The 57671-nt window shown below is 32.0% G+C and carries 57 protein-coding genes, 6 pseudogenes and 1 riboswitch (1 of these 64 cut by a window edge); of the genes and pseudogenes, 55 read left to right on the forward strand and 8 right to left on the reverse strand.

From position 1 onward, the window contains the following. Together ytaF and QO263_RS06375 are read right to left on the reverse strand one after the other, a co-directional pair. A protein-coding gene (gene ytaF / locus QO263_RS06370; protein WP_285627803.1) for a sporulation membrane protein YtaF crosses the window boundary here: on the reverse strand, positions 1–131 show its beginning. It extends 493 nt beyond the left edge of the window; only the first 131 of its 624 coding nucleotides appear in the window; it begins with the start codon at positions 129–131; its stop codon lies off the left edge, out of view. Positions 132–211: 80 nt separating this feature from the next. Then, a complete protein-coding gene (locus QO263_RS06375) occupies positions 212–1000 on the reverse strand; it encodes a TetR/AcrR family transcriptional regulator (RefSeq protein ID WP_285627804.1) in 789 nt (262 codons plus the stop codon). Between the two features lie 257 nt (positions 1001–1257). Further along, positions 1258–1343, forward strand: a riboswitch (cyclic di-GMP riboswitch). A 144-nt stretch (positions 1344–1487) separates the two neighbouring features. Between QO263_RS06375 and QO263_RS06380 the strand changes: the two genes are divergently transcribed. After that, positions 1488–3188 carry a methyl-accepting chemotaxis protein gene (locus tag QO263_RS06380; RefSeq protein ID WP_285627807.1) on the forward strand — a complete coding sequence of 567 codons (1701 nt, stop codon included), beginning with the start codon at positions 1488–1490 and terminating at the stop codon, positions 3186–3188. A 123-nt stretch (positions 3189–3311) separates the two neighbouring features. After that, positions 3312–3644: a CBS domain-containing protein gene (locus tag QO263_RS06385; protein WP_285627810.1), complete on the forward strand. Its 333-nt coding sequence runs from the start codon at positions 3312–3314 to the stop codon at positions 3642–3644. A 67-nt stretch (positions 3645–3711) separates the two neighbouring features. On the opposite strand, the gene QO263_RS06390 is transcribed toward QO263_RS06385, so the two are convergent. Next, positions 3712–4095 (reverse strand): helix-turn-helix domain-containing protein, encoded by a 384-nt coding sequence (locus QO263_RS06390; protein ID WP_285627813.1) that lies wholly within the window; start codon positions 4093–4095, stop codon positions 3712–3714. 122 nt (positions 4096–4217) lie between these two features. On the opposite strand from QO263_RS06390, the gene QO263_RS06395 reads away from it, so the two are divergent. The 13 genes and pseudogenes from QO263_RS06395 (at position 4218) to QO263_RS06455 (ending at position 16568) form a co-directional block, all read left to right on the forward strand. Beyond that, complete coding sequence (locus QO263_RS06395) at positions 4218–4430, forward strand: hypothetical protein (protein WP_285627816.1); 213 nt, start codon at positions 4218–4220, stop codon at positions 4428–4430. 257 nt (positions 4431–4687) lie between these two features. Then, positions 4688–5158, forward strand: coding sequence for a GGDEF domain-containing protein (locus QO263_RS06400; protein WP_285627817.1), 471 nt, complete (start codon positions 4688–4690; stop codon positions 5156–5158). A gap of 161 nt (positions 5159–5319) precedes the next feature. Further along, positions 5320–6324: a copper amine oxidase N-terminal domain-containing protein gene (locus QO263_RS06405; RefSeq protein ID WP_285627819.1), complete on the forward strand. Its 1005-nt coding sequence runs from the start codon at positions 5320–5322 to the stop codon at positions 6322–6324. Positions 6325–6794: 470 nt separating this feature from the next. After that, entirely contained in the window at positions 6795–7601 is an 807-nt protein-coding gene (locus QO263_RS06410; RefSeq protein ID WP_285627821.1) for a DUF368 domain-containing protein, read from the forward strand. Between the two features lie 154 nt (positions 7602–7755). After that, positions 7756–8457, forward strand: a complete 702-nt coding sequence (locus QO263_RS06415; protein ID WP_285627823.1) for a TraX family protein — start codon at positions 7756–7758, stop codon at positions 8455–8457. A gap of 51 nt (positions 8458–8508) precedes the next feature. Next, on the forward strand, positions 8509–9396 hold the full coding sequence (locus QO263_RS06420; protein WP_285627826.1) for a GGDEF domain-containing protein: 888 nt from the start codon (positions 8509–8511) through the stop codon (positions 9394–9396). A gap of 45 nt (positions 9397–9441) precedes the next feature. Beyond that, positions 9442–10692 carry a beta-N-acetylhexosaminidase gene (nagZ, locus tag QO263_RS06425; RefSeq protein ID WP_285627828.1) on the forward strand — a complete coding sequence of 417 codons (1251 nt, stop codon included), beginning with the start codon at positions 9442–9444 and terminating at the stop codon, positions 10690–10692. A 349-nt stretch (positions 10693–11041) separates the two neighbouring features. Beyond that, complete coding sequence (locus tag QO263_RS06430; RefSeq protein WP_285627831.1) at positions 11042–11383, forward strand: PadR family transcriptional regulator; 342 nt, start codon at positions 11042–11044, stop codon at positions 11381–11383. Further along, complete coding sequence (locus tag QO263_RS06435; RefSeq protein WP_285627834.1) at positions 11374–12669, forward strand: FtsW/RodA/SpoVE family cell cycle protein; 1296 nt, start codon at positions 11374–11376, stop codon at positions 12667–12669. The genes QO263_RS06430 and QO263_RS06435 overlap by 10 nt, the downstream gene beginning before the upstream one ends. 159 nt (positions 12670–12828) lie before the next feature. Continuing rightward, a pseudogene (locus tag QO263_RS06440) lies at positions 12829–13005 on the forward strand (ATP-binding cassette domain-containing protein); the annotation flags it as partial. A 258-nt stretch (positions 13006–13263) separates the two neighbouring features. Beyond that, a complete protein-coding gene (locus QO263_RS06445) occupies positions 13264–14406 on the forward strand; it encodes an aminotransferase class V-fold PLP-dependent enzyme (RefSeq protein WP_352169495.1) in 1143 nt (380 codons plus the stop codon). Further along, positions 14403–14834: a Fe-S cluster assembly sulfur transfer protein SufU gene (gene sufU, locus QO263_RS06450; protein ID WP_285627835.1), complete on the forward strand. Its 432-nt coding sequence runs from the start codon at positions 14403–14405 to the stop codon at positions 14832–14834. Before QO263_RS06445 ends, sufU begins: the two co-directional genes overlap by 4 nt. 108 nt (positions 14835–14942) lie before the next feature. Then, positions 14943–16568, forward strand: coding sequence for an amidohydrolase (locus tag QO263_RS06455; RefSeq protein ID WP_285627838.1), 1626 nt, complete (start codon positions 14943–14945; stop codon positions 16566–16568). Positions 16569–16652: 84 nt separating this feature from the next. On the opposite strand, the gene QO263_RS06460 is transcribed toward QO263_RS06455, so the two are convergent. Further along, a complete protein-coding gene (locus QO263_RS06460; RefSeq protein ID WP_285627840.1) occupies positions 16653–17732 on the reverse strand; it encodes an AI-2E family transporter in 1080 nt (359 codons plus the stop codon). Positions 17733–17917: 185 nt separating this feature from the next. Here QO263_RS06460 and QO263_RS06465 point away from each other — a divergent pair, with 185 nt between their 5' ends. The 6 genes from QO263_RS06465 (at position 17918) to QO263_RS06490 (ending at position 26164) form a co-directional block, all read left to right on the forward strand. Continuing rightward, positions 17918–19162: a hemolysin family protein gene (locus QO263_RS06465; RefSeq protein ID WP_285627842.1), complete on the forward strand. Its 1245-nt coding sequence runs from the start codon at positions 17918–17920 to the stop codon at positions 19160–19162. A gap of 373 nt (positions 19163–19535) precedes the next feature. Further along, positions 19536–20723 carry an anaerobic nitric oxide reductase flavorubredoxin gene (locus tag QO263_RS06470; RefSeq protein WP_285627844.1) on the forward strand — a complete coding sequence of 396 codons (1188 nt, stop codon included), beginning with the start codon at positions 19536–19538 and terminating at the stop codon, positions 20721–20723. 247 nt (positions 20724–20970) lie between these two features. Next, positions 20971–21831: a metallophosphoesterase gene (locus QO263_RS06475; protein WP_285627846.1), complete on the forward strand. Its 861-nt coding sequence runs from the start codon at positions 20971–20973 to the stop codon at positions 21829–21831. Between the two features lie 138 nt (positions 21832–21969). Then, positions 21970–23301, forward strand: coding sequence for a magnesium transporter (gene mgtE / locus QO263_RS06480; protein ID WP_285627849.1), 1332 nt, complete (start codon positions 21970–21972; stop codon positions 23299–23301). A 525-nt stretch (positions 23302–23826) separates the two neighbouring features. Beyond that, positions 23827–25083, forward strand: a complete 1257-nt coding sequence (locus QO263_RS06485; RefSeq protein WP_502928701.1) for a uracil-xanthine permease family protein — start codon at positions 23827–23829, stop codon at positions 25081–25083. A 181-nt stretch (positions 25084–25264) separates the two neighbouring features. Beyond that, positions 25265–26164, forward strand: coding sequence for a glycosylasparaginase (locus QO263_RS06490; RefSeq protein WP_285627851.1), 900 nt, complete (start codon positions 25265–25267; stop codon positions 26162–26164). Between the two features lie 136 nt (positions 26165–26300). Here the strand turns inward: QO263_RS06490 and QO263_RS06495 are convergent, their stop codons facing one another. Beyond that, on the reverse strand, positions 26301–27548 hold the full coding sequence (locus QO263_RS06495; protein ID WP_285629162.1) for an IS110 family RNA-guided transposase: 1248 nt from the start codon (positions 27546–27548) through the stop codon (positions 26301–26303). 303 nt (positions 27549–27851) lie between these two features. On the opposite strand from QO263_RS06495, the gene QO263_RS06500 reads away from it, so the two are divergent. The 13 genes and pseudogenes from QO263_RS06500 (at position 27852) to QO263_RS06555 (ending at position 39058) form a co-directional block, all read left to right on the forward strand. Beyond that, entirely contained in the window at positions 27852–28553 is a 702-nt protein-coding gene (locus QO263_RS06500; protein ID WP_285627852.1) for a copper homeostasis protein CutC, read from the forward strand. 312 nt (positions 28554–28865) lie between these two features. After that, entirely contained in the window at positions 28866–29078 is a 213-nt protein-coding gene (locus QO263_RS06505; RefSeq protein WP_285627855.1) for a hypothetical protein, read from the forward strand. Between the two features lie 178 nt (positions 29079–29256). After that, positions 29257–29367 carry a biotin/lipoyl-containing protein gene (locus tag QO263_RS06510; protein WP_285627857.1) on the forward strand — a complete coding sequence of 37 codons (111 nt, stop codon included), beginning with the start codon at positions 29257–29259 and terminating at the stop codon, positions 29365–29367. A 1-nt stretch (position 29368) separates the two neighbouring features. Beyond that, a pseudogene (locus QO263_RS06515) lies at positions 29369–29626 on the forward strand (biotin carboxylase N-terminal domain-containing protein); the annotation flags it as partial. 68 nt (positions 29627–29694) lie between these two features. Continuing rightward, complete coding sequence (locus tag QO263_RS19135) at positions 29695–29802, forward strand: hypothetical protein (RefSeq protein WP_502928712.1); 108 nt, start codon at positions 29695–29697, stop codon at positions 29800–29802. A gap of 118 nt (positions 29803–29920) precedes the next feature. Then, positions 29921–30487 (forward strand): GTP cyclohydrolase I FolE, encoded by a 567-nt coding sequence (gene folE, locus QO263_RS06520; RefSeq protein WP_285627860.1) that lies wholly within the window; start codon positions 29921–29923, stop codon positions 30485–30487. 13 nt (positions 30488–30500) lie between these two features. Then, on the forward strand, positions 30501–31352 hold the full coding sequence (gene folP, locus QO263_RS06525) for a dihydropteroate synthase (protein WP_352169500.1): 852 nt from the start codon (positions 30501–30503) through the stop codon (positions 31350–31352). A 4-nt stretch (positions 31353–31356) separates the two neighbouring features. Next, the gene (folB, locus tag QO263_RS06530; protein WP_285627863.1) at positions 31357–31731 is read left to right on the forward strand and encodes a dihydroneopterin aldolase; all 375 of its coding nucleotides are present in this window, start codon (positions 31357–31359) and stop codon (positions 31729–31731) included. Beyond that, on the forward strand, positions 31724–32212 hold the full coding sequence (folK, locus tag QO263_RS06535; protein ID WP_285627866.1) for a 2-amino-4-hydroxy-6-hydroxymethyldihydropteridine diphosphokinase: 489 nt from the start codon (positions 31724–31726) through the stop codon (positions 32210–32212). Before folB ends, folK begins: the two co-directional genes overlap by 8 nt. Beyond that, positions 32199–32681 (forward strand): HD domain-containing protein, encoded by a 483-nt coding sequence (locus QO263_RS06540; protein ID WP_285627869.1) that lies wholly within the window; start codon positions 32199–32201, stop codon positions 32679–32681. The genes folK and QO263_RS06540 overlap by 14 nt, the downstream gene beginning before the upstream one ends. A 501-nt stretch (positions 32682–33182) precedes the next feature. Next, positions 33183–33707 carry an NADH-quinone oxidoreductase subunit NuoE gene (gene nuoE / locus QO263_RS06545; RefSeq protein WP_285627872.1) on the forward strand — a complete coding sequence of 175 codons (525 nt, stop codon included), beginning with the start codon at positions 33183–33185 and terminating at the stop codon, positions 33705–33707. A 2-nt stretch (positions 33708–33709) separates the two neighbouring features. Then, positions 33710–35464: an NADH-quinone oxidoreductase subunit NuoF gene (gene nuoF / locus QO263_RS06550; protein ID WP_285627875.1), complete on the forward strand. Its 1755-nt coding sequence runs from the start codon at positions 33710–33712 to the stop codon at positions 35462–35464. Between the two features lie 15 nt (positions 35465–35479). Then, a complete protein-coding gene (locus QO263_RS06555) occupies positions 35480–39058 on the forward strand; it encodes a molybdopterin-dependent oxidoreductase (RefSeq protein ID WP_285627878.1) in 3579 nt (1192 codons plus the stop codon). Positions 39059–39126: 68 nt separating this feature from the next. Here the strand turns inward: QO263_RS06555 and QO263_RS06560 are convergent, their stop codons facing one another. Then, positions 39127–40032 carry a helix-turn-helix domain-containing protein gene (locus tag QO263_RS06560; RefSeq protein WP_285627881.1) on the reverse strand — a complete coding sequence of 302 codons (906 nt, stop codon included), beginning with the start codon at positions 40030–40032 and terminating at the stop codon, positions 39127–39129. A gap of 340 nt (positions 40033–40372) precedes the next feature. Here QO263_RS06560 and QO263_RS06565 point away from each other — a divergent pair. Both QO263_RS06565 and QO263_RS06570 read left to right on the forward strand, forming a co-directional pair. Beyond that, positions 40373–40651: pseudogene (locus QO263_RS06565) on the forward strand (IS3 family transposase); the annotation flags it as partial. Between the two features lie 189 nt (positions 40652–40840). Then, positions 40841–42073 carry a radical SAM protein gene (locus QO263_RS06570; protein ID WP_285627883.1) on the forward strand — a complete coding sequence of 411 codons (1233 nt, stop codon included), beginning with the start codon at positions 40841–40843 and terminating at the stop codon, positions 42071–42073. 823 nt (positions 42074–42896) lie between these two features. Here the strand turns inward: QO263_RS06570 and QO263_RS06575 are convergent. Beyond that, positions 42897–43828, reverse strand: a pseudogene (locus tag QO263_RS06575) (IS982 family transposase). 614 nt (positions 43829–44442) lie between these two features. Between QO263_RS06575 and QO263_RS06580 the strand changes: the two are divergent. The 16 genes and pseudogenes from QO263_RS06580 to QO263_RS06655 form a co-directional block, all read left to right on the forward strand. Beyond that, positions 44443–45345 (forward strand): ABC transporter ATP-binding protein, encoded by a 903-nt coding sequence (locus QO263_RS06580; protein WP_285627885.1) that lies wholly within the window; start codon positions 44443–44445, stop codon positions 45343–45345. Beyond that, on the forward strand, positions 45329–46081 hold the full coding sequence (locus QO263_RS06585; protein WP_285627887.1) for an ABC-2 family transporter protein: 753 nt from the start codon (positions 45329–45331) through the stop codon (positions 46079–46081). The genes QO263_RS06580 and QO263_RS06585 overlap by 17 nt, the downstream gene beginning before the upstream one ends. After that, positions 46065–46847, forward strand: a complete 783-nt coding sequence (locus QO263_RS06590) for a hypothetical protein (RefSeq protein ID WP_285627889.1) — start codon at positions 46065–46067, stop codon at positions 46845–46847. Before QO263_RS06585 ends, QO263_RS06590 begins: the two co-directional genes overlap by 17 nt. A 245-nt stretch (positions 46848–47092) precedes the next feature. Then, entirely contained in the window at positions 47093–48844 is a 1752-nt protein-coding gene (locus tag QO263_RS06595) for an ABC transporter ATP-binding protein (protein WP_285627891.1), read from the forward strand. 3 nt (positions 48845–48847) lie between these two features. Then, positions 48848–49126: a PqqD family protein gene (locus QO263_RS06600; protein WP_285627892.1), complete on the forward strand. Its 279-nt coding sequence runs from the start codon at positions 48848–48850 to the stop codon at positions 49124–49126. Positions 49127–49438: 312 nt separating this feature from the next. After that, positions 49439–49669 carry a GNAT family N-acetyltransferase gene (locus QO263_RS06605; protein ID WP_285627894.1) on the forward strand — a complete coding sequence of 77 codons (231 nt, stop codon included), beginning with the start codon at positions 49439–49441 and terminating at the stop codon, positions 49667–49669. Positions 49670–49902: 233 nt separating this feature from the next. Further along, positions 49903–50556 carry a hypothetical protein gene (locus QO263_RS06610; RefSeq protein ID WP_285627896.1) on the forward strand — a complete coding sequence of 218 codons (654 nt, stop codon included), beginning with the start codon at positions 49903–49905 and terminating at the stop codon, positions 50554–50556. A gap of 51 nt (positions 50557–50607) precedes the next feature. After that, positions 50608–50808, forward strand: a complete 201-nt coding sequence (locus QO263_RS06615) for a helix-turn-helix domain-containing protein (protein ID WP_285627898.1) — start codon at positions 50608–50610, stop codon at positions 50806–50808. A 90-nt stretch (positions 50809–50898) separates the two neighbouring features. Beyond that, on the forward strand, positions 50899–51132 hold the full coding sequence (locus tag QO263_RS06620) for a hypothetical protein (protein ID WP_285627900.1): 234 nt from the start codon (positions 50899–50901) through the stop codon (positions 51130–51132). A 133-nt stretch (positions 51133–51265) separates the two neighbouring features. Next, positions 51266–51439, forward strand: coding sequence for a hypothetical protein (locus QO263_RS06625; RefSeq protein ID WP_285627902.1), 174 nt, complete (start codon positions 51266–51268; stop codon positions 51437–51439). Further along, positions 51421–51918, forward strand: coding sequence for a molybdopterin-dependent oxidoreductase (locus QO263_RS06630; RefSeq protein WP_285627904.1), 498 nt, complete (start codon positions 51421–51423; stop codon positions 51916–51918). Before QO263_RS06625 ends, QO263_RS06630 begins: the two co-directional genes overlap by 19 nt. A 229-nt stretch (positions 51919–52147) precedes the next feature. Continuing rightward, a complete protein-coding gene (locus QO263_RS06635) occupies positions 52148–52558 on the forward strand; it encodes a HEPN domain-containing protein (RefSeq protein ID WP_285627906.1) in 411 nt (136 codons plus the stop codon). Further along, positions 52516–52824: a nucleotidyltransferase family protein gene (locus QO263_RS06640; protein ID WP_285627908.1), complete on the forward strand. Its 309-nt coding sequence runs from the start codon at positions 52516–52518 to the stop codon at positions 52822–52824. Before QO263_RS06635 ends, QO263_RS06640 begins: the two co-directional genes overlap by 43 nt. Positions 52825–53243: 419 nt before the next feature. Further along, on the forward strand, positions 53244–53603 hold the full coding sequence (locus QO263_RS06645) for a nucleotidyltransferase domain-containing protein (protein ID WP_285627910.1): 360 nt from the start codon (positions 53244–53246) through the stop codon (positions 53601–53603). A 28-nt stretch (positions 53604–53631) separates the two neighbouring features. Next, positions 53632–53994: pseudogene (locus QO263_RS06650) on the forward strand (HEPN domain-containing protein); the annotation flags it as partial. Between the two features lie 159 nt (positions 53995–54153). Then, a pseudogene (locus QO263_RS06655) lies at positions 54154–54354 on the forward strand (IS4-like element ISAme1 family transposase); the annotation flags it as partial. A 53-nt stretch (positions 54355–54407) separates the two neighbouring features. Here the strand turns inward: QO263_RS06655 and QO263_RS06660 are convergent. Then, positions 54408–55298 carry an MBL fold metallo-hydrolase gene (locus tag QO263_RS06660; RefSeq protein ID WP_285627912.1) on the reverse strand — a complete coding sequence of 297 codons (891 nt, stop codon included), beginning with the start codon at positions 55296–55298 and terminating at the stop codon, positions 54408–54410. A 459-nt stretch (positions 55299–55757) separates the two neighbouring features. Between QO263_RS06660 and QO263_RS06665 the strand changes: the two genes are divergently transcribed. The 3 genes from QO263_RS06665 (at position 55758) to QO263_RS06675 (ending at position 57637) form a co-directional block, all read left to right on the forward strand. Next, positions 55758–56279, forward strand: a complete 522-nt coding sequence (locus QO263_RS06665) for a GNAT family N-acetyltransferase (RefSeq protein ID WP_285627914.1) — start codon at positions 55758–55760, stop codon at positions 56277–56279. Between the two features lie 172 nt (positions 56280–56451). Beyond that, on the forward strand, positions 56452–57204 hold the full coding sequence (locus QO263_RS06670) for a hypothetical protein (RefSeq protein WP_285627916.1): 753 nt from the start codon (positions 56452–56454) through the stop codon (positions 57202–57204). 274 nt (positions 57205–57478) lie between these two features. Beyond that, the gene (locus tag QO263_RS06675) at positions 57479–57637 is read left to right on the forward strand and encodes a hypothetical protein (RefSeq protein WP_285627918.1); all 159 of its coding nucleotides are present in this window, start codon (positions 57479–57481) and stop codon (positions 57635–57637) included. Positions 57638–57671: the final 34 nt, after the last annotated feature.

Consider the following 57671-nt stretch of genomic DNA (forward strand, 5'->3'; position numbering starts at 1 on the left):
ATAAAGGAGCAAATAGTACTAATAACGGCTACCGATGAAATAGGTATTTTAATCTTACTTGTTCCATAAGCAATGCTAGCTACAAAAGCATCTAAGGATAAAGCTATAACTAATAATAAGGCTTCTAACACAGAAACGCCCCCTCAACTAAAATCTAACATTATCATAATACTCTTTAGTAATTAAAAGGTTACAAGGGATGTTTCTTTTATCAAGGCTCATGTACTTCCTTAGATAAGTTATTTTCTTTTATAAAATTATGAAGTAAGTTAAAAAGTTTTTTTTTCGATTCACCAATATCTTCTGCATCGATAAAACTTAATCCAAATAAAAAAGTCGTAATAAGTTTTGCTGTATTAATAGAATTTATATCCTTTTTATAGCTTCCTTTCTGTTTCCCATTTTCAATTATTGAAGAAAATAATTTTATTTTTATATCGATTAATTCCTTAAGCAATTCTTGCATTTTTTTATTGCTTATGTAATGGTATTTGCTTACTATTATGATAGCATTATAATACTCATTTTCTAGCTTAAATAAAGAGTCTATATAATTATCCATTACTTCTACAGGATTCTCATCAGCGAGCACAATAGACTCTATAATACTTTTTTGCTTATCAACAATATATCTAATACAGTTTTCCCATAGTTCCTCTTTGCTAGAAAAATAATTATATATAGTAGTCCTTTTTATTTTTGCTAGCTTGGCGATTTTATCCATATCAATTTCGTTAAATCCGAATCTGGGAAAAGCTTCAATTGCCTTAAGTAAAATCAATTCTCTTGTCCCAGAAACAAAAAAACCATCTATATCAGAGAAACTGTTTAGATGGTTTATTAAGTCTTCTTTATTAGAAAAATAATTATAAAAAGTGGATTTACTGATTTTACACTTTCTTGCAATATTATCTATAGTAATAGCATCTTCGCCATTAATCTCTAGGATTTCTTTTGCACAAGAAAGTATTTTTTGACGATATATCTGGCTTTTGTCCATAACAATCACTCCCATTATTTTGTAATTTATTATTATATTCGCTTCATAAAATGTATTAATTTTATAAAGCAGATATTAATATATACCCCGCCTATTGTGTCATAAGAGTAGTAAATGGATATGTTTGAGATTACCATAGAACTTTTTCCTTATTATAGCATAAAATGTTGACAAAAGTGGAAAATAGTACTACAATAATACGTGGTGTCTAATATAGTAATATTATATGTAAAAACTATTTGTACAATACAATGAAAATATATAAAAAGCTAATTTATCGAAGGATAGAGACGCGAAACCACGGATATGACATGTACGACACTATAATGACTGGGTTGTAAATATGTTTTTCCATGATTTTTTAGCTGTGGTTTTAACAGAACTCACAGCTTTCTTGCATCTATTTAAAAAGGCTGATATTTGTAGAAAAGGTTGTTCTCTTAGCAAGGTGTTAGTTTATCATAATTTCTAAAGGAGAGAATTATAAATGAAATTGACAGTGAGAAAAAAGCTAATATTTGGATTCAGTGCCTTAATTATTTTAATGATTATATTAGGTGGTGTTGGAATATACAGTCTTTCAGTAATTAACAATGAATTAACTGTTTTATATGACATGCACTTAAAAGGCATTGAATATATTAAAGATGCACAAATAAATCTAGCATCCTTGGGAGAGGACAGGGGAATGCTGATATTAGCAGTAGATTCTAAAGGACGGGAAACAGCTGCTAAAAGTATGAAGTCTACATTTGAGGAATTTGAAAAAAACTTAGAGGATTTTAAAAGTACAATAGTAGATGAGGAAGGTAGAAGTATATATTCTGAAATAACAAAACTGTGGGAAATACTAAAGCCTAACGAGGAAAGTGCTATTGCATTAGCTACAAGTGGCAAAATTGAGGAAGCTAATCAACAAACTATGGTAAATCGTCTTAATTCTGAGCAAATAGAAATAAAAATCAATTATCTCGTAAAGCAAAAAAGTGAATTAGCAGAGGCGGCTAATAATGGAAGCGACATGCTATATTCAGAAACATTAGTCATATTGATTATTATAATTGTACTAAGCGTACTAACAGGAATAATAGTCTCTTTATACATATCTAATATAATTTCCAAGCCAATAACAGTAATGGCTGGAGCTACGAAAAAAATAGCTGAAGGTGATATAACAGTACAAGCTATAAAGGTTAAAAATAAAGATGAAATTGGTGAATTAGCAAATTCCTTTAACATAATGACTGATAGGCTAAGAGATATGATAATAAAGATTACAGAAGCTTCTCAAAGTGTTGCCGCCTATAGTCAGGAGTTATCAGCATCATCTGAAGAAACAACAGCTGCTGCCGAGCAAGTATCTAAAACTATACTGGAGCTGTCCAGCGGTGCCGCAGCACAATCCGAAGAATTAGAGGCTACCAGCTCCCATATAGGTCAAATTTCTTCTGCAATACAGCAGGCTGCAGCAAATACAGAATCTGTAACTAATGCAAGTAAGAATGCTTCTGATGCTGCCAACGAAGGAGTAAGAGAGGCAGAAAATGCAGTAAGAAAAATTGATAGAGTAAAGCAGGTTTCCATAGAAAGTGCGAATGTTGTTAATGCCTTAGGAAAAAAATCAGAAGAAATTGGACAGATTGTAGATGTCATTAAGAATATTGCGGATCAAACAAATCTACTAGCTCTTAATGCTGCTATAGAAGCTGCTAGAGCAGGCGAACAGGGAAGGGGATTCGCAGTTGTTGCTGAAGAGGTAAGAAACTTAGCTGAGCAATCTTCTGCTTCGACCCAGAAAATTGAAGGATTAATAAAAGATATTCAGAGCGAGACAAACCGTGCAGTCAATGTTATTGAATCTGGAGGACAAGAAATTCTTGAAGGAGTAGAAGCAGTAAACAAGGCAGGAAATACTTTTAAGTCTATAGTTAAGGAAGTTGAAAACGTGGCAGAACAAATAAATGAAGTGAGTGCAGCTACACAGCAGATAGCTTCTGAAAGCAATGAAATAGTTAAATCGATAGATAGCATTGCAGCTATATCACAACAGACAGCAGCCTCTGGCCAAGAAGTATCTGCGGCTTCTGAAGAACAGACTGCTTCTATGGAGGAAGTAGCAAGCTCTGCACAAGAGCTAGCTCATTTAGCAGAAGAGCTATTGGAAACAGTTTCAAGATTCAAGCATTAAAAATTATAATAACTGAAGGAAGGAGGAAGATATGCTAACGAATCTATGATTAGTAAGTACAGTTTTGTGTTATTTACATGTTAGCAAAATTATAATAATATGATTAGAAAAGCTCGTGATATTATGATAAAAAACTTTATGCTAGTAAATCTTGTTGATAGTATTACATTGATAAACAACATTATATTAGATAAAGGGATACATCATTTTCCAGTGGTGGAAAATGGCAATATTGTTGGAGTAATAACAGATGAGGAATTAATAAAAGCCAATCCTGAAGACATTGCAGCTAATGTGATGATGGGAACATTTTTATATGTAAATTCAGAAGCCTCAATCGAAAATATTAGAGGAATATTTAAAAAAGAAAATCCTGACTTTTTGTTGGTTAAAAATAAAAATAAAATAGAGGGTTTGATTACAGAGGATTTATTAATTGCTAACTCTGACATTTAGATAAAGACGTAGATGTAAAGAAGTATCTTGCATCTACTTTTTTATTTTAAAATTAAGCCATACTATTTTACAAATTATCTTTAAATATTTTAATGCATTTAGTTATTTTTTTTATATTATCTGTAGAAAGCCCATCTACTTCATAAAAGAGCTTTTCTAGTGCGCTAGTCTTATTTGCATAATAAATAGAGTCTTCTTCCTTGATTCTAGACTGTGTTTTTATAGTATTGTTTTTTAACGAATGTCTAATAGTAGTAACACCTAATAAATAATCTATTGAAACATTAAACAATCCTGCAATTTTTAGGATAAGCTCTGGATCATTTGGAAATCTAGTCCCTTTCTCATAATTGCCAACAGATTGTCTACTGATATTTAGCTTTTCGGCCAAGTCATTTTGAGTTAAATTATTTTCTTCTCTAAGAAGTTTCAATCGCTCTGAAAAGTTCATAAAATCACCTCTTAAATATCCTAACATAAAAATATATATACTAATTATTATGCTACAAAAAGGGGAATATTATGATATAATACATACATATGAGTACATATAAAAGAAAAACAGAAAACATTATGCTTAAAAACTTTATAAAGAAACTAGACGATATGATCCCAGAAGAAAGAGAATTATTGACAAGTATTACATATGAAGAGTTAGAAGAGGCATTAGATGAAATAGGTAGAGACATAGTCTATAATTACTTAATATTTGAAAAGGAGGTTAGCTTCGAGGTCTTTTTATCAAATCTAAAAATTTATTTAAGTATCATTAAAAATAGGCTTTAGTAAAAAATCTAAAGGACATAGTTATAATTATTTAATATAAATGCTGCTAAATAAAACTAGTAGCATAAAATAAATCTAGATGCTATTGCAATCATATTTTCATATTTTTTAAATTACGTATAAAAATGAATACTATTGCAAAACTAGGGGAAAAGTCCTATAATTGTCTTGACATAGCTAGTAAAAAAGTCCTAGTTATTAAGTTTTGACATAAGGTACCATAAACATATTTTCCATATGATGAGAGGAAGACAGATATGGCAAAACTCCCATATTTAAAAACAAATAGATATTATAAAAAACGCTTTATTCTATTAATTTTCCTATGGTTTATCTCTCTATTTTTATTATCCATTTACTCTTATCATAGAGTTATTGTAGATGTTAGGAATGAAATAGGAAATAAGGCAATGCTTGTTGCAGGTCGTTATGGAGGAGATGAATTTTCTATTTTACTTCCTGATACTAGCGAGAAAAGGGCAGAGAAAATTGCAAAGCTTATTGTAGATGATATAGCAAAATCAAATGATAGGAGAGAATCCTCTTTAGGTATTGATGGCAGTACAGTAAGCATAGGTGTAGTTAGTCTTGTTCCTGATGAGGAAACTACTATCGAAACCTTGATTAGTTATGCCGACACAGCTTTATACAAGTCGAAAAGACATGGAAGAAATAGAGTATACACATGGAAGAAAAAAGCCTTATCTAAAGATGAACAAACTAGTTAAATATTTCTCCTATATGCAATAAAAGCTAAAGAATTAAATAAGTGCTTTTAAGTGAGTAATACTCAGCTTTAAAAAATAAATAATTTTATGGAACTTTTGCTGAATAACCCCGTCAAATAATCATAAGCAATAAAAAACACAGAAAAGAAGGGAGAATTCAGATGAAAAGATCAACTAAAATTGTAGGAACTCTATCCTTAGCTCTAGTAATGACATCAGCTATTTCACCAATTTATGCTGAAAAGGGGCAGGAGCCTCTTATTATAGAAAGGAGTTCTTCGATTCCTGAACACATGACTATATCCACAAAGGATTCTTGGGAGGATAAAATAAACTATATAAACTTTGAGGGTGTTGTTAAGGAAATTAAAACACAGGAAGGTTACGTATCTGTTTCATTGACAGATGGGAAAGAGGATAAAATTGTAGCAGTATTTAATATATCCGATGAAGCTATGATTGTGGATCAAGCAACAAAAAAAATCATCAAAAGCTCTGAATTAAAAGAGGGTAAAAAGCTTGCTGGCTACTACAGGAAAGATATGCCAATGCTAATGATATACCCACCTATAATTAATCCAGAACTGGTTATTGTAAAGGATGAAGAAGAGAAAGACTTTATTAAGCATTCCAATTTTGATGAAGAACTAATAAGTGCAGATAATTCTCTAAAGCTTAATATTTCAGAAGAAACTGTTATAACAAACCAATATGGAGAAGAGTGTAAGGAAGAAGAGTTATATGATGAGGATTTAGTAGTCTTCTATACAATTACTACTAGAAGTATTCCTGCACAGACAAATCCAAGCAAAATAATTGTGCTTAAGGAACAATCAGAAGAGAATACAGGAAATACAGACGATACTGAAACTGGAGAAGGTAATGTAATAGATGAAATTGCTGAAATGATTAAAGCAGATAGCTATAAAAAAGAAGAAACTGTAATGATTCCTTTGAGAAAAATAGCAGAACATTTAGGATATCAGATTGAATGGAATAACGAAAATAGAAGTATAATTTTAAGTAAAGGCAATGTTTCATTCACAATAGCCATAGGTAAAGAAGATTATGGATACAACAAGAGCTTAAGAAAATTTGAACAAGCACCAGAAATAAATAATGAAAAAACTTACGTTCCACAATCTCTTCTAGACATAATGAAATAATTTAGAAACAATAAAAGTCCCTAGATTTACTGATGTCCCATTTACAAAGTAAATCAAAGGGCTTTTTTTTATGACCTAACCCGATTGTTTCGAATGCTTTTATCGAAAGAATCGTAGGTAGGTCAAATGCAACGAGCACCAACCCTGTTGTAGGTTCATGATAGGAGTGTCCGTTAGGACCAAATTTATGAAGGGTAGCGGGCAAATAAATTTGAGCTGCGAGACATTATTTGTGTCTTTGATTAGGAATTATGACATGACTAATTAAATATAAGTATGATAATATAAGAATTATAATAAAAAGATGAAGTACTATTATATGCCTGTGCTTACTAAATATATTATAACATCTGAAGTCGTAGTTGATGCTAAAATACGAGCAAAAAACTGATGAAATGATGTATTTAGTAATGAAATAATATAGTTATGTATAATATTATCCATAGTATTATACAGCGAGGGGGATTTTGATGGATTTTTTAACAGGCTTTTTAAAGGGAATGGCATTAAGTATAGGAGCTATTGCTCCAGGAGTAAGCGGAGGTACACTTGCAGTAATATTTGGTATATACGAAAGAATTACAGAAGCAATAGCGCATGTGTTTAGGAATTTCAAAAACAATGTAGTATTCTTTTTTCCTATTGCTCTTGGCGGTGGTTTTGGAATTTTAATTTTTAGCAGACTTATAAACTACTTATTTACGGACTATAATATCGAGGTAAAATATCTTTTTATTGGACTTATAATAGGTACATTTCCTTCCCTATTTAAACAGGCTAATAAGCGAGAATTTAAATATACATATTTAATACCATTTATAATAACCTTAGGAATCACCATTATATTTGCATTCTTAGATAATGAGGTGATAAATATAATCCCAAGCCACAATCAGGGAATGTTGCAGCTTCTTATATATGGCTCAATTATAGGCTTTGGTACAATAATACCTGGTATAAGCGCCTCTTTTATCCTAATGTATATGGGAGCATATGAATTAGTACTTGACAGCATAGCAAATATCAATATAGCAAATCTTGTTCCTATGGGTATAGGTTTTGTTTTCAGTATTATTATATTTGCTAAGCTAATCAGCATGTTATTTGAAAAGGCTTATGGGTATACAAATTATGCGGTATTAGGCTTTGCCATAGGTTCAGTAATACCTATATTTCCAGGATTTAATTTTAGCCTTAGATACTTAATAGGTTTAATACTGTTCATAATAGGTCTTTATGTATCTGCATATCTTAGTAGATATGAGAGGGCAAAATAAAAGCTGGATATGGTGTTTAAGATTTCATATAATAGCTTAAAATTCTAATATGTTCTTATAATATGGAATTTTTATAAAAGAATGAAGTGATATAATATGCTTGTATATATAAATAATTATGATAAAAAATACTATCATATTTAGAGGTGACATAATGAAATATAAAGTATTCAATGGCTTCCAGCTTAAAATGATAATGGTTATACTAATGCTATTAGACCATATTGCTCAGTTTATGCCTGACATACCAATCTGGTTTCATTATTTAGGTAGAATTGTGGCACCTATATTCTTTTTTATTCTTGTGGAAGGCTTTATACATACAAGCAATAGAGAGAAATATATGAAGAGGCTATTCATATGGGGGCTTATTATGTTTGGAGGCTCAAGACTTCTAGAATTTATTTTTCCTTATGATAGCTATATACCTAATAATATATTTTTATCATTAGCTTTCTGTTTTGCTCTTTTATATTTTATTGATCTTATTAATAATACCGAAGAAAGCAAAGTTAAATCTAAGCTTACTGTATATGCAATAATAGTCGGCTTTTTAGGATTATTTACAGAGGCTTCTTTTTTAGGTATAGGAATGGTTCTCATATTCTATTACTTCAGAGGAAATAAATTAGCGCTTTCAATGTCTTATATAATTTTATCCAGTATATTCATACTTGGGGATTTCTCCTATGAAAATATATTTTTGATAAATTATCAGTGGATGATGGTATTCTCGCTTCCATTTATTCTTATGTACAATGGGGAGAGAGGAAGGAGTCTAAAATATTTTTTCTATGCTTTTTACCCTGCACATATTTGGATATTATATACTATAGGGTATTTTTTATCTAAATGAAATTAGTTGATTTAAACAATTTACTTTATATTCTGAAGGGAAGTATTGATGATGGACAAGGCTATAAAATTAGAAGAAATAGAATTTCATCTAGATTTTTTCAAAAAAATGTATCCTACAGTAAGAATTGTTGATCCTTGTAAGAAAAAGATAATACAATATTATGATAATCTCACAATAGAATCAGAATCTACTTGTTATGCATATTGGAAAAATAATGCTATTTGTGAAAATTGTATTTCTATGAGAGCTTACTTAAATAAGGACACAGTATTTAAGCTAGAATATGTAAAAGATAAATTTTATATGGTTACAGCAATGCCTATAGAGACAACAGAACGCATAATTGTTTTAGAGCTTCTAAAGGAAGTGACTAGTACTATGTTAATAGATACTGGGGATTATGATAATGTACATGATATCAAGAATTATATAATAAACTTAAATGAGAAGGTAGTAAAGGATAATCTAACTAATCTTTATAATAGAAGATTTATAGATGAAAGACTTCCAGTAGATATCATCAGGAGTACTATTAACAGAACGCCTATATCCATTATTATGACAGATATTGATCAGCTAAAAAAGATTAATGATGTCTATGGACACTTAGAGGGAGATTTAAAGGTAAAGGAGTATGGAAGAATATTATCCAATTCTGTTAGGGGAGACAAGGACTGGGTAGCAAGATTTGGAGGAGATGAATTTTTAATATGCTTAAATAATACAGATAATGAGACTGCTTATAAAATTGCCGAAAGAATAAGAAAAGACATTGAAAATAATATTTTATTAATAGGCAATAATAATATCAAGATTACTGGCTCTTTTGGGATATGTACCATGTATAAAGATAAGCTTACTGCTGAGGAAATGATAAAGATAGCAGATAAAAACCTTTATGAAGCTAAGAACGGTGGAAAAAACAAAGTTTATTAAATAGAATTTAAAAATACACATAAAGATAAAATAGGGATGGTAAAGATGAATACAAAAAAAATTTACAGTTGCGTAGCATTTCTAATGATTTTACTATTATTAGCAGGATGCTCTATTGGAAATAATGACAAAAATTCAGGAGAAAAAGATATGTCTGAAGCAGAAGATAATCATAATCAAGAGGACATTCAGCCTCCTGTAGAAAAGATAGACCCAATAAAAGAGCAAATTAAAGAAATGTCTATTGAAGAGAAGATAGGGCAAATGGTCGTAGTTGGACTTGAAGGCTATACCCTTGATGATAATTCAAGAAAAATGATTGAGGAGTATAAGGTTGGAGGTATTATCATATTTGGCAAGAATGTAGAAAGCTCTAGTCAGCTTTTAAGTCTAGTCAATTCACTGAAGGAAACTAACTCTAAAAATAGAATACCACTATTTATTTCTGTAGATGAAGAAGGTGGAAGAGTTAGCAGAATGCCAAAAGAAATTAAAAAGCTTCCAACAAACAAAAAAATAGGACAGATTAATAATAAAGAGCTTTCCTACGAAATAGGTACAGTATTAGCAGAAGAATTAAAGCTATTTGGATTTAATATGGATTTTGCACCTGTTTTAGATATAAATAGCAATCCTAAAAATCCAGTAATAGGAGATAGATCCTTTGGAACAAATGCAGCCATAGTGAGTGACCTAGGAATACAGACTATGAAAGGCATACAGTCTGAGGAGGTAGTTTCAGTCATAAAGCATTTCCCAGGACATGGAGATACATCAGTTGATTCTCATGTCGGGTTGCCTGCTGTTGACCATGATTTAGAACGGCTAATGAGCTTCGAGCTCATACCATTTAAAGAAGCAATAGATAATGGAGCAGATACAGTTATGGTAGCTCACATACTATTGAAAAAAATAGATCCTGATTATCCATCTTCCTTATCAAAAACTATTATTACAGATATTTTAAGAGAGGATTTAGGATTTAACGGAGTAGTTATATCCGACGACATGACAATGGGAGCTATAGCTGAGAATTATGAAATAGGAGATGCATCCGTAAATGCAATAAACGCAGGAAGTGATATTGTCCTAATAGCCCATGGCTTTGACAATGGAGTATCTGCAATAAATTCTATAAAAGAGGCAGTGACAAATGGAACGATATCAGAGGATAGACTAAATGATAGCGTATATAGAATACTAAGCCTAAAAGAAAAATACAATATGACTGATGAAACTAAAGATACAATTGATACAGAAGATATAAATAATAAATTTAAAGAAATATTAGAATAGGATAGGGAAATGTTTTCTTCCCTGGTCTTGTTCGCAGGACAAGGGGACATCAGACTGTGTGAAAATTCACATTCTATATGTTTTTGTCATTCTGAACGCAGTGAAGAATCTGTATTTGAAGCTATTAGAGACCCATTTGCTTCGCTCAGGGTGACAGTTTACACACAGTCTGACGTTTCACTTGTCTTGTTGTGTAGAAGGATAGAATCCGACTTTTTCTTATACAGCTTATTGCTTAGCTAGAAGAAAAAGTCGGATTTTTAATTATGCTTGACATTTGCCGCATAGTTTTATAAGATAATACATAGATAATCTATGTATAGCATATCTATGTATAGGAGGTGTTATTGTGAAGATAAGTAAGGAGCTATTAAGGGGAAGTACAAGTATATTGATTTTAAGTCTTTTAAACAGACGTTCAATGTATGGATATGAGATGATAAGAGAAATCGAAGACAGATCAGAAAATATTTTTTCTTTTAAGGAGGGTACTCTATATCCATTACTGCACGCCCTTGAGAAAGAAGAGATGATTGAATCCTACTGGGAAGACACGGAAAGCAAAAGAAAGAGAAAATATTATAGGATTACTGATTCTGGCAGGAAGCTGTTAAGTCAAAAGGAAAAAGAATGGAGGACATTTACAAAGGCTGTAGAGCAAGTATTATGGGAGGGACTTATATGGGCTTAGAAGATAATAAAAGAGTAGCTGATTTTCTCACGAAGGTTTGCGGTAAAATCAGAAATAAAAAGCTGCATAATGAAATAAGGCTTGAATTTTTAAATCATATAGAAGAGTTATATGCTGAGAATATACGAAAGGGAATGTCTGAGGATATGGCTATAGAAGAAGCCTTGAGGTATATGGGTGATGGTGACATAGTTGGAAAGAGGCTTAATAAAATACATAGACAGTGGCCAGATTGGGCAATTATTGGAGGAGCAGCCTTATTAGCCGTATTTGGAGTTATACTTATGTATCTGATTGAAGCTAATGGGGCATTGTCTCGAAATAATGGAATATTTAAAGATAGCATATTTCATGTACTTTTAGGATTAGCAACTTTATTAGGACTCAATCTATTTGATTATAGAATATTAAAGAAATATTCTAAATATATCTATGGAGCAACTATTATAGCATGGCTATTTTTCATTAATACAGGAGCTTATGTTAATGGGCAGCTTTATTTTATTGCAGGTAGGTTAAGCTTTATGCCAATGGTAATAGTGCCTTTAATTGTCTCTTTAGCAGGTTTATTTGATGGATGGGATTGGAATGACAAGAAAAGGCTAATAATTGCAGCAGGCTTAGTATTACTTCCTGTATTGCTGTTTTTACGAACATATTCAATGGCATATGTGATAGTTTACTTTGTTTCTGTTCTGTTAATTCTTTTTGCATCTGGATTAAAATTAAAACAAGTTATACCTGTGTTTGTGTTAGCTGGCGTTGTTAGTATATTTTTTCTAGTACAAAGATCATATATTCTTGAGAGAGTACTAACATTTTTGAATCCATGGAATGATCCTAATGGAGCTGGTTGGATACATATCCAAATGGGCAATCTGATAAAATCAGCAGGAATATTTGGAAAGGGGTTTGAGTTTGACCCTATGCTACTTCCTTCTGTTGATACAGATTTTGTGTTTGCTTATGTTATTTATACTTTTGGATGGCTGATAACTGGAATATTAGTAGCTGCCATTGCCTTATTTATAGCTAGAATGATAAAAGGTGTAGGGAAAGTAACCGATAGCTATGGAAAGCTTGTAGCAGTTGGATTCATTGGAATACTTTCAACAAGATTTATCTGGAATATTTTAATGACATTAGGTCTACTGCCTATAACAGGCTTGCCATTCCCTTTTATAAGCTATGGAGGAACTCAGCTTGTTATGGACATGGTTATGGTAGGATATCTGTCTAATATTTATAGAAGAAAAGAAAAGGCATACTCAGAAACAGTAATATAACTAATAAAATAAAAAACTGGTGAATTATATCAAGAATTCTTGGTAATAATCCACCAGTTTTTTATTTTTGTGACTTAGTTCACAGAAATACTTATATTTATAGTATACAATAGGGATAATAAAAATGAAAATCATTATCAATAGGGAAGAAAGATATATATGAACAACAACCAACTGCTTAAAATAGAAAACCTAGTAGCATCTGCAGAGGAAAAGACTATATTAAAAGGATTAAACTTAGAAGTAAATAAAGGGGAAATCCATGTGGTTATGGGGCCAAATGGAGCAGGCAAGTCTACATTAGGAAATGTTCTAATGGGTCATCCTCATGGAAAGAGCAGAGCAAGATTATGCAAAATATCTTACTGTGAATGAAAGCCATGGCTTAGGTCTGGATAAAAATACTGCAAAGATTTTAGTGGTGGAATCCTCCTTTGAGTCGATACTAGAGCTTCTGCCTGACAAAAAAGCAAAAGAAAAAGTATTAGAATACGTCAGATATGCACTGGGAGGAATCCGAGTTGAAAGATTATAAGAAGGGCTTCAAAATTCTAAAAAAAGAAGTAAAGGAAAGCTCTATAGTTTATTTAGACAATGGAGCAACCACACAAAAAACCTATTAAGGTTACGGAAGGAATTCAAGAATATAACAATAATTATAATGGAAGTCCCCATAGAGGAGCACATTATTTAAGTATCAAGGCAACAGAAATTTATGAAGGTGCAAGGAAAAAGGCAGCAGATTTTATAGGAGCTAAGAGCTCAAAGGAAGTCATATTTACCAAAAACACTACAGAGGGTTTAAATTTTTTAGCTTACTCATATGGAGTGAGTAGATTAAAAGAAGGGGACGAGATTCTCTTGTCTATTGCAAATCATCACAGCAATATAGTGCCTTGGCAGATGGTAGCCAGAAGAACTGGGGCAAAGCTAGTTTATCTAATGTGTGATAAAAACGGTCAGATTACGAAAGAAGATATTGAAAATAAAATAAACAAAAATACTAAAATAATCAGCATATCTCACGTAAGCAATGTGTTTGGAGTAATACATCCAATAGAGTATATAGTTAAAAAAGGGCGAGAAAATCAAGCTACTATCATAATAGATGGAGCTCAAAGTGTACCGCATTTAGAGACAAATGTAAATGAATTGGATGCTGACTTTTTAGTGCTTTCTGGACATAAAATGCTGGCATCCATGGGTGTAGGAGTTTTATATGGTAAGCTTGATAAATTAAATGAACTAGAACCATTTTTATATGGGGGAGATATGATAGAATACGTTGATTTGTACGAAACAAGCTATGGCGAAATACCCTATAGATTTGAAGCAGGTACTCAAAATGTAGAGGGAGCCTTATCCCTTTCAATTGCTATAGATTATATACAAAGTATTGGCATAAAGAAAATTGAGAAAATAGTAAAGGAACTGCTGAAACACACATTGGATAAATTAAAGGATAAGGATTTCATTGAAATGCATGGAGGAAATGACATAGATCATAGAACAGGAATAGTATCCTTTAATGTGAAAGATGTGCATCCACATGATGTAGCGTCTATATTAGATAATTACAATATTGCAATAAGAGCAGGACATCATTGTGCCCAGCCGTTTATGAAATATATGGGTTTAAGCTCTTCCTGCAGAGCAAGTTTTTACTTCTATAATACATTTGAGGATATAGACAGGTTTATAGAAGCATTAGAAAAGGTAAGGGGATATGTATTATGAGTCTGAATGAAATATATACTGAGCTAATAAGATATCACAATAAAAATCCTAAAAATAGAAAGGATATTCCAAATGCTACGATTAAAGAAAGAGGTCATAATCCTAGCTGCGGAGATGACATAATTCTCCATATAAAAATAGAAGGAGACATTGTCGTAGATGCAGGCTTTACTGGGGTTGGTTGCGCCATATCTCAAGCATCTGCTTCAATTATGATTGATTTGATAAGGGGTAAGAAAATAGAAGAAATAGTCAATATTTTGGAGACTTTTCTAGGCATGATAAAAAAAGATGTAGATGATGAAGAACAGCTCAATGTATTGGGAGATGCCGCCTACTTTAAGAATATATCAAATATGCCAGCCAGAGTAAAATGTGGGGTGTTGCCTTGGCATTCTCTTAAAATTGCGCTGGAAAAAATAAAGTGATATTTTGTTCTATTAATGATTAGACTGCTGTTTACAAGAAAAATAAGGTTGTGGATAAGAAGGATTTATGGGAATATATAGTTGAGACTAAAAAACGGGGGTGTGAATGTGGATTTAATATTATTTAATGGCAGGATTCATACAATGGATTCATCTTATCCTAGAGCAGAGGCTATAGCTATTAAAGGAGACAAAATATTTAAAGTAGGTAATAATGATGAGATACTATATTTAAAAAGTGAAGGAACTAAGTTAATAGACCTTAAAGGAAAGGTATTAGTTCCCGGATTCAATGATAGCCATATGCATCTATTGGGCTTTGGATATTTTCTGAACATGGTGGATTTAAGTGGTTGTATTTCAATAGATGAGGTAGTCGAGAAAACTAAGGATTTTATAAAAGAAAAAAACATTCAAAAAGATATATGGGTAAGAGGAAGAGGCTGGAACCATGATTACTTTGAAGCAGAAAAGAGATTTCCAACTAGATATGACTTAGATAAAATATCTACAGAACACCCAATAGTATTGACTAGGGCCTGCGGCCATATTTGCATTGCAAATAGTAAGGCTATAGAAATGGCAGGACTGAATAAGGAAACACATCAGGTAGAAGGAGGGCATTTTGACGTAGACGAAATAGGAGAGCCACTAGGAATATTTAGAGAAAATGCACTGGATTTGATATACAGTATAATACCTAATCCTGAGCCTGAGGAAATAAAGAAAGCACTAAAGGCCGCTACAGCTTATGCAAACAGTAAGGGACTCACATCTGTTCAAACTGATGATTTTGGAAGTATATCCAGCTATGGATTTAAAAGGGTTATACAAGCGTACAATGAATTAAATGAAAGTGGAGAGCTTACACTTAGAATTTATGAGCAATGCTTGCTCCCTGAAATTAATATGCTTAATGAATTTTTAGAGGCAGGATATGCAACAGGTCAAGGAGACGAAATGTTTAAAATAGGGCCATTAAAGCTTTTAGGCGATGGTTCTTTAGGAGCTAGGACTGCTTCACTATGTCAGCCATATGAGGATGAGCCTTCTACTACTGGCATACTTGTATTTACTCAAGAAGAGCTAGACGAACTTGTAAGAACTGCTCATAATAATAAAATGCAGATTGCAATACATGCTATAGGAGATAAAATTATGTATATGGCCCTCGAAGCCATAGAAAAATCTTTAAAAGAAAATCCTAGACTAGATCATAGACATGGAATCATACATTGCCAAATAACTGATGAGAAATTGCTCAATAAATATAAGGAATTAAATGTAACTGCATATATACAGCCTATTTTCCTGCATTATGATATCCATATAGTAGAGGACAGACTTGGAAAGGATAGAGCAAAAAGTACTTATGCCTTTAAAACTATGCTAGATAAAAATATCCATATTGCACTAGGTACTGACTGTCCAGTAGAACCACTAGACGTTATGCCGTCTATATACTGTGCAGTAACTAGAAAGGACTTAAAAGGATATCCGGAGAAAGGCTGGCTGCCAGAGGAAAAGCTTACAGTAGAAGAAGCCATTTATAATTACACTATGGGCAGTGCCTATGCTTCCTTTGAGGAAAATATTAAAGGCTCAATAACAGAAGGAAAGCTGGCTGATATGACAGTGCTATCTCAAAATATATTTGAAGTTGAGCCAGAGAGTATAAAAGATATAGTAGTGGATATGACAATTGTAGGTGGAAGGGTTGTTTATGAAAAATAATATATAAATGAAAACTGATGAGTGTCGTAGAGCAATTTTACCTGCACTCATCAGTTTTTTAATTATTGCAATACTATAACAGCCTTAGTTGTTAGCCTTGCTTATATTACTGGCTATTTTTCTTTCTTTAGATATTCCGTAAATTGTTTTAACTAGAGTATTTATTATTAAATATAGTGGTACTCCTATAAAAGCTCCTAATATTCCGAGAAGATTTACACTGGCAATAACTATAATCATCACTAATAGGGGATGAATGTTAAGCTTGCTTTTCATAATATTAGGTGTGATGAGGTTTCCTTCTATTTGTTGAACTAAAACTGCAACAATTATAATTTTAAAAATCATAGCCAAATCTATAGTCAGCCCTATAAATAATGCTGGCAGTATTCCTAGAAAAGTTCCTATAAAAGGAATTATGGAAGTTACCATGGCAAATAACCCCATTAACAGAGCATTAGGCAATCCAATTATTAAATATCCAACAAACATCAGTGAGCCAATAATAAAAGTCACCATAATCTGACCAGAAATATAAGTAGAAAGTATATCATCTAAATTAGATAGAGTAGCTATAATATGCTTTTTATGAGTCTTTGGCATAATTGATAAGAATTTTTTTGAAAATACCCTATCATCCTTTAACAAATAGAATAATAAAAATGGCACTAATATAATTTGCGTACCTATATCTCCAATTTGGAGAAATATTCCTGATATATTTGCACTTAATTTCAATAATATCTCTTTAGCTTCGCTTATAATCTTATCTGTTATATCAAAGTTTTCAGGTAATAAAATACCGATATTATCATTCAAAAGTCCTTTTAAATCAATGTTTTTATCAAGGCTTGCTAAAAAGGAATTTTCAAATTGCTCTTTAAGCACAGCTCCTCCATTAATGATTAACACCGTTAATAAGAAAATAAATATCAAAATTATTGTAATTATTAGTAGACCCTTATTAACTTTTTTGTTCTCCAATTTTCTGATGATGGGTCTTAGAACATAATATAAAAATATTGATATTATAATTGGTGTTATAAATATTCTTAATGCATTGACTAATGGAGAAAAGAAACCACTTAACCTAGAAAACAATAGTATTATTAGAAGTACCAAGCTAATATTTATCAAATGAAAAACGTATTTTTTGCTGTCCATATTATTTTTTCTTCTCCTTATTATATTATAGTGAGCAGCTTATTATATTTATTATAAAGGAAATATGGGTTTTATGTAATATTATCTTCTGATTTTTTAAAAATTAATTTTATATAGAAATTATACTAATTATAAAGTATAATAGAGTGTAAATAAATATATGTATTTTAGGAGTGTGATGGGATTTGGACCCTGAGGCCATGTGGAAGACAATTCTTCTAATTGTTTTTTTAATGTTATCTGCATTTTTTTCTGCTGCAGAGACTGCCTTAATGACCTTAAGTAAAATTAGAATTAGAAAAATGGTTGAGGACAATGTAAAAGGTGCAAGTAGAATTGAAAAGCTAGTTAAGAATCCTAGCAAATTATTAAGTGCTATATTAATTGGTAACAATGTAGTTAATATAGGCGCATCAGCTTTAGCAACTTCTATAGCTATTGATCGCTATGGAAATAAGGGCGTAGGTATTGCAACAGGATTAATGACTTTATTGGTGCTTATATTTGGAGAAATAACTCCCAAGTCGTTAGCAGCTCAAAATTCTGAAAAGATTTCTTTGAAAGTAGCTGGATTTGTCCATGTTGTAACAATTATTTTTAACCCAATAATAATATTTTTGACACGTTTAACTAATTTACTGGTAAGATTGTTAGGTGGCAAGGTGGATAATAATCAACCTTTTATTACAGAAGAAGAATTAAAAACCATAGTTAGTGTGAGCCATGAGGAAGGAGTTCTAGAGGGCGAAGAAAAGGACATGATTTACAATGTATTCGAATTTGGTGACTCCCAAGCTAGGGATGTAATGACCACTAGAACTGATATGGTTGCAGTTGAAGTTAATTCATCCTACTGGGATGTTATAAATATATTTAGGCAAGAGCAATTTTCCAGAATTCCAGTATATGAAAATACGACAGATAATATCATTGGAATATTATATGTTAAGGATTTGTTATTTTTAGAGGATAATAAAGGTGAATTTGACCTTAAAAAATATATGCGAGAACCATATTTTACTTACGAATTTAAGCCAACTACAGAGCTTTTTGATGAAATGAGAACAAATAGAATTCATATGGCCATTGTCTTAGACGAATATGGTGGTACTGATGGAATTGTGACCATTGAAGATTTAATTGAAGAAATTGTCGGAGATATTGAAGATGAGTACGATAAGCATGTTGACGAAATAGAAGTGATAAAAGAAGACGAGTACCTAGTCTATGGCAATATTAAAATAGAAGAAGTTAATGAAATGATAGGGACAAGTATAGAATCGGAGGATTTTGATTCTATTGGCGGTTTTGTCATGGGAGTCCTAGGAAGGCTTCCTGAAACCGGAGAGGCCATAGAATACGATAATATTAAATTCATTGCTGAAATTGTTGAAAAAAATAGAATAGAAAAGCTGAGAATATTAACCTAATTAGAATATTTACTAAACTCTAGCACATGTTATCCTTGTTGTGATAAATATAGATTAACATAATTGCTAGAGCTTTTTTATGACCTAACCCGATTTGCCGAATGCTTTTATCGGGAAATCGATGGTAGGTCAAACGCAACGAGAACCAAATTTGCACGACCGTAGGGAGTGAGCAAATTTGTGTTTCGAAACTGAGATTAGTTTTATTTCTGCATTTCTGGGTAAATAAAGGAGGGAATAAAAATAGCAATAATTGCTTTAAAACCCTAGTGCCATTAATTGTTTAAATACATATTGTAAATACTTTAATGAGAAATATAGTTTTGCTATATAATAATAAGATAAAAAATATTTTAATTTTGGGAGGTATTTTATGGGACGTAAAATCACTGACAAAGTAACTTGGGTAGGGAAAATTGACTGGGAGCTTAGAACATTTCATGGAGAAGAATTATCTACTCACAGGGGTTCTTCTTATAATTCATATTTAATACGTGATGAGAAGACTGTTCTTATTGATACTGTTTGGCTTCCATATGCTAAAGAATTTGTTGCAAACTTAAAAAAAGAAATTGACTTAAGGGAAATCGATTACATAGTTATGAACCATGGTGAAATAGACCATAGTGGAGCATTACTAGAGCTTATGAAAGAAATACCTGATACACCTATTTACTGTACAGCCAATGGAGTAAAATCACTTAAAGGTCACTATCATCAAGATTGGAACTTTGTAGAAGTAAAAACAGGAGATGAATTAGATTTAGGCAACAGCAAGCTAATATTTGTTGAGGCAAGAATGCTTCATTGGCCTGACAGCATGTTCACCTATATGACAGGGGAAAATATATTGTTCAGCAATGATGCCTTTGGGCAACATTATGCATCAGAGCATCTATTTAATGATTTAGTAGACCAAAATGAATTATATGGAGAGGCAATAAAATATTATGGGAATATACTAAATCCGTTTAGTCCTTTAGTTAAGAAAAAGATAGAAGAGGTACTAAGCTTTAATCTGCCAGTAAATATGATATGTACTAGTCATGGTATTATATGGAGAGATAATCCAACCCAGATCATAGAAAAATACATAGAATGGGCTAATAATTATCAAGAAAATCAAATAACTATTCTTTATGATACTATGTGGGATGGAACTAGGAGAATGGCTGAAGCTATTGCAGAGGGAATAAAATCTGTTGATAATCAGGTTACACTAAAATTATACAATATTTCAAAGTCAGATAAGAATGACATACTAACAGAAGTATTTAAATCAAAGGCTATCTTAGTAGGCTGTTCAACAGTTAACAAAGGAATAATGTATGGAACAGCAGGTATTCTAGAAATGATGAAAGGCTTAGGATTTAAGAACAAAAAGGCAGCAGCCTTTGGATGTTATGGATGGAGTGGAGAATCTGTCAAGCTTATTACTGAGGAACTTAAGAAAGGTGGATTTGAAGTAGTGAATGGTGGAATAAGAGAACTATGGAATCCAACTGAAGATGCAAAAGAAAGGTGTAGGGAGTTTGGAAAGGAATTTGCAATAAAGTTATAATTTATTTAATATAGGACGCCCATTGGGTGTCCTTGATTATTTTTTGAGCAATCATCTGAAAAATAATAAAAGGTGAGGATAATATTTTTCTAGCTTTTCAATCTACTATTGTGTTATCATAGCAAGTGTACCAATGAAGTCAGAACCTTTACTAAGTAGTGGCTAGCTCATGGGACTTTTTTAGCCATTGCCTTTACGGACAGAAATAGGGGTTGACTTCTGCGCCAGATTGTAGGGAGTGTTGTTCATGCCTATAAATAAAAACATACTCAGTATTAAGTTCCTTGGAATGCTACTATTAATTCTTACAATCCTCATAATATTTTTATACTTACAAAATAATTGGATTACAAAGACTAGGCTGAGAATTAATCTTCAAAGGCTTCCCAAAAGCTTTGACAGATTTAAGATAATACACATATCAGATTTGCACAACAAGTCCTTTGGAAAAAATCAAAAGCATTTAATAAATCAGATAAAGGATGAAAAGCCAAATATTATTGTAATAACAGGTGACTTAATAGACAGTAGAAGATATAATGAATATATAGCAATGCAATTTGTCAAAGAAGCAGTTAAAATAGCTCCTGTATACTATGTAACTGGTAATCATGAAATGCGTTCTGGCAAATTTAAAAGTCTAGAAGAGCAGCTTATAAATGCTGGTGCTAAGGTCTTAAGAAATAGCTGGGAAAAGATAGATTCGTATGGACAAAGCATAATAATTGCAGGTATTGATGATCCCTATACTGGAATAAGATATAGAGAGCCGATTGTCATGGATAAATACTTGCAAGAAATCAAAGAAGGTCTAGATGAAAATAGCTTCAAAATATTATTATCCCATAGACCTGAAAGGATAGATGCATATGCAGCCTATGGCTTTGATTTAGTATTTAGTGGTCATGCTCATGGAGGACAGTTTAGGATTCCTTTTTTAGGAGGACTAGTGGTACCTAATCAAGGGTTTTTGCCCAAATATACATCTGGTGTTCATAAAGTAAATAATACAACTATGGTAATTAGCAGAGGTTTGGGAAATAGTATAGTACCCCAGCGTATTTTCAACAGGCCAGAAATAATAGTTGCAGAGCTTTTAGCAAAATAATAAGCAAAGAGGTGATAAATGGTGGATTCCGATCCGTATGGGAATAGTTTTTCAAGAAAAATGAATAATAAGGTAGAGGAATACACCATTTTATTACTGTGATAGTTTCCTCTACCTTAAGAGAAGGAGGAACAAAATATGGAAAAAGTTTTAGAACTAATCAGAGAAAACAAACTCATGCAAGCAAGAAATGAACTAATAGATATGAATGCCGTAGATATAGCACAGCTTCTAGATGAAACTAATCAAGAAAAAATGCTCATTATATTTCGAATACTTCCTAAGGATATTTCTGCAGATGTATTTTCATATTTGTCATCTGAACAACAGAGATATATTGTTGAGTCTATTACTGATAAAGAAATAAAAACCATTATTGATGAACTATTTTTAGACGATACCGTAGACTTTCTAGAGGAACTTCCTGCAAATGTAGTAAAAAAAGTTCTCAAAAATACTGATGAAAATACTCGAGCATTGATAAATCAATTCTTGAAATATCCTGAGAATTCAGCAGGAAGCATTATGACAATAGAGTATGTGGACTTGAAAAAGAAAATGACAGTTAAGGAAGCATTGGAGCATATTAAGAAAACAGCTATAGACAAGGAAACCATAAATACCTGCTATGTTATGGATAAGAATAGAAGGCTTGAAGGTGTCATCTCTATAAGACAGTTGATTCTAAATGATGATGATACTATTATTAAAGACATAATGGATGAAAATGTAATATATGTTCATACCCTTGAAGACCAAGAGTATGTAGCAGATACATTCAGAAAATATGATTTTACCTCCATGCCAGTTGTAGACAATGAAAATAGACTTGTAGGTATAATTACAATCGATGACATAGTAGATATTATTGAACAGGAGAACACAGAAGACTTTCAAAAGATGGCTGCTATGGCACCATCTGAAGAGGAGTATCTAAAAACAGGTGTATTTTCTCTAGCTAAACACAGAATTATGTGGCTTCTAGTTCTCATGATTTCAGCTACCTTTACTGGAAATATCATTAAGAAATTTGAGGATGTACTTCAATCAGTAGTGGTATTAGCTGCATTTATCCCAATGCTAATGGATACAGGTGGAAATGCTGGTTCACAATCCTCCACTCTAATCATACGTGGTTTAGCTTTAGGAGAAATAGAATCAAAGGATATACTAAAGGTAGTATGGAAAGAGTTAAGAGTAAGTATTGTTGTTGGGATAGTACTAGCAATCGTTAATTTTGGGAGAATTTATTTTTTTGAGAAAACAGACCTTTATATATCATTAGCTATATGTATAAGTCTATTCTTTACTGTCATTATTGCAAAGGTTGTAGGAGGAATATTACCTATAGTAGCTAAAAAAGTTAAAATGGACCCAGCTATTATGGCAAGTCCACTTATTACTACAATAGTAGATGCTCTAGCTCTTATAATATATTTTACTGCTGCGACTACCTTATTAGGGATTTAATGTCGATTTTGCCTTGAATTTCTTGTTGAATATGTTTTAAATAGCTGATAAAATAAATAAGGATAAAACTAAAGATGAAATCTTTAACTCAGTCCAGAGAGGCTGGCAAGATTGTGATGGATAATAATTATACTTAAATGTATATATAACTTCTTGCGCCTAGCAAGAAGTTTTTTTATGACCTAACCCGATTTTCCGAACGTTTCTATCGGAAAATCGATGGTAGGTCAAACGCAACGAGCACCAAATTTATGTGAGCGTTAGCGAACAAATAAATTTGTGTTGCGAGACTGCGGCAAATGACCTAACCCGATTTTCTGAACGCTTCTGTCAGAAAAATAGAGGAAGCTCAGAAAGCAAGTTTCTGAGTACTGCAATTACACCAAATCGTAGATTTGGGTAATTGCAGCATAGGTCAAACGCACTAAAATCTAATTACAATCAAGACATGCCTTTAAATCAGCACTGAGAGGCTGAAAAGGAGAGAAAAACTCTCCCGCATACTATAAGAGGAGGTTTTTTAAAATGGTAGAAAATCTAATGAAAAACAAGGAGTGCACAAAAGCAGAGTTTAGCTTATTGGCTAACTCAAAAAAAGTTGTTTTAGCAATGCAGCATTTAATAGCAATGTTTGGTGCAACAGTATTAGTTCCAATACTAACAGGCTTTAGTCCATCTGTAGCATTGTTTACAGCAGGGATAGGAACATTGATATTCCATTTATGTACTAAAGGTAAGGTGCCAGCCTTTCTAGGCTCATCCTTTGCATTTATTCCATTAGTTATAACAGTGAAAGAATTATATGACGGAGATTTGGCATATGCTCAAGGTGGAATGGTAGTAGCAGGATTGATTTATGTTATAATGTCTCTTTTAATCAAAAAGATTGGAGTAGAAAAAATTCAAAAAGTTCTTTCACCACAAGTAGTAGGGCCTATGATAATGGTAATAGGATTAAATTTAATACCAACTGCATTTGGAATGGCAGGAGAAAACATGTTAGTAGCTGGTATAACACTAGGAGTAGCGCTACTAATTAACTTTAAAGGCAAAGGCTTTATTAAACAGCTTGCTATATTAATTGGGGTAATCACAGGATATCTAGTATCTTTAAAGCTCGGAATAGTTAATGTAGATATAGTAAAAGAGGCTTCATTAGTAGCACTTCCAAAGTTTAGCCTTCCTAAATTCGATTTAGGTGCCATAGCAATAATTGCACCAGTAGTGTTGGCGGTATTTATGGAGCACTTAGGGGATATAACTACTAACGGACAAGTAGTAGGGAAAAACTTCATCGAAGACCCAGGCTTAAATAGAACGCTTTTAGGAGACGGATTAGCAACAATAGTAGCATCATTCATTGGGGGACCCGCAAATACAACTTATGGGGAAAATACAGGAGTACTTGCTTTAACTAAGAACTATGATCCTTCAATACTAAGATTAGCAGCAGTCTTTGCCATAATCTTAGGTCTAGTATCAAAGGTAGGCGCATTACTGACTTCTATACCAACAGCAGTGATGGGTGGTATTAGCTTAATGCTCTTTAGCATGATTTCTATAATAGGAGTTAAGACCATAAAAAATAGCAAAGTAGAGTTCAATGTAAAGAACATAATAGTTATGTCAGTCATATTAATCCTAGGTCTTGGAAGCGGAATTATAGAGAAAAAATTTGGAGTAACTATAGGAATACCTGTAAGCGAAACAGTTAAAATATCAGGCCTAAGCTTTGCAGCCATAGTTGGTATAGCTTTAAATGCAGTTTTAAATAGAAAGTAATAAATTAACTAGCTCAACAGATTAAATTAAATAAGAAAATCCTATCTCTTATTATATTAGGGATAGGATTTTTTTAGTGCATTCTTCATGAGATTTTTAATTCTAGACAAAAAATAGCTTTATGGGATAATAATATTATATAGTATCTAGAATTAATCCAATTATAAAGGAGTTGTTGATAATGACTTGGGGAATTATTGCAACATGGGAGATGGCTTTAGAAGGAGTAAAGCATGCTTCATATATGCTAGAAAAAGGATTGAGTGCAGCTGATTCTATGGAAGAGGCAATAAAAATGGTAGAGGACAACCCACTTTACACATCAGTAGGATATGGGGGATTACCAAATGAGAAATGTGAGGTTGAATTAGATGCAGCTTTTATGGATGGAAATACTCTTTCTGTAGGAGCAATATGTGGAATCAAAGATTTCAAAAATCCTATATCCGTTGCTAGAAAGCTTAACGAAGAAAGATTTAATATTTTCCTCGTAGGTATTGGGGCAGAAGAATATGCACAGGAAAAAGGCTTCGAAAGAAAAAATATGCTTACTGAGGAATCAAAAAAAGCTTGGGAAAAAAGAGTGGCAGAGATGAAAGATAAAAACTTAAGCCCCTATGATGGACATGACACAGTTGGCATGGTATGTATTGATAAAAATGAAAATCTAGTAACAGGAACATCTACTAGTGGACTTTTCATGAAAAGAAAAGGAAGAGTAGGAGATTCACCAATTCCAGGCTCAGGCTTTTATGCAGATAGCGAGATAGGCGGTGCTACAGCCACAGGTCTTGGAGAAGATATAATGAAGGGCTGTATGTCGTATGAAGTGGTGAGGCTAATGAAAGAAGGACTGCATCCACAGAAAGCAGCTGAAAAAGTAGTTCATGAGTTTAGTGAGAAGCTAGAAAAGAGAAGGGGTAAGGCTGGTGCTATTTCTATAGCTTGTATGAATAAAAACGGAGAATGGGGAGTAGGCACAAACGTTGAATTTACATTTGTAGTAGCTACAGATAAAGAAAGGCCAAAGGTGTACATAGCAAATAGAGATGGAAATAAAACTGCTTTCCAAGAAGCTTAAAGAATAGAGCCATACTATATATTATGGGGGATAAGGTTGAAAAAGAAAACTAGGGATTGGCACTTCACTTAAGGGCATAGCAAACAAGCCATCTTGCGGTGGCTTCAAAAAATTGAATATATAGACAAAATTAAGGTTATTCAGTAGCTGACTTAATTCTGTAACCTTGGAATTTTGCTAATTGTATAGCCTGCTCTACAGTAATCTCGCGATTGACAGGAATAACGTCAGAGTTTCTGTAAAGTTCAGCATTGTATGGTTCATTTTTCTTCAACATGTTGTATAATGCTGTTAGAAGCATTCTTGCTATTGCAATGATTGCCTTCTTGTGACCACGACGCTTTCTTAAACGAAGGTAGCGGTTACGGATTTCTGGATGCTTTTCACTTTTAACCACAGAGTTGGCACATTGAACAAGAAGTGGTTTAATATAGCATCCAGCTTTGGAAACCCGGACAGATTTTTTCTTCCCTGCACTTTCATTGTTGGTAGGTGTAAGCCCTGCCCATGAACACAAGTGTTTCGCCGAAGGAAAAGCCTCCATATTAACACCAATCTCTGAAATGATTGTGATTGCAGAGAAGATGTTTTTAAAAGATGGAGCGGTTAGGATTAGGTCGAGTTCTTGTTGATAGGGGCTGGCGAGCACAAGAATCAGTTCTTCTAACTCTGATTTCCGGGATTCCAAATCTTCAAAGTGCTTCTTGATAATCTTTAATTTACCAGCCTGTTGCGGGGAGATATGCCCATCAACGGCGAGCTGTAATTCAGGAATTTTACCCTTCATAGAGCCGTGAATTAAAGGTTCAATATCGAATGAAGTATCTAGAGGATTTTCAAGAATCTTATTCAGAATCTTTTGAGCACTTTTACCAAAAGTGTCGGAGACAACGGAAGACAATTGAATGTTGGAAACCGTGAGACAGTTTTGAAGACGGTTCTTTTCACTGGACATAAAGCAGGTTAGTTTGTAACGATAGCGCATAAGGTCGCGTAGCTGGCGAATATCAGCAGGGGGCATAAAGCTACCGGCAACAAGATCATGCTTAAACAGGTCAGCAATCCATTTAGCATCTTTCTTGTCAGTTTTTTTACCACGAATAGCCTTAACGTATTTAGGATGTGCAAGCACAATAGAACAGTCTTTTTCCAAGACGTTGTACACGGGAATCCAGTATTTACCTGTAGATTCCATGCAGACATCCTTACAATTAGATTCAAGCAGCCATTGTAACAGCTCTTTCAGACCTTTGGTGTAGGTGGAAAAGCGATGGCTCTTGTAGGTGGTAACACCTTGTTTATCGGTGGAAGCGATGCAGGCTACAACAAAAGTTTTGTGAACATCAATTCCGCAGCAGATTTTGTACACGATTTTTAAAGCCATAGGGACTCCTTTCTGAACTAGAAAGTTCATAAGAATTATAGGGAGATACGGCATTGACTGAACGCCTGGCATTTAAACGAGATTGTTTAAACAAAGATAAGGTTACGTACTCTAAGGTACACTTATTTGTGCTTGAAAAGGCGTTCTACACATATAAAAATACGGTCATCTGACAAGTCAGACAGCCCACTCACCTCCCCGTGATTTGTAGTTTACCGAAATCCCTATGGGGTTAATTATAAAACAAATAACGCTCAAAAGCACTTTTTCATTACGTTTTGTGCCTTGAGCGAAGCGAAAGGAATGGCTATAAAAATGATTGAAATAATTGCAACTACCATTGAGGATGCAAAAAGGATTGAAAAATCAGGATGCAGTAGAATTGAACTAGTAAGTGCACTGACAGAGGGGGGACTTACACCAAGTTATTCATTGATTAAGAATGTAGTTCAAGCAGTAAATATACCAATCAATGTAATGATAAGACCACATGCTAAATCCTTTATTTATACACCAGAAGAAATTCAGTTAATGAAAGAAGATATTCTTATAGCCAAAGATTTAAAAGCAAATGGAGTAGTGCTAGGAGTATTAAATGAAAAAAACAAAATCTGTGAAGAATCTTTATCTGAGCTTCTCTCAGTATGCGATGGCATAGATGTTACTTTTCATAGAGCCATAGATGAACTTTTTGACCCTGTTAGCGGAATAAAGGTCTTAACAAAATATCCTCAAATTACAAATGTACTCACATCTGGAGGAAAGGGCAATATAGAGGATAATATTAGGGTCATAAGAGACATGATATATAATGCAGGACATATAAATGTACTTCTAGGAGGAGGACTCAACCTACAAAACATAGCATATATAATGGACAAAGCCAAGGCCACAGACTATCACTTTGGTACAGCAGTTAGAGAAGATAGCTCAGCCTTTGGGGAGATTTCTTTAGAAAAAATAAAGGAACTGGTTGAAATAAAGAATATAAGAGAGCTGTTATAGATAATAACTAGATTTTAAGAGCTTTTAGGATACTTCATAGTAAAAGAAGCTATTTGATACGACAAAAGTGTAAATATAAGACATCAAATAAATGGTGTTGAGTATTTGCACTTTTTTTGTGTAAAAAATCAGAACTATTAGATTACTTGTAAAATAGGCCTAGCTTTAAGTCGTTTTGTTAGAAGGCTAAAGGACTTCGTAGTTAAATTATGCCAAATTATAAATAAATGCATTAATAGTTATGGCTATGTTATAATATTAAATACTAGTATCAGATACTAGCTTATATTACATTTGAAGAGTGGGATATCAGTGGATATAAAAGACATTAAAAATTTAATTATAACAATAGATAATACAAGCATAGAGAAGGTTGAGATAGAAAAAAGCGATATAAAGATTATGATAACAAAAAGTGAAAGTGGAAGCGTGGCTAAAACAAGCTCAAAAAGCATAGGAGTCACTAATATACAAGGTGATAAACAATTCAAGGAATACTATAGATATAGATTTGAAAGACAATAAAAATGACAATAAAGAACGTAGTAAAACCTTAATTGACGATGTAAATATCTACATTGTAAAATCCCCAATTGTGGGCACATTTTATGAAGGATCTAGCCCTGATGCACCTGCCTTCATAAAGGTTGGGGATAAAGTAGATTAGGGCCAAATACTATGTATAATAGAAGCCATGAAAATAATGAACGAAATAGAGTGTGAAATAACAGGAGAGGTTGTTGAGATATTTGTAGGCAATGAGGACATAGTAGAATATGGACAGCCTTTAATGAAGATAAGGAGGCAGGAGTAAAATGTTTGATAAAATACTCGTTGCCAATAGAAGTGAGATAGCAGTCAGAATCATCAGAGCATGTAGAGAAATGGGAATAAAGACTGTAGCATTATATTCGGAAATTGATAGGGATTCGGTTCATGTACATATGGCAGATGAGGCAATACATCCAGGCTATGGATTTCTTTCAGAGAATTTTGAGCTAGTAGATGCATGTAAAGTAAATGGCATTAAATTTATTGGCCCTAAAAAAGAACATATAGAGAGCACAATGAACATGCTAGAATCAGTGCTAGAGAGAGAATAAGGGGGCTAATACAGGATATAGAATTTACAGCAGATAATATACGAAAATATTTATTAAGCGAATTAAATATTCTTATGAAAATAGAAATAAAAGATTTACTGGATAAAAGATATGATAAATTTAGAAAAATAGGAGCATGGCAGTAAAGGGATAGAGCTTAAATAGTTTTATCCTTTTTTTCACAATGACCTCAGATAATCTTATAATAATTAGGCATAATAAGTATTAATCAGTAAGCTTATTGAAGAAAGAGGAGGAGTTCCTTTGGATAAGGAAAGAATTGAAAAAGCAGTTAGAGAAATACTTTTTGCCATAGGAGAAAATCCAGATAGAGAAGGTCTTATAGATACACCTAGAAGAATAGCAAAAATGTATGAGGAAATATTTGCTGGGCTTAGTGAAGACCCAGAGAAAAATCTTGAGGTATATTTCCAACAGGAAAAATATGAGGAGCTGGTATTAGTAAAAGATATTCCATTTTATTCAGTCTGTGAACATCATTTTGTGCCTTTTTTCGGCAAGGCTCATGTAGGATACATACCTAAGAATGGAAAGCTTACTGGACTAAGTAAGCTGGCTAGAGTTGTTGAAACAGTGTCTAAAAGACCACAGCTGCAAGAAAGACTTACAGCTACTGTTGCTGATGTTATTCAAAAGAAACTGGAGCCATATGGTGTTATTGTCATGATAGAAGCAGAGCATATGTGCATGACTATGAGAGGTGTTAGAAAACCAGGCTCAAAGACAATCACTTCTGCTGTTAGAGGTGTTTTTGCTACTGACTCTAAGTCAAGAGCCGAGGTTATGTCTATTATCAATAATCGCAGTTAGGAGAGATATCATCATGACGAATTCAGGTATCAAGCTTAATATAGAAAAGAGAAGAATCAGCTTTTCAGGTCATAATATTAATTTTGGAGAAAGAACTTATATCATGGGTATTTTAAACGTCACTCCAGATTCTTTCTCTGATGGTGGAGATTTTGTTTCAATTGATAATGCAATCGCCCGTGCTAAGGAAATGCTTGAACAAGGTGCAGATATTATAGATATTGGTGGCGAATCATCAAGACCTGGCCATACTAATATTTCAAGTGAAGAGGAAATGAAAAGAGTTATTCCAGTTATTAAGAGATTATCAAAGGAAACTAAAGCTATTATTTCTTTGGATACTATTAGATCCGAAGTAGCTGAAGAAGGTATAAAAAATGGAGTTCATATAATCAATGACATATGGGGATTGCAAAGAGATAGTGACATGGTAAAGATTGCAGCTAAGTACAATACTCCTGTTATTGTTATGCACAATCAAAATGGTACTGAATACAAGGGTGATATGATTGATGAGATAAAAAGATTCTTAAAGGAATCTATCAGGATTGCTTTAGAATCTGGTCTCCAAGAAGACAGAATAATATTAGATCCAGGTATTGGCTTTGGTAAGACCTCTGAGCAAAACATGGCCTTGATGAGTCGTTTAAGGGAGATTAGAGATTTAGGTTATCCAGTATTATTAGGTACATCTAGAAAATCAATGATAGGTAAAATATTGGATTTGCCTCCTAAGGAGAGGGTGGAAGGGACATTGACTACTACTGTAATTGGTATTATGCAGGGAATAGATATTGTTAGGGTTCACGATGTAAAAGAAAATCTAAGGGCAGCTAGAGTAACTGATGCTATAGTAAGGGGATGATTCAATGGATGAGATTATTCTTAAAAACATGGCTTTTTATGGGTATCATGGAGTATTAGATGAAGAAAAGAAGCTGGGACAGAAGTTCTTTATTGATGCTATATTATATCTTGATTTAAAAGAAGCAGGAAAAACCGACAATATCAATTATACAGCTAATTATGGATTAGCATATGAGATGATAGAAAAAGTCGTTAGAAATGAAAGATATAACTTAATAGAAGCATTAGCTGAAAGAATATGTGGAGAGATTTTAGATTCTTTTAAGGAAATTCAAAAAATTAGCGTAAAGGTGAAGAAAACCGAGGCTCCAGTATCAGGAATTTTCGATTATTTTGCTGTACATATTGAAAGAGAAAGGGAGCATGCTCATGAATAAAATATATCTTGGTATTGGGGGCAATATAGGAGACACTAAAGGCAATTTAGATAGAGCTGTGGAATTACTCAAGGAGAAAGTAAACATTTCAAGACAATCATCTTATTATGAGACTGAACCTGTAGGATATAAGGAGCAAAATTGGTTTCTAAATATTGTAATAGAAGGGGAGACTGATTTAACCCCTGAAGAGCTTCTAAGTTTTACTCAGAGTATTGAGAGAAAAATGAAAAGGGTGAAAACAATTCGCTTTGGACCTCGAATAATTGATGTAGATATATTGTTGTATGAACAAGTAAAGCTTGATACAAAAGACTTGATTATACCACATCCTAGAATGTTTGAAAGAGCATTTGTCATGGTGCCATTGTATGAAATTGCGCCTAGTCTAGTAATTGAAGATATAAAAATTGAGGATATTCTTAACAAGCTAGAGGGTGAAGAGATTCATAAAAAGGATGATTTAAATGAAGAGAGTTAATTGTATATTGGAAGATGATGATTTTCTAAGCTATATAGCTAAGAATAAGGAACTAGAACAAGATAGAATGTTCTGTCATCATGATATTAACCACTTACTAGATGTGTGCAGAATTGCTTGGATTCTTAATTTAGAGGAAAATCTATCAATTCCTAAGGAAACAGTCTATGCTTCTGGTTTATTACACGACATCGGAAGATGGGTTGAGTATGAGACAGGTAAGGATCATGCTATAGCAAGTGGAGAACTGGCAGATAGCATTTTAACTAGATGTGGTTTTTTAAATGATGAAAAGGCTAATATACTTAGAGCAATTATCAGCCATAGAAATAAAGAACATAGGGCTGATTTAAGCAGAATTCTATATAGGGCAGATAAATTGTCTAGACCTTGTTTTCATTGTGATGCCAAAAGCAGATGTAAGAGATTTCAGAAGGGAGAAAAACAAATCCTATATTTTCGCTACTAGATTTTAAGCCCTTTAGTAATGACTGTGGTTAAATTATATAGCATTAATCAGGATAAAGAACATAAAAAAAGGTCAAAAATGATAAAAGTATATAACATTAAACAAATTATATCTTTATATATGTCACAATTGTTAACAAAATTATATAATTTATAAAATAAACTATGATAAAAAATTAACATCAAATAATGGAAATTTATGAAAAGGAAAATGGCTAAAATTCAATAAAACATAGTTAAGTTAATAACAAAGGGAATCCTAAAATTAACAGAATCTTTCGTGAGTTTCTTTACTAAAATAATAAATCATGGTATCATATTATGTGTTTAATATGGACACGAAAATTTGACAAAATGCTTGAAAATCCCTTAGTTATTTGAAGTAATAATAATAGTTATAATCATAATATTAGAAAAAAACGTATACGTATTAATAAAACTTTATTAAATTTATATCAATACTGAATAATATAGGAAAATATATCTGAGAGGAGTGTAAAATATGAAGTGCTGTAAAGAGAAAAATATTAATGAAGCGGCTAATAGTTCTACTTTTGATTTGGACAAGCTCAAACCTATACTTGATAAGTACAAGGGTACAAGAGGAAGTCTAATTAGCATATTACAGAAAGCACAAGATATTTATGGTTACCTGCCTGTAGAAGTACTTAATCATATCGCAAAGGAAACAGGTGTGAAACCAGCGAAGGTACATGGAGTAGTTACATTTTATACCCAGTTTAGATTAGATCCTGTAGGAAAGTATTTAATTATGCTATGCCAAGGAACAGCTTGTCATGTTAACGGTTCGAAGGCTATAGAAGAAGCCGTTTATGAGGAACTTGGAATACATGAAGGACAAACGACAGAGGACAATCTTTTTACATTCAATAATGTTGCATGCCTTGGATGCTGTAGTTTGTCTCCAGTTATGATGATAAACGGAGAGACATATGGAAAATTGACACCGAAAAAAGCGAAAGAAATATTGAGAGAAATAAAAAATAATGAGAGTAAGGAGGCCTAAACATGAAGATAGTTGTTGGACAAGGTAGCTGTGGTATAGCTGCAGGGGCTAATAAAGTCTATACTGCATTAGAAAACGAGCTTAATGTTTTAGGTTTAAATGCGGAACTTACACTAACAGGATGCATTGGTACATGTTATCTTGAGCCTATAGTAGACGTTATAGATGATGAGGGCAAAAAAACTACTTATGTTAAGGTAACACCAGAAATGGCTTCCGAGATAATAGAAAAACATGTTAAAGAAAAGAATGAAGTTGATGATTATATAATAAGTGAAAATGATAAAAATGGTTTAGATAGCCAAAAGAGAATTGCTCTTAGAAATTGTGGAATCATTAACCCAGAATGTATAGATGAATATATTCGTAGTGGTGGATATAAAGGCTTGGAAAGATGCTTGAATGAGTTAGACCCAGAAAAAATAATAGAGGAAGTTAAAATCTCCGGACTTAGGGGAAGAGGAGGAGCAGGTTTTCCTACATGGTTTAAATGGAATGCTGCACTAGGGAGTAAAGACAGTCCTAAATATATAGTATGTAATGCAGACGAGGGTGACCCAGGTGCATTTATGGATAGAAGTATTCTTGAAGGGGATCCTCATAGCCTAATTGAAGGTATGATAATAGCAGGCTATGCTATAGGTGCTAATGAGGGAGTTGTATACGTAAGAGCAGAGTATCCTTTAGCTATTATTAGACTTCAAGAAGCTATAGATGAAGCAGAAAAAAGAGGATATCTAGGAAAGAATATTCTTGGATTAGACAAATTTGATTTTCATTTAAGAATCAAGGCTGGTGCAGGAGCCTTCGTTTGTGGAGAAGAAACAGCCCTTATAGCTTCATTAGAGGGAGAAAGAGGAATGCCTAGGCTAAAACCGCCTTTTCCTGCTCAAAAAGGTTACTGGGATAAGCCTACTAATATAAATAACGTTGAGACATATGCTAATGTTCCTTGGATATTGGCAAATGGAGGAGAGGCTTTTGCAGCTGTAGGAGTAGAAAAAAGCAAAGGAACGAAGGTATTTGCTCTTACAGGAAAGATAAACAAAGGTGGACTTGTGGAAGTACCAATGGGTACACCAATCAGAGATATTATCTTTGGAATTGGTGGAGGAATTAGAGATGGCAAACAAATAAAAGCAGTGCAAATGGGTGGACCTTCAGGAGGCTGTATACCTGAGCACCTGTTAGATACACCAGTTGACTATGAATCAATAAATAAAACAGGCGCTATAATGGGTTCTGGCGGTATGGTTGTAATGGACGAAACTACCTGTATGGTTGATATGGCTAGGTTTTTCCTTGACTTTACCCGTAAGGAGTCTTGTGGAAAGTGTATTCATTGTAGGATAGGTACAAAGAGAATGCTTGAAATATTAACCAGAATCTGTGAAGGTGAAGGAAAAGACGGAGATATAGAGCTTCTTGAAGATTTGGGAGAACAAATAAAAGCAGGGTCTTTGTGTGGACTTGGACAAACAGCACCAAATCCTGTTCTCAGTACAATAAGATACTTTAGAGAAGAGTATGAAAAGCATATTTATGATAAGAAATGTCCTGCTAAGCAATGTAAAAACCTTATATCCTTCTCCATATTAGAGGACAAATGTATAGGCTGTGGATTATGTAAGAGAAATTGTCCAGTAGGAGCAATAGATGGAGAAGTTAAGAAAGCACATAAAATCAATAGTGAAATATGCATTAAATGCGGTAAATGTAAAGAAGTCTGCCGTTTTGGTGCAGTTGAAATAGAATAGGAAGGAGGAAAACTAATGTCAGAAATAAGACTTAATATAAACGGAAAAGAAGTAATTGGACGTAAAGGTCAGACAGTACTTGAGATTGCAAGAGCAAATGACATTGAAATACCTACTTTGTGCCATGATGAGAGAACAAAGACTTATGGAGCCTGCGGACTCTGTGTAGTTGAGGTTGAGGGAATTCCTAAGCTTTTAAGAGCTTGTGCTACAGAAGCAGCAAATGGAATGGTTGTTCAGACAAAAACTGAAAAAGTCAAAGCTTCTAGAAAAATAGCATTAGAGCTTCTGCTTTCTGACCACGTTGGAGACTGTAAAGCACCATGTATGATGGCTTGCCCGGGCAATACTGATTGTCAGGGATATGTAGGACTTATAGCAAATGGGCAGTATAAGGAAGCATTGAAGCTTATTAAAGAGCAACTTCCATTGCCAGCTAGTATAGGAAGAGTATGTCCACATCCTTGCGAAGATGCTTGTAGAAGACAATTAGTTGAAGAACCTATATCTATAGCAAACCTAAAATTCTTTGTTGCAGATATTGATTTAAAGGATAAGGAATCATATATGCCAGATATGAAGCCTTCATCAGGGAAAAAAGTTGGAATCATAGGAGGAGGACCTGGAGGGCTTTCAGCAGCATATTATTTAGCAGCAGATGGACACGATGTAACTATATATGAGGCTATGCCAAAGCTTGGCGGTATGCTTAGATACGGAATTCCTCAATATCGTCTGCCAAAAGAAATATTGGATAAAGAAATTCAGCTTATTGAACAAATGGGCGTTAAGATGATTACAAACATTAGAGTAGGTAAAGATATTACTCTTGATCATATCAGAGAAAACAACGATGCGGTATTTGTATCTATAGGAGCTTGGAAAAGCACTAAGCTAAATTGTCCTGGAGAAGAGCTAGAGGGTTCTATTGGTGGTATAGACTTCTTAGCCAAGGTTGTGACAAATGAGCCAGTATTACTAGGAGAAAGAGTTGCTGTAGTAGGCGGAGGAAATACAGCAATGGACGCTTGTAGAACAGCAGTAAGACTTGGAGCAAAGGAAGTTTACAATATATATCGTAGAACAAAAGAAGAAATGCCTGCTGAAGAAATCGAAATCAAAGAGGCAGAAGAAGAAGGAGTAACATTCAAATTTTTAGTAAGTCCAATAGAAATCATAGGTGAGGATGACAAAGTAAAAAGCATCAGACTTCAAAAAATGGAGCTTGGAGAACCTGATAGCAGTGGAAGAAGGAGACCTATTCCAATAAAGGGAGAAGAAGAAATATTAGAAGTAGATACTGTAATAGGTGCCATAGGACAATATGTAGATGCCAGTGGTCTTGAAGGCATGGAACTAACTAAAAAAGGTACTATACTTGCAGATGAAAATTCGTTTTTAACAAATCTTCCAGGAGTATTTGCAGGTGGAGATGCTACAAATAAAGGTCCAAGTATAGCTATAGCAGCTATAGGAGAAGCTAAGAGAGCCGCAGAAGTAATATCAAGCTATCTTGAAGGAGAGATGATTCCTTATAAGAAGCCATATTATGTTGAAAGACACGATTTAACTCCTGAAGACTTTAAAGAAAGAGAGAAACAATATAGATCACCTATGTCACATCTTTCAGCAGCTGAAAGGAAGGATAACTTCAACGAAGTAATGAAGGGATTTGATGAAGAGGCTGCCAGAAGAGATGCTAAGAGATGTCTGGAATGTGGATGTCATGATGTATTTGAATGTAAACTAATTCACTATGCAAATGAATATGATGTACAACCAGAAAGATTAAGCGGAGAAGTACACAAACGTCAAGAAGAGGATACTCATCCATTCATCATGAGAAATCCTGATAAATGTATACTTTGCGGACTTTGCACAAGAGTATGCGACGAAGTAATGGGAATTACAGCTATAGGCCTTGTAAATAGAGGCTTTGACACCATAGTAAAACCAGCTCTTGATTTGCCACTTAACAAAACTGGATGTATATCATGTGGACAATGTATAAGCGTATGTCCTACAGGAGCACTTGGTGAGAGATTAGGCATAGAAAAGTCAGTTCCTGTTGATGCAAAAGTGACACATACAGTATGTTCAGGATGTAGTGTTGGATGTAACATCAATCTAAACACAAAGGGAGATATGTTGACTAAGGCTAAGCCTATAAGAGAAAGCAAAGTAGATGATGGACTTCTATGCGTAAAAGGACGTTTCGGATTTGATATAGCACAAAAAGGTGCTAGACTTACTAAGCCAATGGTTAAGAAAGACGGCAAGCTTGAGGAAGTATCATGGGAAGAAGCATTCCTTTATACATCTAAAAAAGCTCAAAGTGTAGCTATGCTGCATGGAAATAGCTCACTTGCGGTTTCAGTTTCAGATAGATATACAAACGAAGAAATATATTTAGCATCTAAGTTTGGTAAAGAAGTATTAAAAACAAATAATGTAACTAGCTTTAATAGGGTTAGCCATGGTATTAAAGATATACTAGGATATGATGCATCATCAAATACTTTTGATGAACTGCTATCAACAGAGACAATTTTATTAGTTGGTTCAGACGTCATGCAGCATCACACAATAGTTGGATTAAAGATTAAAAAGGCAGCCCAACAAGGAGCTAAGCTATTGGTGGTAAATCCTTTTGAATCACAAGCTGATGAATGGGCATATAGAAAATATAATCCAGCAAATAATGTGAAATTCCTAAAGGAAATTGCAAAGGCTCTTATAGACAAAGGATTTGCACCATTAGAAACTAAAGCTTATGGTTTTGAAGAGTTAAAAGCTGATTTAGCAGGCATAACACCTAGTGAAGTAGCAATAGAAATAGCTGAGATTTACGGAAAATCAAAGAAGGCTATGATAGTATTTGAACAAAACACATTAAGCTCAGCTGGTGCAAGGATGCTTGCAAATATAGCTGTAATCTCTGGACATATAGGCAGTCCAAGAAGTGGAATCATTCAGCTTAAGCTAAACAACAACAGCCAAGGCTTAGTTGATATGGGTATCGATAAGGATTCAAATGAAGTAGCAAAAGCAATAGAAAATGGAGCTGTAAAAGGACTACTAGTATTTGGTGAAGACATACCACAGGCAGAACTAAAGAAACTAGACCTCCTAATGGTGCAAGACACTCACCTAACAGAAACAGCTAAGATGGCAGACGTGGTTATTCCAGCAGTAAGCTTTGCAGAATCTGAAGGTACATTTACAAGCTCAGAAAGAAGAATTCAAAGAATAAACAAAGCTATTATCCCAATGAGTGGATATGAAAACTGGAAGGTAATAGTAGAGCTTGCAAGAGTACTTGGATCTAACCTAGGCTACACTAGTGCAAAAGATATATTCGCAGAGCTAACTACAGTAAGAAAGAATTACTTCAAAGCTAATATCTGTGATAACAGCACAACCTTCTGGCCAGTAAATGGAAGCAATGTACTATACACAGAAGGCTTCAACTTCGAAGATAAAAAAGCAAGACTACAAACAGTGTCAGATGGAGAACTATTCATAGAAAAAGCAAACACAAATAATCTAAGAAATCAATTTATTGAGTTTCTTAAGGAGAAAGAGTTAATATAGTCATATATGTAAGCTAGCTAAGGCGAGAGGTTTTATCGTTTTAGCTAGCTTTTTTATAGTTTACAGCATTATTCTAATATATTCTTACATTTCTTTATTATTGTATTCTTAAGCTCAGCTTGTCCAAAAGCATCACATAAGGTTAAAGATGTTTTAAGCGATTGAATATATTCATTTTTATTTAGCTCATATTCAGCAATCCCCTTGTCATAATAAAGAAGGCTTAGTCTATAATAATTTCTATATCTTTGGCAAGCCTTAATGCCATCAAGAGATAATTCCAGTGTTTTTTTATAATTTTTATTTTTCATATAGGCACTGGACAAGTTATGACAGATTTTTGGGTATATCTCATTCTTAGGTTTGATAGTATCTATGCAAAATTCCATTATTTCTAGATGTTTTTCACTGTTATCTAGTCTGTTTAATACTAAGGCCATGTTCATTAGTATTCTTATTTCCATAGGAGAATATATAAAGGAATTATAGTCATCTAAAATAAAGCTAGGATTGGTTAATTTCATAGCTTCAGTTAACTTGTTTAAAGCATCATCATTTTCATGTTTATTTTTATATAAAATAATTGCCTTAGCAAGCAGTATCATTTGTTCAATATAATTTTTATAAAATCTACCGATTATAAATTTAGGCAACTTTTCTAACGCTTTAACTTCAATATCTAAGGTATTGAATTCATCTCTATCAATTTTGGCTTCCAGTTTTGCTTGTATATCATAGAAGATAGAATAATTATTTATTCTATATTTTAAGAATAGAGTATTTATGTCTTGTTTATATATTGGAGAAAGGAATTCTAAGGTTTCATACTTTGGGATTACTTTTCCACTTTCAATCCTCCCTAAAGTATCGCAATTTACACCAGATAATTCTGAAACATCTCTTAGGGTAAGCTTAAATTGTTTTCTTATCCTTCTTAATTCTTTACCAAACAAATTAAGATTATAATGATACAAACCGATCACTCTCCTAAAAAATTATATGCAAATAATGTACCAAATCTAAGTTCAAAAATACGACTTTAAAGTAGGTTGAAAAAACAATATTTACTATATATTATAATATGTAACAGAGGATGTAAAGAAGCTTACTATATGTATACATAAAAAACAATAATATAAATAGAAAAGTTTATAGGAAATGAAAAATAGATTAGTAATAATCTCAATGTTAATTATAATAATTCGATAAATAGAATGAGTATGTTATTTTTGTAGCCATATTATAATTATTAGAAAGTATTAAAAAATCTTTAAAAATCTTGCAAAACAAAGATGAGCGTAATTAATGAAATTTGAATATAAAAATAAAATAATAGATGAAGTCCTAGATACTTTTAAAATCAAATCTTCTTTAAGTATGAAGGGGTGTCCCTACGATAATGCTGTAGCTGAATCTAATTTTAAGATATTCAAAACTGAATTTGCTAATAACTATCATTTTGAGAACTTGGAGCAATTAGAGTTCATGCTAGCAGATTATGTTAATTGGTTTAATAATATTAGAATTCATGGGACATTAGATTATTTAAGTCCTAGAGAGTATAAATTACAGAATCTTAAAAAATCCGTCTAGTTTAGGGTTGATAATCCAGTCTCGCCTTTTTATATATAATATTTGGTGGTGCGACATAAAGAGAACAGTAATTTTTTTGATAATAGAAACATTTTGAGTGATAGAAGAACATTCTTGTCTGAAGTACAGGATTAAAGGCATTATAAATCATGATTAACGCTAAAAAAAGGTAATAAGTGAGGTGATAGTATGTTGTCACAATATGTTGAAATCATACCAATTAATGATGAATATGTCTTATTTAATAAGGCTAATGGAACACTAATATTGCTGTCGTCTTCTGATATGAAAATTATTAGTGACAATGAAGTAAGTAGCTTAAACTGCGATTTATATCTCAATTTGAAAGAATGTGATATGTTAAATGATACTGAAATTGTTCTGAATACAGAAACTGATTTTTTTAGTATTGGAATAGAGATGTCAACTATATGCAATTTAAAATGCAAGTATTGTTACCAATCAAATGAACGTAGCAGGACTGAAATTGAAAGGGACACTATTGAAAAAATATTAATATATGCTAAGAAAGTATTAGAATTACATCCAAATTTCAAAGAAATTTCTTTATCTTTTATAGGAGGAGAACCATTAATCCATAAAACAAAGTTGAGTTATATTTATGATCGTTTTAAATATCTTGCTGAAGATAAAGGAATAGTGTTGTCAGTTCATATAGACACAAATGGAACTATTCCATTTTCAGATATTTTTACCACTATGGATAATTTGAATGTGTCCATTTCTTTGACAAATAAAGAAGATCATAATTTAAATCGTGGAGAGTTTGATACTATAGTTCGCAACTTATTATCTATTCTTCCAAAAAAAACAAATTCAATAAATATTCGTTATAATGTTAATCATAAAAACATGTATGAATTTTCATCTTTTTTGAGTTCCCTAAGAAAAAAATTACCTATATGTACAACAGTTGAGGCTATGAATACTGATAATTACGAGTATAATAAAGGCTTTAGAAATCAGTTAACTAATGACGAATATATAAAATGGAAATCAACAAAGGCTATTGAAGCCATGATTAAATGCAATTATCCAATAGCATTTTCTCTTAGCTCTGGATTAAAGCTATGTTACGCCTACCAACCTTATTCTTGTAAGGTTTTTAGCGATGGTGCTGTTACTTTATGCGATTCTATGTTTCATGATAAATCTAAAACCAACATAGACGTTATTGCAAATAATCCTCAAAAGTTGAATGAAATATATTCTGAATATAAGAATTATGATCCCCTATTAGAAGATGATTGTAAAAATTGCAAAGATATAGTTTTATGTGGTGGCCATATCTTATGTAGGAATACTTGTGAATTTCAAACTAAGTATGATATTGATTTGTTCATAAAATCTTATGTAAAAGCTTTTAAATCTGGTAAATCAGATTGCTTTGTGAATATGTAAAATATACATAGCAATATATCTTAAACTTTGCTAATATGTTTGAAATAGTACTATGTTTCAGTATTTGCTATGACTTAGAAAGGAGGATTGAAATCATGGTTATTAGAAACAAAAAGCCAGTAAGACCGTGCGATTGTGGAAATTGTCAGGGATCTCATAGCGACAAACATACGACAAACTAGTGTTTTATTTTTTATGTTTGCAAGGACAATAGGAAAAAGTATTAAGCAAAAATGTTTAATCTTTTTCTTATTTTCTTTATTTTGCAATAAAGAATTTTAAATTAAACATAAAGACAATCTATAATATAATTAGGTTTTGATTAATAAACTTTGTGAAATTCTTTATAGTCATTTTGGCTTTTAGAGCATTGTCTAATATTATCACAATCTTTCCTTTGTAGTATATTTCTAAAATATTTTTTAATAAGTTTTAAAATATAATAGTATCATATTTTTTTAGACATAGTCTGTTTGGTAATTAAGAAAAATACCTAGAAGTTTTACTTCCTCGTGTTTGCCGTATGTAGGGATAACTTGCTGTTATCTTTTAAAACCATGTTTTTTGAATAGCTTGGTAATCATGAATCATAAATTTATCTTCAAAAAATATATGATCAATTTTTCCATAAACTAAGTTTTTTAAAACCTCAAACTATTACTCACAAGCTCCTTGCTTTTCAGCATCGTTTTTTAGAGTAGAGATTTGTCGAATATAACTTAACTTGTTGTGCTATATAAAAGCAACAACAAACAAGAAAAGTATGGTAACCCATTTAGTTAGACTTATTTTAGGAAATTAGAATCGATTGCATGTGGATTATTTATCCAAATACTAAATCTTTAATATTTGCTAAGTTAATATCCTTATTTAGGTATTTATTGATAATGTAGCAAATATTGTGACCTAAAATTTTAGTTCGTAATCTTGTTATTAAGCCCCATAGGGACTTAGCTTTAACTTTATTTATATTAAGCTGTTCAGTTAATTGGGAAAATGAAGTCTCTACCCTTCTTGTAGCTTTAAAAATTAGCTGCCTAAAGGACTTTGGAAATTGAATTTTACTTTTATTCCTTTTCATAGAAATTAAGTCTATTTCTTTTTCTTGCTTTAGCTCTAAAGCTAGTTTTTCACCTACATAACCTTTATCCCGTCCCCTATAATGGTTAAAGAGTTGTAGTTAGAAGTACTACGATCATCATTACTAGCATTAGTTAAAACAAAGTCTGTAATATATCCATCTAAGGTGGATAGCGTATGAGCTTTAAAGCCAAGATAAATTTCTTTTTTAGATGGACATTTGCCATAAGTGGCTATGCCCCTAAAAGCTTTATGAAATACAGCTTTACCAAATTTACAAACTGGTATAGGTATGCTATCAATTATTCTATGAGAATCATCAGTGTAGCCGAGTTTAGAAGAAAACTTTTTTCTAATTTCGTCTATGATGGAATGTAGATTTCTACGTGTTCGATTAAATCTAGTTCTATCGCAAAGTCTAGGAAATAGATCAGATAGATTATTTTTGCAAAAGTTAAACCAAGCTTTCTCAGAATCTATAGATAGCAATTCACCCACAATACTAATGGTGATGATTTCGCTATCAGATAAAATTGAATACTTGGAATTTTTACGGAATTTAATGTATTCTGGAGTAATTTCTTGGTATAGGTCATCAATAATTACATAGGTTACCAAGAAAAAATCTTTTAACTTTTCTATTTCTTTGATAGAATATTTATATAGCTCTGGCATATGTTATCCTCCTATCATTCGTTGTGGTTATCAATGATAGGTTAACATAATTGTCAGAGCTTTTTTTATTAGTAAGTTTTACTAGAACAACAGGTTAACTTAAGTATAGTCTGTATAATGCTTCTACTATTCTTCCAGGTATAAAATTTACTTAGTTTAGAGGCACTTTTACAAATCCTTTTTTGATATATTGTAAACAAATGAGAATACTTGGGCTGGGAAATTCAATAAAGATGGTTATTTTGACTCTATATTGATTGTTTTTAATAATGTGATAAAATTTTATTGAGGTGAGAGCATGATAAAACCTGTATGGAAAGAAAGTGAGACAGAGTATAATAATGAGAGGTAACAATAAAAAGATAGTTTTTTGCTAAAACTTTAGAATAATAGTATTTTACTAAGCAATTGCAAAATCAAATAGAAAAAGGAATTTTTTTAATAACTGCAGATTGAATAATGGACAACCATGTACATTTTCTAATAAGTTGAAATACTATTATTCTAGCTTACATAATAATATAGAATTATTATGGCTTATATTGCTTAGTTTTAAGGCTTATTACAATTTATATTTTTAAAATAAATTATAAATTCTTTTTAGAGGTGAAGAAATGGAAATTGTGAATTTTGAGAATGTATCGAAAACATATAAACGGACTGGAAAGTCTGCACTTTCGAATTTTACGCTCACGCTTAAGTATGGAAAAATTTTAGGAATTTTAGGACCGAATGGCGCTGGAAAATCGACATTCATTAAGCTTTTGACAGGAATTATAAAAAGAGATTCTGGAAAAATTTCTGTTTTTAGGAGAGACCCAGAAATTTTTTCTAATGATGATTTGGCGAAATTTGGAGTGTACATGACTGGCAAAAGCTCTTTTTTTGAACTATTGCCAGTAATAGATTCTCTTAAAATGACAAAGGCTATTTATAAGGTCAACAATAGAGAGTTTGAAAAAGCATTGCACGAATATTCAGAAATTCTTGATTGTGGGAAATATTTGAATCAGCCTGCAAATACGCTTTCCGTAGGGCAACGCCTGAGGTGTGAAATTTTGAATGTACTTATTCATAATCCGTCATTGATTATTCTTGACGAGCCTACGAATGGCTTAGACATAGAGGGGAAACGAAAATTTAACATTATGTTGAGAAATCTTTCAGACATTCAACAAAAGACGGTTTTAATCGCAACGCATGATGTCAACTCTGCTGGCAGACTGTGTGATGATATGATTGTATTAAAAGAGGGAAAAAAGATTTTCCAGATTTCAAAATCGGAGCTTGAATATTTCACAAGCTCACATACTGTAGTTGAAACAGATGGTGAATTTTTAGAGTCAGGTGTTAAAGCAAAACGTCTCCCTAATGTTGATAATATGAATAGGTATTTAATTGAAAACTCTGATTTACCGACTGTGCGAAACAATCAAAGTGCATGTTTTGCAGATGCCAACACCATAAAGTTTTCTCAATCGGGATTGGAGGAGCTTGTATATGAATACTATAATTAGTGCTGTGAAAGCGTCCTTTAAAAAAAATTTTGTGGTGAAAATAAATGGCTTTTTTGTGGTGTTGGATACCTTATTTGACTTTGTGTCAATAGTGCTTTTCTGGGCTGCAATGTCAGCTTTTTCAGACGATCCCGTTTGGAGTGAAATATATCCTGTATTCATTGGGTGTGCCATAATCTCTGGTGCTGTTTCGAATCTTTTTGTAGGTTCTGGTTTTATTGGAAACTTAATTATAAGTGGAGATTTAGATAGTTATCTTTTAAAGCCATATCCGCCAATGCTTTTGATATATCTTGAACGTGCAAATTTTTTGAGAGTTTTCATTGGATTTTTGGGTGGATTGTTTGTGCTTTTTAAATTTACGCCATGCGAATATATGGCAAAAATTCCACTTGCAATTTTGACAGTAGCTCTCGCAATGATTACTATTGAGTTTTTAGGACTTGCATTTTCACTATTAACATTTAAATTTGGCAAAGTAGACAGGATAAAGGGCATTCTTGAATCATACAAGATGATGGTGAACTATCCGACAGATTTTTTTGGAAAGACTTTGAGAAGGATTTTTACGGCAGTCATTCCTGTATCATTTGTTGCGACTGTACCAACGCTTGAAATTTACGGCAAAGTTTCGCATAAAATCTATATCTTCCTTTTTATCTCACTGATTGCAAGCTATTTTATTACTGCATTTTTGTGGAAGGAGGGGCTTAAATTCTATGATTCAAAAAATTAGGAATAACCCTTATGTAGTCGCAATGTATGTAAGGCTTAAAGAGGAAAGACTTTTTAAAATTGATTATTTTTCAATGACTTTGCAGTTGATAGTTCAAAGCTTGATATATTTTCTTTTTTTCAGTTCGTTTCTACACAGTGCCTCCGTAGACTGGCGCGAGGTCGTTATTTACTACGTGTCAATTAATTTCATATTCATATCTGTTGAAGAAGCAATGTATTTTGCATATGAGCTCATGACTGACATAAAAGACGGAATAGTTTCTCTGTTTGAAACAAAGCCTGTATCATATGTAAAATACAGGTATTTTCAGAAAACTGGGAAAACTATCTTTGTACTTGCGATAAACATCGTATTCATGGGAATTCTTCGATATATTATATTTAAAGAAATTTTTATTCTTGATCTTATGCTCGTATTAGTATCATCATTTATTGGCTTTTCAATTTTGTTTTTCATTCAAGGAATAATTGGTTGTTTCACTAGATATTTTATAGACATTACAAGATTTAGAGATGTCATATATATGGTTCTTTTGGTGTTTGGGGGAAAAGTCCTCCCAATTTCGATGATGCCAAAAACCCTTGCAAATATGATTGAATATACTCCTATTCCCTACATTTTCAATACACCTGCGGAAATTTTTGTAGGACATTATTCAATTTCAACAATTGGAATTCAGCTTGTATGGGCTATTGTCCTTGGTCTGTTTTTCAACACTCTATACAAAGCCTGGATAAAGGAAAATGTTGAAAATTTCTCGTAACAGAATTTTAAAATGGGTTATCCCAATATTGTGATAATGGAGATTCTTGCATTTATATTGAATTAGTTCCATAATATGATAGAATTTTGTTGAGATGAAAAAACGGCAAGAGAAGCTAGAAGAAAGAGCTAAATAGGATATTACCATGTAATGATGAGAAGGAACAATAAGGAAATGGTATTTGCTAAACCATCAGAAAAATTGTACTTTATTGAACAACTGTAGTATCAGAAAGGAAAATAATAATGAAGAGTGCTAATGCTGCAATTAAATATATATATTCATTTATGCTAAAAAGAAAATGGTTTATACCATTATTTATCTTCATGTGTATTTTTAGAGTTGTTTTTGGGATAATTGAGCCACGAATTGCACAAGACTTGATAGATACAGCTGTATATTCCCATGAAGTTCATTTATTATTAAGATATGCATTGTTTTGGAGCATAGCATTTATTATCAGGATGCTTGTTGAGCTCTCTTACAAATATACAAGTATAAAATATAGAAATGGTATATTATCTTCTATTATAGAGGATGTATTTAGACATGTATTAAAATTGCCTATAGGTTATTTTCAAGATAATTCCCCAACTTATATAGTATCAAGACAGATTGACGATGCCTTTGGTATTCAAGGGCTGATGGTAAACAATTTAATAGAGGGTGTCCTTAGTATTATTGAGTTTATTGTTATAGCAATATTAATGTTTAGATATAACATTTTATTGGGCATTATTTCAATTCTTTTGATAGCCCTAGATCTGCTAATCACATTTTCTTTTCCTCTCACTAGACTATATAAGGAGCATAATGAAAGTCTTGCCGTCATAAAAAAAGAGCTTGCTAATGTATATCAAGGGGTTAAGCTTATAAAGCTTCAGGATAATATAGAACAAGAGACAACAAGATTCAAGGAATACCAAGATAGGTATTTTGAAGCGTTGGCAAAAAGAGATCATGCAAATCTTTTAAGAAACTCTAGTACAAGCTTCTTAAAAGATATAGGTATTCCCATAATAGTAATTGTAAGTTCATACTACATATTCAAAGGAGAAATGACAGCAGGCTTAGTAACATCAATAATGTTATATTATAATAGGCTTTGGAAAGCTTCTATACCTGCAACAAATCTTATCCCACTCTACAAAATTGGGAAAGCATCTGCAGAAAGACTATTTGAGATACTGCAGTACCCTACGGAAAATGATATTGAAGGTACAAAGATGTCAACTATTGAAGGAGAAATTGATTCAATTTCATTTAGAAATGTAGATCTGTGCTATATTGATAATGTTAATGTACTAAAAAATATTAATCTCGATATAAACAAAGGTAGATCTATTGCATTTGTTGGACATAGTGGTTCAGGAAAATCATCAATTATAAATTTATTGCTTAAGTTTTTTGCTGCATCGTCAGGAAATATTATAATTAATGGGATTGATATCAATGATATCGATGCCATTAGTTTAAGAAAGCATTTTAGCTATGTAGATCAGCAAGCTTTTTTATTTAATAGAACAATTAGAGAAAATTTATTGTACTATTGTAAATGTAAAAATAATAAAGAAACCCATGACAAACTAGATTATTATATAGATGTCTTTGGATTAACTGAATTCATATCTAAATTACCTAATGGCATAGATACCAAGCTTAATGAAAGTTCTAGTAAAATCTCAGGCGGAGAAAAACAAAGGTTATGTATTATTCGCGAATTAATGAAGGATAGTGAAATATTAATATTAGATGAATATACATCTGCATTAGATTCAATCACACAGCTAGGGATTCATAATGAACTATTGAAGCTTTCAAAAGACAAAACAATCATTATGATAGCTCATAGACTAACTACAATAGTTAATGTAGATCATATATTTGTACTTGAACAGGGAGCTATAGTTGAAAACGGAACTCATAGCGAGCTTATGAAAACAGGGGGAAGGTATTTCGATCTGTTTACTAAACAAGTTACATTTGAGGAGGATTAGTTCATGAGTAAGAAATATACCCTAAATTTTAAATATGATATTATGGATTTAAATGGTCAATTTGTTTTATCTCAACGTAATGAATATGAATCAAATGATATAATAGTTCTTAATTCAATTGGACAATTGATAATTACATTATTAAGAGATAAAGTAAGCATTGATGAAATAGTGTCTAGCATACATTCTAAAACAAAAGACACAAGTATAGATACTATTGAGAAAGACGCTATAGAATTTATCAATAATTTAGTTGAAGCAGGCATAGCTGATGTTGTTTAAGTTTTAAGATAGACTATTTTGTAGTGAGGCCACCAACATAGACAAGATTAATAGCAATGGATAGATAGTCAGTTATATGTATAGAGTTTAAGGGGTAAATGAGTTAAAATGCTAGCTAAAGCGATAAGATATTGCTTAAACTGGCATTTTTCTACTTTATAGCACTATTATAATATACGCTTACATTTCTTTATTATTGTATTTTTAAGCTCAGCTTGTGCAAAAGATTCGCATAAGGTCATAGATGTTTTAAAAGATAAAATACATTATTACTTTGGAGAAAAACAAAGGTTATGTATTATTTGGGAATTAATGAAGGATAGCGAAATCTTAATATTAGATGAATATACATCTGCATTAGATTCTATCACCATTGGAAAAAACATTGTGCAATATGCCGAAAAAGAAATGTTGGAAAAAGGGGCTGACAGTTTTTATGTCACTGTTTATAATCCAGCAAAAATATTTTGGGAGAATTGTGGTTATGTGAATACGGAGAAAATTGCATTCAATGGGCTTCAAATATATAAAAAGGCTAAATGAATAATAATGGATAATAATTAAAGAAGAGTTTCAAGAATTTTAAATAAGGAAAGTAATAAATCTTGTTAAATAGTAAATGAATGTCTGAGAATATAATAAAATCTTCCACAGTAAAAAAACAAGATAAACCGTAGGAGATTTTATTTATAGGAAATAAACATCTATTTCTTATGTTTTTGTATTTTTGCTTTAAATCAACCTCAAAAGCTAGGAGCTATATTTTAATTTTTATAATGCTATTAACTATAGTACATGGAGAAAGAAATAAATTAATTAGTAGAGAAACAATTTCAAATTCCGAGCAGAATAAGTTAAATGGAAATAATTTAATAGCATCAATCAGAGAACAGCACAAAGATGTTGGCTTAAAATGGCTGGACGGTTTAGATATGACTAATGTACATTTTTTACAATTAGATGAGGATGTTGATTATGAAATAGCGATCTTAGATAGGAATGCAGAAGTTGAGGAAGAAAATTTTATAATATTTGAGACTAATAATAATCAATATGATATTTTATTTAGAGGAGCTAATATTGAACAATATTTTGTACCTTTGAATAGCAGGTTTATAGTTATGGAAACTAAGCTCAGTGGAATAGGAACTGGTGTTTTTGGTAGTGAATATCTAATCTATACTTATGATGATTCAATATTTGAAATGGTATGGTCAGGAAATAAATATATGATACATAGTAAAAATGATACAGACATAATAGATAAAGTTATTGGTAAAATTGACTTAGTTGGCAATAAATTAGAGTATACTTATATTAATCTTACAACCAATAGTTCAGGAGAATATATAAATTACCAAGAATATATAGATATATATGTTTTTAAAAATAATAATTTTGAATTTCTAGATTCTATAGGAAGAAAATAATAAAGATACTATTTATATAGCTGGTGGATATACAATAAAGGAGTTATAGATATGAGAAATGAACATCTGATAGAAAAGATTATGTTAGCAAAAAAAGATATTGCTAATGCTATATTTTTCATAGACAGATATAAACCTTTAATAATCAAGTATAGTACAATTAATGGTATTTTTTATGAAGACTTATATTCAGATTTACTAGAAATTACGTTGATTGCGATAAAAAAATTTAAGTATCTAGATATAGTGTAAATTTATTATTTAAAATTTTACAATAAAAGATGTGAAAATTTTTACTTTTTATATAATAAGCCTCTTTTTTTATTAAGGGGGGACATTTTTATGTATAATACGGATAATAGCTTAGAAGGAATATTAGAAAGGCATCTAATTAGCTATTTAAAAAAGCTTCCAAAAAATAAAAAGCTATTAATTTATAAGAATATAATTGAAAATAAATCATTGACTGACTCTGCTAGAGAAATAGGTATAAGTAAACAATTAGCATATTCCTATAAAAAACAAGTTCTAGAAAATTGCAAAAAAATATTGGAGAATATGACCACTAGTACATAATGAAATATGGGCATGAAACCAATTAGTTACTTTTCTGGATGTGAAATTAAGTGTAATCAAGGATGACTAAGGTGATTATTGTTCTTCGGTTTACATCAACACAAGAACAGTTACACCAAAGCAAAGCTAGTTCTTGATTTGCCATGAATATATAAGAAGTCCAAGAAATGAAGTTATTCAACTAAGACTAAAAAACAGTCAAGGCTTAGTTGATATGGGCATCGATAAAGATTCAAATGAAGTAGCAAAAGCCAAAGAAAATGAAACAATAAAAGGCTTACCAGTATCATGCCACAGGCAGAGCTAAAGAAGCTAGACTTCCTGATGGTGCAAGACACTCACCTAACAGAAACAGCTAAGATGGCAGACGTGGTTATTCCAGCAGTAGGCTTTGCAGAATCTGAGGGAACATTTACAAGCTCAGAAAGAAGAATTCAAAGAATAAACAAAGCTATTATTCCAATGAGTGGATATGAAAACTGGAAGGTAATAGTAGAGCTTGCAAGAGTACTTGGAACTAACCTAGACTACACTAGCGCAAAAGATATATTTGCAGAGTTAACTACAGTAAGAAAGAATTACTTCAGAGCTAATATCTGTGATAACAGCACAACCTTCTGGCCAGTAAATGGAAGCAATGTACTATACACAGAAGGATTCAACTTCGAAGATAAAAAAGCAAGGCTACAAACAGTATCAGATGGAGAACTATTTATAGAAAAAGCAAACACAAATTACCTAAGAAATCAGTTTATTGAGTTTCTTAGGGAGAAAGAGTTAATCTAGTCATAAATAAGGTTGGTTAAGGTATATAATGCTGCTTTAACTAACCTTTTTATTATTACAAGATATATAGGATATATAAAACTATAAAATCAGTAATTTTTACTTTTAATAGGTAAATATCTGTTGCTGAAGAAGGTTGTTCAATAATTAAATTCGAAAAGTAGTGTAAACAAGCCATAATATAGTATATAATATAGGTAAATATACAAAGAACTGGGAGTGTATTTAAATGGAATATAATAATTACACTTATTGGCTTGAGATGGCTGAATATGATTATCAAACAGCTATAGCGATGCTTAGAGCAAAGAGATATTTATATGTCGGATTTATGTTGCATCAAACTATAGAAAAAGCTTTTAAAGCCTATTACGTATTGCTTAAATCTGAAAATCCTCCATTTATTCATAGCCTAATGAGGTTAGCACAAAATGGTGAATTCTATGACGATATACCAGAAGAGATGAAGGACTTAATTGATATTCTGGAGCCCCTAAATATAGAGGCTAGGTACCCAAGTCACAAAGAGAAGCTTATGAATGAGCTTAATGAGGATCGTTGTACGGATATATTAGAACATACGGAGGTGTTATATAAATGGATAACAGAGAAATTTCTGAAAGAATCAACAGATTCGTAGAATCTGTAATACCTGAATATAACCCAGAAAAAATTGTTTTATATGGATCGTATGCAAAGGGTACTAATAATGAAAATAGTGATATTGATATAGCAATAATAGTTGATGAGGTAAAAGGAAGTTTTTTAGAAAAAGAAGCACGACTATATAAAATTAGAAGAAATATAGATTCTAATATAGAGCCAATATTAATAGAAAAGAACAGCGATAGAAGTGGTTTTTTAAATCATATATTAAGTTATGGACAGGTACTATTTTCAAGATAAGATAAAGGGAAGCAATGTGCTTAAATATAAGATTTCAACTTTAAAGACAAAGAAGCAAGACTACAAACAGTATCAGATGGAGAGCTATTCATAGAAAAAGCAAATACAAATAATCTAAGAAATCAATTTATTGAGTTTCTTAGGGAGAAAGAGTTAATATAATTATAAATGAAAGCCAGTCAAAGCGATAATTTTCGTCTTGACTGTTTTTTCCTAACTCCTCTCCTTATATTTTTATGAATTAAGTTTATATATTCAATAAGAACTGCCATTAATGCAGTAACTTAGTATATCTAAATTAAGTGGATATCTTGTTTTAAAATACCTGTTACTATATAATCAAATTATAAAGGTCTAAAGGTCAAAAAGTATAATAAATAGATAAATATTATTGTTTATATTATTCAGGGAGTGATATTATGTTTAATCCTTCTCAAATAACACAACAAGAAGTGTTCTCTTTAACAAAAAAGTATGTTGAAAAAATAAAGCCAATATTGGAAGATAAATTAAAAAAGGTCGTTATTTTTGGCTCTTATGCTAGAGGTGATTTTGGTCTAGAGTCTGACATAGATATTTTAATTTTAGTAGATGAAGATGAAAAGAAAATAAGTAAATACAATAAAGAAATGGCAGTAGTTGAGGTTGATATAAACCTAGAGTATAACACAGTTTTAGCACCAATACTCATTAGTGAGAAAAAGTTTTCACAGTATAAAAATGTCATTCCTTTTTATCAAAATGTAGTTAATGAAGGGGTAGTAGTGTATGAGCAATGAACTTAAATAATTAGCAAAATACAGGTTTGGAAGAGCAAAAGAAGACTTAGAAAATTCAAAAGTGAATTATAGAGATAATTATTTAAAGGGTTCGTTAAACAGATCATATTATGCTATTTTTCATGCAATGCGAGCTGTCAATGCGCTAAGTGGCTTTGATTCTAAAAAACACTCTGGTGTAATTGCTTATTTTAATCAATACTATATAAAGACTAAAGAATTTGATAATAGCCTATCTACTATTGTACAGCAGGCATTTAAGACACGCAATAAAAGTGATTATGATGATTTTTACATTGTTAGTCGAGATGAAGTCGAAGAGCAATTGCAAAATGCAGAAATTTTTATTATGACTGTAGAAAAATATCTTAGAGAACTTTCAATATTATAAGATAAGCTACAGAGGTCATTAGCATACTACATATCAGTAGAAACAATTTATAGAACTTGCCCGAAAACCTCCGTTGTTTATCTCGGAGGATGAAGGGGCATTAATTTAAGGTGGTTAGATACCACCTTAAATTAACATTACACTAACTTCTGATTTTGAATATATTCCATAGGTTTACTAAATATACCACATCCATCGCTTAGTCAAGTGGCATCCAAATGCGAAGAATATCAGTTGGGTTTAACAATTTCCAAAGAAGCAATCTATAAAAGGTTAGAAAAATCTTCTTTTCTTTTACAGGAAATGTTTAAATATATCATGCACCAAATTATGAATAAAGTTATTTCTGTAAAAACAGCTTTTCCTAACGAACCTAAGTAATACACTTCAGAAATTATTTAATGTGAAAAAATTTATTTTACAAAATAATATAGCTTTCCGTTTTCAATATAGTTTTCAATATATCCTCTTTCATATAGGTAAGCTATAAAGGCAGATATAGAAGAAAGATATAGAAGATATTGAACATACTCTGGGTCTGGGATTTCATTAAGAATCATTATGTTTTGAAGCAAGTCCTCCCTTGTTTGAGGCTGTTCTAGTATTGTCTTGCATTCTTCAAGTAGTTCATTTATTGCCGCAATGTTTTCATCTGCTAAATTCACGATTTCCTCTTTTGAATATATTGACTCAGAATGAGCCACTACAAAAATATCTGCACTTATTTCCTTGATATATCCTAGAGTATTCAATGAATCTTCGATGCTGTATAGGTATGGAATTGAGTATTTTCCAAGAATATATGTACTAAAAATGCTGTCACCGAGAAAGCATACCTTGTCAGGAGTGATGACTCCAATTTGCTCTATTGAATGACCCTTTAATGAGACTATTTCAATTTTCTCATCGTTAATTTTGTTTATCCCGTATTGAAGAATGTCATTAACCTTTATAGACTTTGCTTTATTAACCCCTTTTGGAGGAAGCGCCCCAAAAAGATTAGTCGGTTGGAGTTCAGTATTTTCCATGTAGAGCTTTTCCTTTTCCGAAGTATAAGTGATACATCCTGGATAAGCTTCAGTAAGGTATATATTTCCTCCACAATGATCAAGGTGATTGTGGGTGTTGATTATATATTTTGGATGAAGTCCATTAAATTTTAAGACTTCTTCTATTTTCCTTGCTATTGTATTATTAATTCCCGCGTCTACAAGCAAGCAGTTTTTATTCTTATATGTGAATACTCCTATGTTTGTGTTGCTTGGAATATAATAAGTATTGCCCTTTAGCTTTATGAGTTCCATTATTTCAGCTCCTTGTCTTATTGATTTACATTTTATATTTTAAATTAAATTTGTTTCTCATGCAAAGCATCAATTTTCTTGCTGGCCATTTCACATTAGATTAGTATAACAATTCAGCTTAACTATTATTTTAAAACAATTTACAATTTTTTAAAAGCTAGGTTAGTCTAAATGTATGTAAGGAGGAGAAATTGGTATGCTATAAAAATTAGAGATTGCAGCTGTGAAGTGCATCCTCCATACTTTTTTTCAATTACATAACCTACTTATATTAAGTATATATATAGCCAAGTCTCTATATTGTATAATTTTTAGGGGTCAAAGCAACTAACTTTGCATTTATATTGATTATTTTCCATAATATGATAGAATCTTACTGAGATGAGAAAACGGCGAGAGAAGCTAGAAAAGAGAGCCAAGCAGGACACAAGGTGAGAAGGAACAATAAGGAAATGGTATTTGCTAAACCATCAGAAAAATTGTACTTTATTGAACAACTGTAGTATCAGAAAGGAAAATAATAATGGTATAAAAAACATAGAACAAAATAGCAGCTTTAAATTAAAATACGGAAAGAGTTCCATTATAGCAGAATCTGGATTAGGAAAATCAATACTTTTAAATATGATAATCGAAAATAAAACTCAAGGCAGATTAATTTATGCAGATCAGAAAATAGTTGGATTTATTATCTGGATGATTGATGAAGAGCGTAATGATTATAGTGTGATTCCAGGGTATGGCACCATTCTCGAAATAGGCTTAGCCAAAGATTACAGAAATAAAGGCATTGGAAAAAATATTGTGCAATATGCTGAGGAACAAATGTTGGAAAAAGGGGCTGACAGTTTTTACGTTACTGTTTATAATCCAGCAAAAATATTTTGGGAGAATTGTGGTTATGTGAATACGGAGAAAATTGCATTCAATGGGCTTCAAATATATAAAAAGGCTAAAGGAATAATAATGGATAATAATTAAAGAAGAGTATTGAGAATTTTAAATAAGGGAAGTAATAGATCTTATTAAATAGTAAATGAATGTCTGAGAATATAATATAATAAAATCTTCTAAAGTAAAAAATAAGACATCATGGAAGATTTTGTTTATAGGAAATAATCATAATGAGAGAATTAACAAGGAGAGAAAGCATATGATAGATATTTTTATAATACTAAGTCTATTTCTTATGTTTCTGTATTTTTGCTTTAAATCAACCTCAAAAGCTAGAAACTACATTTTAATTTGTATAATGCTATTAACTATATTGCATGGAGAAAGAAATAAATTAATTAGTAGAGAAACAACTTTAAATTCTGAGCAGAATAAACTAAATGAAAATAATTTAATAGCATCAATCAGAGAACAGTACAAAGATGATGACTTAAAATGGCTAGACAATTTAGATATGACCAGTGTACACTTTTTACAATTAGATGAGGATGCTGACTATGAGATAGCGATTTTAGATAGGAACTCAGAAGTAGAGGAAGAAAATTTTATAATATTTAATACCAATAATAATCAATATGAGATTTTATTTAGAGGAACTAATATTGAACAATATTTTTTACCCTCGGATAATAGGTTTATAGTCATGGAAACTAAGTCCAGTGGAATAGGAACTGGTGTTTTTGGCAGTGAATATCTAATCTATACTTATGATGATTCAATATTTGAAATGGTATGGTCAGAAAATAAATATATGATACATAGTAAAAATGATACAGACATAATATATAAAGTTATTGGTAAAATTGACTTAATTGGCAATAAATTAGAGTACACTTATATTAATCTTACAACCAATAGTTCAGGAGAATATGTAAATTACCAAGAATACATAGATATATATGAATTTAAAGATAATAATTTTGAACTTATAGATTCTAAAGAAAACATATAGATAGGGAGTTGGCAGGCGGCTAATAAGATACACTATGTATGTGGAAAATAAACATCTTAAATGATATTAAATCCATTTTATCATCATTTTTTCAATAAAATGCTGTTTTTTTATTTGTGTATTCATTTTGTTCATTGGGAATAATTATTAAGAGGTGATAAAAATGCGATTTGATATATCAAATAAAGCAAAGGAGCAGTTAGAGCAAGAATTCGGTGGAAGAACCGTAAGAATTTTCCCATATAGAAAGAGCTGATCAGGAGTAATATTTGACTTGGCTCAGGATGAGCCTAAAGACGACGATAATGTATATGATATTGGTTCCGTTAAAGTCGTAGTTAATAAGAAGATAGAAGGATATGCTCCATCTATAGGCATTGACTATGAAAACTACGAATGGGGAAATGATTATGTTATAGCTACTCACTATTAAATTACCTCTATATTTATCAGTAACAGAATAAGTG

Source organism: Proteiniborus sp. MB09-C3, from assembly GCF_030263895.1.
In the GTDB taxonomy this organism is placed as follows: domain Bacteria; phylum Bacillota; class Clostridia; order Tissierellales; family Proteiniboraceae; genus Proteiniborus.

What these genes read in the sequence shown, in the direction of transcription:
- QO263_RS06375 (WP_285627804.1), bottom strand. Translation starts at nt 1,000, where the DNA reads ATGGACAAAAGCCAGATATATCGTCAAAAAATACTTTCTTGTGCAAAA.
- QO263_RS06380 (WP_285627807.1), top strand. Translation starts at nt 1,488, where the DNA reads ATGAAATTGACAGTGAGAAAAAAGCTAATATTTGGATTCAGTGCCTTA.
- QO263_RS06385 (WP_285627810.1), top strand. Translation starts at nt 3,312, where the DNA reads ATGATAAAAAACTTTATGCTAGTAAATCTTGTTGATAGTATTACATTG.
- QO263_RS06390 (WP_285627813.1), bottom strand. Translation starts at nt 4,095, where the DNA reads ATGAACTTTTCAGAGCGATTGAAACTTCTTAGAGAAGAAAATAATTTA.
- QO263_RS06395 (WP_285627816.1), top strand. Translation starts at nt 4,218, where the DNA reads ATGCTTAAAAACTTTATAAAGAAACTAGACGATATGATCCCAGAAGAA.
- QO263_RS06400 (WP_285627817.1), top strand. Translation starts at nt 4,688, where the DNA reads ATGGCAAAACTCCCATATTTAAAAACAAATAGATATTATAAAAAACGC.
- QO263_RS06405 (WP_285627819.1), top strand. Translation starts at nt 5,320, where the DNA reads ATGAAAAGATCAACTAAAATTGTAGGAACTCTATCCTTAGCTCTAGTA.
- QO263_RS06410 (WP_285627821.1), top strand. Translation starts at nt 6,795, where the DNA reads ATGGATTTTTTAACAGGCTTTTTAAAGGGAATGGCATTAAGTATAGGA.
- QO263_RS06415 (WP_285627823.1), top strand. Translation starts at nt 7,756, where the DNA reads ATGAAATATAAAGTATTCAATGGCTTCCAGCTTAAAATGATAATGGTT.
- QO263_RS06420 (WP_285627826.1), top strand. Translation starts at nt 8,509, where the DNA reads ATGGACAAGGCTATAAAATTAGAAGAAATAGAATTTCATCTAGATTTT.
- nagZ (WP_285627828.1), top strand. Translation starts at nt 9,442, where the DNA reads ATGAATACAAAAAAAATTTACAGTTGCGTAGCATTTCTAATGATTTTA.
- QO263_RS06435 (WP_285627834.1), top strand. Translation starts at nt 11,374, where the DNA reads ATGGGCTTAGAAGATAATAAAAGAGTAGCTGATTTTCTCACGAAGGTT.
- QO263_RS06445 (WP_352169495.1), top strand. Translation starts at nt 13,264, where the DNA reads ATGGAGCAACCACACAAAAAACCTATTAAGGTTACGGAAGGAATTCAA.
- sufU (WP_285627835.1), top strand. Translation starts at nt 14,403, where the DNA reads ATGAGTCTGAATGAAATATATACTGAGCTAATAAGATATCACAATAAA.
- QO263_RS06460 (WP_285627840.1), bottom strand. Translation starts at nt 17,732, where the DNA reads ATGGACAGCAAAAAATACGTTTTTCATTTGATAAATATTAGCTTGGTA.
- QO263_RS06470 (WP_285627844.1), top strand. Translation starts at nt 19,536, where the DNA reads ATGGGACGTAAAATCACTGACAAAGTAACTTGGGTAGGGAAAATTGAC.
- QO263_RS06475 (WP_285627846.1), top strand. Translation starts at nt 20,971, where the DNA reads ATGCCTATAAATAAAAACATACTCAGTATTAAGTTCCTTGGAATGCTA.
- mgtE (WP_285627849.1), top strand. Translation starts at nt 21,970, where the DNA reads ATGGAAAAAGTTTTAGAACTAATCAGAGAAAACAAACTCATGCAAGCA.
- QO263_RS06485 (WP_502928701.1), top strand. Translation starts at nt 23,827, where the DNA reads ATGGTAGAAAATCTAATGAAAAACAAGGAGTGCACAAAAGCAGAGTTT.
- QO263_RS06490 (WP_285627851.1), top strand. Translation starts at nt 25,265, where the DNA reads ATGACTTGGGGAATTATTGCAACATGGGAGATGGCTTTAGAAGGAGTA.
- QO263_RS06495 (WP_285629162.1), bottom strand. Translation starts at nt 27,548, where the DNA reads ATGGCTTTAAAAATCGTGTACAAAATCTGCTGCGGAATTGATGTTCAC.
- QO263_RS06500 (WP_285627852.1), top strand. Translation starts at nt 27,852, where the DNA reads ATGGCTATAAAAATGATTGAAATAATTGCAACTACCATTGAGGATGCA.
- QO263_RS06510 (WP_285627857.1), top strand. Translation starts at nt 29,257, where the DNA reads ATGAACGAAATAGAGTGTGAAATAACAGGAGAGGTTGTTGAGATATTT.
- folP (WP_352169500.1), top strand. Translation starts at nt 30,501, where the DNA reads ATGACGAATTCAGGTATCAAGCTTAATATAGAAAAGAGAAGAATCAGC.
- folB (WP_285627863.1), top strand. Translation starts at nt 31,357, where the DNA reads ATGGATGAGATTATTCTTAAAAACATGGCTTTTTATGGGTATCATGGA.
- folK (WP_285627866.1), top strand. Translation starts at nt 31,724, where the DNA reads ATGAATAAAATATATCTTGGTATTGGGGGCAATATAGGAGACACTAAA.
- QO263_RS06540 (WP_285627869.1), top strand. Translation starts at nt 32,199, where the DNA reads ATGAAGAGAGTTAATTGTATATTGGAAGATGATGATTTTCTAAGCTAT.
- nuoE (WP_285627872.1), top strand. Translation starts at nt 33,183, where the DNA reads ATGAAGTGCTGTAAAGAGAAAAATATTAATGAAGCGGCTAATAGTTCT.
- nuoF (WP_285627875.1), top strand. Translation starts at nt 33,710, where the DNA reads ATGAAGATAGTTGTTGGACAAGGTAGCTGTGGTATAGCTGCAGGGGCT.
- QO263_RS06555 (WP_285627878.1), top strand. Translation starts at nt 35,480, where the DNA reads ATGTCAGAAATAAGACTTAATATAAACGGAAAAGAAGTAATTGGACGT.
- QO263_RS06570 (WP_285627883.1), top strand. Translation starts at nt 40,841, where the DNA reads ATGTTGTCACAATATGTTGAAATCATACCAATTAATGATGAATATGTC.
- QO263_RS06580 (WP_285627885.1), top strand. Translation starts at nt 44,443, where the DNA reads ATGGAAATTGTGAATTTTGAGAATGTATCGAAAACATATAAACGGACT.
- QO263_RS06585 (WP_285627887.1), top strand. Translation starts at nt 45,329, where the DNA reads ATGAATACTATAATTAGTGCTGTGAAAGCGTCCTTTAAAAAAAATTTT.
- QO263_RS06590 (WP_285627889.1), top strand. Translation starts at nt 46,065, where the DNA reads ATGATTCAAAAAATTAGGAATAACCCTTATGTAGTCGCAATGTATGTA.
- QO263_RS06595 (WP_285627891.1), top strand. Translation starts at nt 47,093, where the DNA reads ATGAAGAGTGCTAATGCTGCAATTAAATATATATATTCATTTATGCTA.
- QO263_RS06600 (WP_285627892.1), top strand. Translation starts at nt 48,848, where the DNA reads ATGAGTAAGAAATATACCCTAAATTTTAAATATGATATTATGGATTTA.
- QO263_RS06605 (WP_285627894.1), top strand. Translation starts at nt 49,439, where the DNA reads ATGAAGGATAGCGAAATCTTAATATTAGATGAATATACATCTGCATTA.
- QO263_RS06610 (WP_285627896.1), top strand. Translation starts at nt 49,903, where the DNA reads ATGCTATTAACTATAGTACATGGAGAAAGAAATAAATTAATTAGTAGA.
- QO263_RS06615 (WP_285627898.1), top strand. Translation starts at nt 50,608, where the DNA reads ATGAGAAATGAACATCTGATAGAAAAGATTATGTTAGCAAAAAAAGAT.
- QO263_RS06620 (WP_285627900.1), top strand. Translation starts at nt 50,899, where the DNA reads ATGTATAATACGGATAATAGCTTAGAAGGAATATTAGAAAGGCATCTA.
- QO263_RS06630 (WP_285627904.1), top strand. Translation starts at nt 51,421, where the DNA reads ATGCCACAGGCAGAGCTAAAGAAGCTAGACTTCCTGATGGTGCAAGAC.
- QO263_RS06635 (WP_285627906.1), top strand. Translation starts at nt 52,148, where the DNA reads ATGGAATATAATAATTACACTTATTGGCTTGAGATGGCTGAATATGAT.
- QO263_RS06640 (WP_285627908.1), top strand. Translation starts at nt 52,516, where the DNA reads ATGGATAACAGAGAAATTTCTGAAAGAATCAACAGATTCGTAGAATCT.
- QO263_RS06645 (WP_285627910.1), top strand. Translation starts at nt 53,244, where the DNA reads ATGTTTAATCCTTCTCAAATAACACAACAAGAAGTGTTCTCTTTAACA.
- QO263_RS06660 (WP_285627912.1), bottom strand. Translation starts at nt 55,298, where the DNA reads ATGGAACTCATAAAGCTAAAGGGCAATACTTATTATATTCCAAGCAAC.
- QO263_RS06670 (WP_285627916.1), top strand. Translation starts at nt 56,452, where the DNA reads ATGATAGATATTTTTATAATACTAAGTCTATTTCTTATGTTTCTGTAT.